Source organism: Collinsella sp. 1033st1_E11_1033SCRN_220408 (assembly GCF_039062465.1).
In the GTDB taxonomy this organism is placed as follows: domain Bacteria; phylum Actinomycetota; class Coriobacteriia; order Coriobacteriales; family Atopobiaceae; genus Parolsenella.
On record NZ_JBCLNF010000001.1, the window covers coordinates 325,789 to 383,459 of the forward strand.

Here is a 57,671-nt window from a genome sequence, read left to right on the forward strand (position 1 = left end):
GCCAACCGGAACCACGTTGCCCTTGCAGAACAGGATGTCGCAGGCCTGGTGGACGGGATAGGTGAGGAGCAGGCCGGTAAGCTCGTGGCCGCTGGCTTCCATCTCGGCCTTGACCGTCGGGTTGCGGGAGAGCTCTGCCTCGGAGACCAACGATAGGAACGGCAGCATGAGCTGGTTTGCCGCGGGCACGGAGGAATGCGTGTAGATCATCGTCTTGTCAGGGTCCAGGCCGCAGGCGAGGTAGTCCATGACCATGTTGTAGACGTTGTCGCGGATGTGCTCGGTCGTGTCACGGTCTGTGATGACTTGGTAGTCCGCGATGAGGACGTTGGTGTGAACGCCCATGTTCTGAAGTTCGACTCGATTCTGAAGGGTGCCAAAGTAGTGGCCGAGGTGGAGGCGACCCGTCGGGCGGTCTCCGGTGAGCATCGTGTAACGCTCGGGGTGCTCGGGCAGGTCCGTGCGGATGCGCTCGCTGCGCTCGAGGGCGACCTCGTAGCTTCCTTCGTTGGGCATGTCTCTTCCTCCCGGCGCTTCGCGCGCCATTGTGTTAATCCTCCGGCTTGTAACCCCGGAGTATGGTCGTCATATGCTGTCCAATGGTACGCCATCCTCGACTGAAGGTCGAATCTTGAGCTCCTTGTGTGGGGACTTGGGCCGTTCGCCGAAAGATGGGCGACAGTTGTTTTCTTCGCATTTATTCCATAGGCTCTAGACCTGCTGAAACACAACATCTTGGGGTATAAGAATTTAAACCGCCAGCGGGTTGTATACAACTTGCCAATGTCAAGTCTTCTTTTGTCTTGCTAGTGAGTTAGGATGGAGCCTGCCGGACGCGAGCTTGGCAGGCTCCATCCTGATGCATCCGGTGTTCGAAGCGTTATTTTGCGTACAGATTTGCTTCGCGGCCAGTCCGCGACTTGAATTGGAGGCATGCAATGAAGATCGTCAAGCGAAACGGCTCAGAGGTCACCTTTGACGTGACCAAGATCGTCTCCGCCATCGAGCGTGCCAATATCACCGTTCCGCCCGAGCAGCGTCTCACGCACCAGCAAATTCTCGATGCGGGCGACGCGGTTGAGGCCGAGGCTCTTGCCTGCGGTCACACCGTTACGGTTGAGGAAGTCCAGGACATGGTCGAGGACCAGATCATGGCCAAGGGCGCCTTCTCGGTCGCTCGCAACTACATTACCTATCGTTATGTTCAGGGCCTAAAGCGCCAGAACAACACGACGGATGACAAGATCCTCTCCCTCATCGAGTGCAACAACGAAGAGGTCAAGCAGGAGAACTCGAACAAGAACCCCACGGTCAACTCCGTGCAGCGTGACTACATGGCCGGCGAGGTCTCCAAGGACCTCACCATGCGCATGCTTCTGCCCGAGGACGTCGTGGAGGCTCACAACGAGGGCATAATCCACTTCCATGACTCGGATTACTATGCCCAGCACATGCACAACTGTGACCTTGTGAACCTCGAGGACATGCTCCAGAACGGCACCGTCATTTCCGGTACCCTCATCGAGAAGCCCCACAGCTTCTCGACCGCCTGCAACATCGCCACGCAGATCATCGCCCAGGTCGCATCCTCGCAGTACGGCGGCCAGTCCATCTCGCTGACGCACCTCGCTCCGTTCGTCGAAGTTAGCCGTCAGAAGATTCGTCGCGAGGTCCTGCGCGAGCTCGCGACCCTTGGGGTCGAGGCTTCCGAGGAGAGGGTCTCCGAGGTTGTCGAGGTTCGCCTGCTCGACGAGATTCGCCGTGGCGTCCAGACCATTCAGTACCAGGTCGTCACACTCATGACCACGAACGGACAGGCACCGTTCGTGACGGTCTTCATGTACCTCAACGAGGCTCGTAACGCCCAGGAGAAGCATGACCTCGCGCTTATCATCGAGGAGACGCTGCGCCAGCGCTACGAGGGTGTTAAGAACGAGGCCGGCGTCTGGATCACGCCTGCGTTCCCCAAGCTCATCTACGTGCTCGAGGATGACAACATCAGGCCTGGCCAGAAGTACTACCACCTGACGCAGCTTGCCGCCAAGTGCACGGCCAAGCGCATGGTGCCCGACTACATCTCCGAGAAGAAGATGCGCGAGCTCAAGCTCTCCCTGGGCGAGACCCCGGGTAACGGCGATTGCTATACCTGCATGGGCTGCCGCAGCTTCCTCACGCCGGATCGCACGGGCAATGGCTATGACAACGTCGCCCGTGCCCTCAACTACCAGCCGGGCAAGCCCAAGTACTACGGTCGCTTCAACCAGGGCGTTGTTACGATCAACCTTCCGGACGTAGCGCTGTCGTCTCAGGGCGACGTCGATGAGTTCTGGAAGATCTTCGACGAGCGCCTCGAGCTCTGCCACAAGGCCCTTCGCTGCCGTCACGACCGCCTCAGGGGAACGCTCTCTGATGCCGCGCCCATTCTCTGGCAGTATGGCGCTCTGGCGCGTCTACCCAAGGGTGCCCCGATCGACCCGCTGCTGTACGGCGGCTACTCCACCATCAGCCTTGGCTATGCGGGCCTCTACGAGTGCGTGAAGTTCATGACCGGTCACTCTCACACCGATCCGGAGGCCACGCCGTTTGCCCTTGCCGTCATGCAGCGCATGAACGACAAGTGCACTGAGTGGAAGCAAGCCGAGAACATCGACTACTCTCTCTACGGCACACCTCTTGAGTCGACGACGTACAAGTTCGCCAAGTGCCTGCAGCGCCGCTTTGGCATCGTGCCCGGCATCACCGACCACGGCTACATCACGAACAGCTACCACGTGAACGTCCGCGAGGAAATCGACGCCTTCACGAAGCTCAAGTTCGAGAGCGAGTTCCAGCGCCTCTCTCCGGGCGGAGCCATCTCTTACGTCGAGGTTCCCAACATGCAGGATAACCTCGAGGCTGTTATGAGCCTGTTGCAGTACATCTACGACAACATCATGTACGCCGAGCTCAACACCAAGAGCGACTATTGCCAGGAGTGCGGCTACGACGGCGAAATTAAGATCGTCGAAGATGACGGCAAGCTCGTCTGGGAGTGCCCGCACTGCGGCAATCGTGACCAGAGCAAGCTTAATGTTGCCCGTCGTACCTGTGGTTATATCGGTACGCAGTTCTGGAACCAGGGTCGCACCGAGGAGATTCGCGATCGCGTTATGCACCTTTAGATTCCAAGGGCCCCGCGGCATGAGCCTTGCGGGGCCCTCTTGTGTATCGAGAACCCGAAACACCATGGGGGAGAGCCGTGAACTACGGAGCCATCAAATACTGTGACATCGCAAACGGAGTTGGCGTGCGTACGTCCCTGTTCGTCTCGGGCTGCCGTGTTCACTGTCCGGGATGCTTCAACGAAGAGGCGCAGAGCTTCACGTTCGGCAAGCCCTTCACGCGAGAAGTGACAGACGAGATTATCGAGAGCCTTCGACCCTCCTACGTTCGTGGCCTGTCGCTTCTGGGTGGTGACCCCATGGAGCCCGAGCACCAGGAGGAACTCCTTGAGCTGTGTGAGCTCGTTATCCGTGAGCTGCCCGAGAAGGACATCTGGTGTTACACGGGCTACGTCTACGACCGCGACCTTGTGCCTGGTGGCAGGCGATACCTCGAGAATGTCACGGACGAATTGCTCGACTGCATCGACGTTCTCGTTGATGGGCCATTCGTTGCGGCCGAGAAGGACATCACGCTTCGCTTCTGTGGGTCATCCAACCAGCGCCTCATCGACGTTTCTAAGACGCGCGAGTCCGGCGAGATCGTGCCCTGGGTCGATGAGAGGGTCTACTCCACGCACTCGATGTAGCGCCTCGCAACTCTGACGTCACGCGCTCAGGCGAATCGGCGCTTGGGCTGGCAACGCAAACAAGAGGGCCTTGCAGCCGAGGGTTGGCTGCAAGGCCCTTCGTGGTTGTGGTGGGCCCGGGCTTTTCGCGGCGCTACATTCCGAGGTGGGCCGCCAGGTCGAGGATTGCCTTGCGATAGCCCTCGATTCCCATGCCGGTGACGGTCTCAAAGCAGGCTTGACGAACGTAGGAGACTTGCCTGAAGTCCTCGCGGTTCTCGACGTGAGAAATGTGGACCTCGACACAGGGGATGGAGACTGCCTTGAGGGCGTCAAGAATTGCAATCGAGGTGTGCGTGTAGGCGGCGGGGTTCATGACAATGCCGTCATACGTTCCAAGGGCGGCTTGGATCTCGTCGACGATTGCGCCCTCGTGGTTACTCTGATAGCACTTGATATCCCTAAAGCCGGCTTCTGCGGCGGCTGCCTTGCAGGTGCGCACCAGGGCGGCGTAGTCAGCCTTTCCATAGATGCTCGGCTCGCGAATGCCAAGCATATTGATGTTCGGGCCGTTAATCACGAGGAGCGAGCGACCTCCGGTCTTTTTGGGCGCTGAGGAATCGCTCACCTTGGTTGAAGAGTTGTCGAGGAAGGCGCGCAGGGCGTCGAGATCCTCCTCCTCGAGCCTTTTGTCGTCAATGGCAGCTTGCTGCTGGGCGCGGTAGGACATGCGCCTTCCCGGAGTGATGACAACGCGTTCTACTCGCGAGCCCTTCGCAGGTTCCTCATCGCGTTTCTCGTCATGATTCGATTCGCTGTCAATTACAAGCGGGTTGGCGCATGCGTTGCAGCTTTCGTTAAGTTCGATTCCAGATAGAATCGCAAACTCGCGTGAGACCCCCTCAATGGAGGCAGGCCCGAGCACAACCTCAATGCCGGAGGCGCCTCGTGTCGTGGTGCCCAGTACGCCCCGAATGCCGCGGAGGGCATCCGCATCAACGGCAGACGGATCAGTGAGGGTGAGCCTGAGGCGCGTGAGGCATGTCATTACGCTCACGACGTTGCCCTTGCCTCCGATAGCGGCAAGAATGCTAGTGGCCACGTCCTTGTAGTTCATGCTCTTTCCCCACGTACCTTTCGCTGCTAATTGGATGGGCCTGAAACAATGCCCTCAATCGTTATATATAGTCCGTTACGTTCTCACCAAATGGCCGCATCGTCACTCGAGAATTGCGATTCAAGTTGTCGACGGATGACATTTGGCGGGTGAGCGGTTGTTTAGATGTTCAATCGCTTGATAATCTCCAAAGCGTCTCCACGAGCCGAGCCCGTGCATGAGACCACAACATCCGCCCATGAAATATAGAGCGGCATGCGCCTTCTCGCCAGCTCTTCGACTCCCGATGCTTGGGAGATGGGTCTTCCCTTGCTAGATAGTTCGTTCAAGGGCCTGTCGAGCATGACGATGGTGCCGTTTTGGTGCATGAGGCGGTAATTCTCCGGCCTTGTGACGACCCCTCCGCCTGTGGACAACACGAGCCCACTCCTGCTTGCGTAGGTGGAGAGCACTTCCGTCTCCATCTCTCGGAACTCGTCCTCGCCTGATTCACGAATGACGTCGGCGGGAGACTTGCCGAAGCGTTCGGAAAATGCGTCATCGAGGTCTATGTGCTCGCGCCCACAAATCTTGCCGAGTTGTCTGCCGCAGGACGACTTCCCGCTACCGGGCATGCCGATAAGAACGATGTTGCCCGTGCTCGCATGGATGTCGTCTAGGATGTCCGTCGCGAGCGCATGATCAATCTCGTGACCCTGGAAGAGCTCGCTTGCGAAAAGGGCTTGACCAACCAACATCGCGAGGCCAGATTCGTTTGCGATGCCTAGATCCTCCGCGTCAAGGCAGATGCCCGTCCTCGTCGGGTTGTAGACGACATCGAGCACGCCAACGAGGCTCTTCATCCGCGAGAGCGTATCTTTGGTAACGGGAGAGGCGGGGCAGTTGGGATACATGCCCACGGGCGTCGTGTTCACGATCAGCGCGGCGTCGCTGTGGCGCTCTAAAAGCGTCTCGTAGGTGTCGACACCCGTGCGTGAGATTACGCTGACGTGAGCGTTCACGTCTTCCAACGTGGCGCGAATCGCCTGGGAGGCGCCTCCGGATCCAAGAACGAGAACGCTTTTGGCGGCGAGAAGCTCGCTTGCATTCTTGTCAAACTCTCGGTTTGCGAACCGCTCTAACATCCAGGCAAAGCCGAGGATATCGGTGTTGTCTGCGAGGATGGTGCCATCCTGCTGGCGTACGAGGGTGTTGGCCACGCCCAGACGCTCGACGCGGTTGGTCCTGACATCGGCAAGTTGCGCCGCATCCTGCTTGTAGGGGATGGTCACGTTCAGTCCACGCCAAGTCCCGTTGGCTACGAAGTTCCTCACCTGATCGGGCTCGCGCTCTATCAGGACGTAGGGAACGCTTCCGAGTCGCTCGTGAATGACGGGACTCCAACTGTGTCCGAGCTTGCGTCCGAGAAGACCGAAGGTGATGGGTGACGTGCCGTCCCACATGACGTTGCCGCTCATTAGACAAGCTCCGAATAGCTGCCGAGATAGCGGTACTCTTCGCATACGTCATCGAGGGATGCAATGAGCGAGGCGAACTCGGGTGCGGCGACGGGGCACTCTACGTCGAAGTAGAACATGAAATCGAAGTCAGAGTTGGGGATGGGACGGCTCTCGAGCTTTACGAGGTTGATGTCAAGGGCGTAAAAGCGCGCCAGAACCTTGTAGAGACTGCCCGGGTCATTCTTGGTGACGACCATGAGGGAAGTTCGGTCTGCGCCGGGATAAATCTCAAGGTCCTTGGCGATGCAAGCGAAGCGCGTGTAGTTGGCGTCGCTGTCCTGCACGTTGCGAGCGAGCGCGACGAGGTTGTAGAGTTCGGCGCAGGAACGGCTGGAGAGAGCGGCGACGTCGGTCCTGCCGCTCGCGGCAACCATCTTGGCGGCAGCGGCAGTGTTTTCGGCGACGTGAACGGTCACATTGGGCAGCGAGTCGAGGAACTGCCGGCTTTGGTTGATTGCCTGTTGATGGCTGTAGATGTCGCGGATGCCTTCGAGCTTGGCACCGGGGAGGGCGAGCAGGTTGTGATCGACCTTGATCCTCACGCTGCGCACGATCGAGAACTTATGGCGCATCATGAGGTCATACACCTGATTGACGGTGCCAGCCGTCGAGTTCTCGACGGGGAGTACGCCATATTTGCAAAAGCCCTGGTCGACAGCGCGGAAGACTCCCTCAAACTCCTCAAAATAGCTGATGCTCGCGTGTTTGAAGAGCCTGTCTGCGGCATGTTGGGAATAGGCGCCTTCGACACCCTGACAGGCTACGAAGGCGGACTGGGGGAATAGCGCGGGCGTATCGGCCACGGCCCTGCTGATCTGACCGGCAAGAGGGGAGTCCTGGTTATTCTCCGCACTCTGCTGCGCGCGAGAGATCTCCATGATCAGGTTGAAGAGGACCTGTGAGTAATCCCTGAGGGGTTCCGGAACCTTCGACGCAACATCGGCGAGCTTTGCGCGCTCGCGCCCCCTATCGAGAACAGGCTTGTTGTTGGCGCGCTTATACTCCGCGACCTCGTGCGTGCACTGCATGCGCTGGCTGAACAGATCGCAGATCTGCGTATCAATGGCGTCAATGCGCTTTCTGATTTCGGAGAGATCTTGCATGGTGCTCCTGTCGATGGATGTGGGGCTAGATTGCGTCCTGCGTCGAGTCGACGCTCAGCTTTTCGGGCGCGGGCGTGGGGAACTTACCCTCTTCTACGAGGGCGTCGAGAAGAGCGAGGGCACAAACGGCCTCGACGACGGGGACCGCACGCGGGACGATGCAGGGGTCATGACGTCCACGTACCTTGAGACGAGAGTTTGCGCCCGTGGCGAGGTCGACGCTATCCTGTTCTATGCCAATCGATGGCGTTGGCTTGATCGCACAGCGCCAGACGATCGGGGCCCCGGTGGTGATGCCCCCAAGGATGCCTCCGGCGTTGTTCGTCTGCGGCGCTACACTTTCGTCCTCGTAGCGATACGGGTCGTTATTCTCTGATCCACGAAGTACGCTCGCGGCAAAGCCTGCGCCAAATTCGACTCCCTTTACAGCCGGGATGCCAAATGCGGCCTTCGCGATGCGGTTTTCGATGCCGTCGAACATCGGGTCGCCAACTCCGACGGGCATGCCGTAGGCTGCGCATTCGATAACGCCGCCGACGGAATCCCCCTCCGCCTTGGCGGCCATGATGCTCTCGTACATTGCGTCCGCAGACACCCTACTCACGCAGGGGAGGGCATTGGCGAGAATCGACTTGCGCTGATCTTCCGAGAAGGCCATCGGATTCAAGGGGTCGTCGGTGGTCTTCTCCGGGCCGAGCTGGGCGATGTGGGCGACGATCTTAATTCCAAGACTGGACTCGAGCGCCTGGAGGGCGATTCCTCCCGCGATGCAGAGCGGCGCCGTGAGTCGCCCGGAAAAGTGCCCTCCACCAGCAACGTCATGGTGATTGCCATAACGAACGAACGCGGGGTAGTCTGCGTGTCCCGGACGGGGGACGCGGCGAAGTCCCTCGTAGTCTTGGCTGCGTGTGTTGGTGTTCTGGATCTCTGCACAGAGCGGAGCCCCACAGGTGTGTCCATTTGCAAGGCCGGACACGAATCGCGGCTTATCCGCCTCGCGACGGGGCGTCGAGGTGGCGCCACGTCCTGGCGCGCGCCTGTCTAGAAAGGTCTGAAGCTCCTCAAGGTCAACCTCGATGCCCGCTGGCAGGCCTTCGACGACGCAGCCAATCGCCTCGGAGTGAGACTGGCCGAACACGGTGACGCGAACGCTATCTCCAAAGGTTGAAGACATGGCAAGCCTCCCTAGGCGATTTCGACGACGCCGCCGAGCTGTCGGTAGTCTTCGAAGAACTTGGGGTAGGACTTCTCGACGCATTGTGCCCCGAGAATGGTGACGGGTCCGGTGCAACGAGAGGCGGCAATGGCGGCCATCATGGCGATGCGGTGATCGTTGGCGGCGTCAACGACGCCACCGGGGAGGCTGTTTCGTCCGTTGACAACGATGTCGTCACCCACGCTGGTGATGTCGGCGCCAATGGCGGAAAGACCTGCTACCACGGTCTCCACACGATCGGACTCCTTGAGGCGGAGCCTCGCGCAGCCGGTGAGACGCGTCTTGCCGGGGGCGAACGCGGCGACGGCGGCTAGCGGAGGGACGAGGTCCGGGAAGTCCGCGACATTCATCTCGCAACCCTGGGGAGCTCCGGAGTGAACGGAGGCAACCCCACGCGTGCGACAGACCTGGGCTCCGAGCTTTGCGAGCGCCGCGAGCATGGAGCGGTCACCCTGACGGCTGGCAAGGTCGAGGCCCTCGACGGAGACGCCATGTCCGAGCGCTCCGGCGGCAAGCCAGAAGGCCGCGTTAGACCAGTCTCCCTCTACGGAGACCTCGCCAGGGGAGCAATATGGGGTGGAGGGGGAGACGGCAAAGACGGTATAGTCGGCGTTCTGGTCGCGCTCGCTGGTCTCTGTGACGTGAACCCCGAACTGCTCGAGCGCGCTGATCGTCAGGTTGACGTAGGGGCGGCTTTCGATGGGCATCGTCACGCGGACCTCTGAGGGACCTACGAGAAGGGGAGCCGCGAGCAGAAGGCCGCTCACGTATTGCGAACTGACGTTTCCGGGGAGCTCAAAGCGCCCGTTGCGGAGCTTGCCGGAAACCTTGAGCGGGAAGGTGCCCTGCTCGGTGAGGTCGCAGCCTCCAGCGATCAGTTCTTCGTAGAGGGGCGAGAGCGGCCTTTCCGCAAGGCGCCCGTGGCCCGTGAGCGCAGCGTCGCAGCCGAGGGCTGCGACTACGGGCAGCATGAAACGCTCGGTTGAGCCGGACTCGCCGCAGTCGAGGAGCGCGCCGCGCGTGCCGATGCGGATGTTGTCAGAGGCCGGCGTGCCCGGCAGGGGCGTCACCTGAAGGAGGTCGCCGTCACGCTCGATATCGGCGCCGAGGGCGCTTAGGCAGGCGATTGTCGCCTCGATGTCCTTCGAGGACGTCGTGCAGCGAATCGTCGTAGGGCCCGGGCAGAGAGCGGCGCAGATGAGCAGTCTGTGGGCCATCGACTTGCTCGCGATGGCCTCGATCTGGCCACCGAGCTTGTGCGGGGTGATGATTACGTCCATTGACGAAGTCTCCTAGTTGACGCTGGACTGGCTCTGGTCTTCGGCGGCGAAGCCGATACGTGCGGTGCCGCAGCCTTCATCGACGAGGCGGGCGAATTCGGCCATGCTTACGCGGCGAATCTCGACCTTACCAATGCGGGTAGGCAAGATGACGTTTACGCCGTCACCATGGCGCTTCTTGTCTGACATCGCAAGGTTCACGATGACGTCATGAGGCAGGCGCGTATCCGTTGGGAGCCCATGCGCGTCGACGACCCGCTCGATGCGAGCTGCAACCTCCGGGTCGCAGATTCCCTCGGCGGCGGCAGCTCGAGCGATGGCGCAGAGACCTATGGCGACGCAAGTGCCATGCCCTAGCGCGAAGTTGCTTGCGGCTTCGATGGCATGACCGATCGTGTGCCCGAGGTTGAGGGTCTGGCGAATGCCGTGCTCCTGTTCGTCGGCGTTGACAACGTCGCGCTTGATCTCAACGTTTCTTGCGATGATGCGCGCCAGCCTTTCGGTCGGGACGCCCTCGGAGGTAAGAGGCTCGCTTTCGAGGTCATCGAATAGGGACGGGTCTGCAAGTACTCCATGCTTAATGACCTCGCCACATGAGTCTCGGAAGAGGTCTTGCGGAATGGTTCTCAAGCAATTGGGGTCTGCGATGACTGCTCGAGGCTGCCAGAAGGCGCCGACAAGATTTTTGCCTGCCTCCAGGTCGATTGCCGTCTTTCCTCCGACGGATGAATCGACCATCGCGAGAAGGCTGGTGGGGACCTGGACGACGGAGCAGCCCCTCATGTAGCAGGCGGCTGCAAAGCCCGCGAGATCGCCCGTGACCCCTCCGCCAAGGGCAACGACGACATCGTCGCGTGTTAGTCCCGCTGCGGCAATTGCCTCGAGGCAAGCTGCCCATGTCGTTGCCCTTTTGGAAGCTTCTCCCGCCTCGAAGACAAATTGGGACGTCGTATAGCTTGATGCTTCGAGAGAGGCGCGAACTTGGTCCATGTAGAGCGGGGCCACGTTGGTGTCGGATACGATGAGGGTATGCTCACCGCCGGCGGCTTCTCGTACGAGCTCGCCCACACGGGTGATGACTCCGGGAGTCACGTGGACGTCGTAAGACCTTGACGTTGTGTTAACGCGAACGATTACATCGTTGGAGGCTGAGCCCATTAGACCTCCTCCTCCCTTGCGAGGTCGGCGCGCTTGATGCGGTCGCCCTCGGCAAGAAGGTCCGTTAGACGGCTAGCGTCGCGCTTTTCCAGAGCGTCCTTGTATTTGGAGAGCTCAGTGATGATGGTTCCGATCTCGTTGGCGAGGTTGTCGGCGTCATCGAGGAACAGCTCGCACCACATCGTTGGGTTGAGCCTCGCCACACGGGTGAGGTCCTTGTAGGAACCGGCAGAGAAGCCGTCGCGGAGCCCTAGCGTGGGGCTCTTGACATAGGCGTTGGAAACCACGTGCGCGAGTTGCGAGGTGTAGGCGATGACTCGGTCGTGACGCTCGGGTGTGGTAACCGTGAACTTATCGAATCCGCACGGCGCGAGAAGGCCTTCGAGCCGGTCTACGAGAGCGAGGCATTCGACACCCCTCACCTCGGGCGCTGGGCAGACGACCATCGGCGCCCCCTCGAACATATTCGCTCGGGAGTGCGCGTAGCCTGAGAACTGGGTTCCAGCCATGGGATGACAACCTATGAAGGTGATGCCAGACTCGCGGGCAATCTCGAAGCAAGGCTCGCAGATGGAGCGCTTCACGCCGCCCGTGTCGATGACGATGGCATCTGGATTCACAAGGCTAGCGTGCTCCCTAAGCCAGGCAACGCACGCCTCTGGATAGCAGGCAAGAACGATGAGCTCGCAGGTGCCAATGAGCTCGTCGGTGAGCACGCCAGAGGTGGCTTCGATGGCGGCGAAGCTCGTGATCTCCTCGTTTGGGTCATAGGCATAGACCTCGCGGCCGCCCTTGGCCAGGGCGCGTGCGAATGAGCCGCCGATGAGGCCCAGGCCAACGATGCCCGTGCGGCCGGGTACGACCGAGGGAGACTCAGCCTCGGGATAAGCGTTGCCTTTCGCCATCATTTACTCGACCTCCATCGTGACTGCCTCGCGGACGGTGGCGATGCGCGTCATGGCGTCCTTGAACTGCGCGGGCGTGAGTGCCTGCGCACCGTCGGACCAGGCGTGCTTCGGGTCGTCGTGGACCTCGATCTCTAGGCAATCCGCGCCTGCTGCGGTAGCTGCGAGCGCCATCGGCGTGACATAGCGCGTGTGGCCCGTCGCGTGGCTCGGATCGGCGCAGACCGGCAGGTGCGAGAGGTCGTGGAGGACGGGGATAGCGGAGAGGTCGAAGGTGTTCCTCGTGTGGGTCTCAAACGTGCGAATGCCTCGCTCGCAGACGATGACGTTGGGGTTGCCCTCACTCATGATGTATTCGGCGGCCATGAGGAGCTCGTCGATGGTGCCTGAGATGCCGCGCTTGAGCAGGATGGCGGCCTTGGTCTTGCCAACCTCCTTGAGCAGGGGGAAGTTCTGGGCGTTACGGGCGCCGATTTGCCAGACTTCGATGCCGTGAGACACGAAGGTGTCGACGTCTCGAGGGTCCATGATCTCGGTCACGATGGGCATGTCGAGCTCGTCTCGAGCCTCACAGAGAAGGTCCAGGCCCTTTTCGCCCATGCCCTGGTAGGCGTAAGGGGAGGTGCGGGGCTTATAGGCGCCGCCGCGAAGAAGCGTGGCGCCGGCAGCCTTGACTTGGCGGGCGATGCTGATGAGATTCTCGCCCTCGACAGAGCAGGGACCGGCGATGACATGGAAGGTGCCGCCGCCGATCTTTACCCCATGGCCGCAATCGACGACGGTGTCGAGCGGGTGGAACTTGCGGTTGGCCTTCTTGAAGGGCTCGGAGACGCGCTGAACGCGCTCGATGATATCCATGCCCTCAATAAGGTACGGGTCAATCTGGGTGGTGTCGCCTACGAGGCCGACGATCGTCGCGTTATAGCCCTTGGACACGTGGGCGTCGAGGCCCTTGCCGTGAATCCAGGAGACAAAGTGGTCAAGCTGCTCTGGCGTGGCGGTGTCCTTGACGACGGCGATCATGCGATTCTCCTTTGGCGCAGTCTGGGGTCAACCCGAGTTTTAGTTAGTTGACTGATGTTACTACAGCGTCAGATTGGAACTTCGCGCGAAACAGAGATGTAATGACTCCAGATGCGAGATGGGCCGTGAGTTGGGAGTCTCGCATAAGTAAAAAAGCCCCATAGCTGGGGCCACCTACAAGAAAGGCCCCGTTACAGGGGCCCTGGCTAAACAAATGGTGCTCTCTGTGGGATTCGAACCCGCGACCTTTCGCTCCGGAGGCGAACGCTCTATCCAGCTGAGCTAAGAGAGCATGCGACGCTATGCACGTGCGCGAAAGAGAGTATAGGGCATGTAGCGCAATTCGGCGGGGATGGCTGCCTGATTCTTCAACGTTTCAAGTATGTAAGTGTTTTTAGCTTTCGATTTATGTGACCCGCTAGTCCGTATAATAAGAACTTACGGATTGTTGAGCGGAGGCATGATTACACTGGGTACGAAAGATTTCGATATCGTCGCACCTGAGTTCAGGGGTCTTTCTTCGGCCGAGGTCGAGGACCGTGTCGCCGACGGTCGCGTCAACGCTGACGCTGGTCCGCAAACTAAGACCATCCCTCAGATCATTGCAACTCATGCGTTCACGCTGTTCAACGGTATCAACATCATCCTTGCCTGTCTGGTGGCATACACGGGCGCCTGGCGCAACCTTACGTTTCTCTGCGTCGTGCTCTCTAACCTCGCTATCGGCGTTGTCCAGGAGATCCGCTCCAAGCGGACCATCGACAAGCTCTCGATTCTGGCGGAGCGTCCCGTCACGGTTCGTCGCGATGGTGGGGATGTCGAAGTCGGGCATGCCGAGGTCGTTCTCGACGATCTGCTCGTTTTGCGACGCGGTGACCAGGTCTCTGCTGACGCGGAGGTTGTTTGGGGAGGGGCTGGCCTTAACGAGAGCCTGCTGACAGGCGAGAGCAAGCCTGTTGCCAAGTCGACTGGCGACAGGCTCATGAGCGGTAGCTTTCTTGACTCAGGTTGCGTTGTTGCGCGCGTGACGGATGTTGGTGCGGATTCCTATGCCGCTCGCATAAACGCCGAGGCCAAGTACATCAAGAACACCAAGAGCGAGATCATGGCGACGCTCCAGATGATCATCCGGACGTCTACGTGGCTCCTCGCTCCCATCGGCCTTGCCTTGTTTATTCGCACGCTTAAGGACGGATATGGCCTCAATGACGCGATCCTTACTACGGTGTCTGCGCTTGTTGGCATGATTCCGCAAGGTCTCGTTCTTCTCACTTCCACGGTTCTCGTCATCTCTACTGCTAGGCTTGCGAGGAAGAGCGTCCTTGTCCAGCAGTTCTATTGCATCGAAATGCTCGCACGCGTCGATGTTCTCTGCCTTGATAAGACCGGAACCATTACGTCTGGATCCATGGACTTCGAGCGCGCCATTGGCGTGTCGGGTCACAGCTCCGCCGACGTCGAGTTTGCGGCCGCGAGTGTTAGCCGTGCCAGCAGTCATGACGCCAATGAGACGGCTACCGCCATCCTTCGCCACGCTGATGAGATAGGCGTCGACACTCCGGATTTCCAACGTGTCGTGGGCTTTTCGAGTGCGCGCAAGTATTCCGGGTGCGTTACCGCTGATGGCCGAGCGCTGGTCATGGGCGCGGCGCAGTTCGTGTTCGTGGGTGGCATGCCCCGGGAGATTTCCTCCGCGCTCGCTTCTACGGGCGAGAGGGAGCGCGTGCTCGTTCTCGCGGAGTGCGATGGTTTCGACGGCGAGGACGCAATTCTTGGTGTCCCTAGGCCTCTCGGAATCATCTCCATTTCCGACCATATTCGAGCGAATGCTCCTGCAACGATTAAGTACTTCACGGAGCAGGGAGTACAGCTCAATGTCATTTCGGGCGACGACCCTCGCACGGTTTCAAGCATTGCCGCCGAAGCTGGCGTGCCCGATGCAGACAAGTGGGTTGACGCCTCGACGCTCGTAACTCCCGAGGACGTCAAGCGCGCGGCGCTAAAGTACCGCGTGTTTGGTCGCGTGACCCCCCAGCAGAAGCGTGAGCTCGTCCTTGCGCTTCGCAGGGCGGGCCATACCGTGGCAATGACGGGCGACGGCGTGAATGATGTCCTGGCGCTTCGCGAGGCTGACTGCTCTGTCGCCATGGCATCTGGGTCCGACGCGGCGCGCAATGTCGCCGAGGTCGTCCTTGTTGACGACGACTTCGCCCATATGCCTGACGTCGTCGCAGAAGGTCGTCGTTCGATCAACAATCTCGAGAGGTCTGCCTCGCTCTTCCTCGTCAAGACCGTCTTCTCTGCCGTTCTGGCCGTTCTATGCGCCTTCATTCCTCCTTATCCGTTCCAACCGGTTCAGATGTCGCTTATCTCGACCGCCATCATCGGCATTCCGTCCTTCGTCCTGGCTCTGGAGCCCAATCGCGAGCGCGTGAGGGGTAACTTCCTTGGCAACGTGCTTGCTCGTTCCGTGCCCGCTTCCGTCGCGATCATTCTCGCTGTGGGCATAGCCTCCGGGTTCTTGGAGCATTTCGGCCTAACGCGCGATCAGATCTCCACCGTGTGCGTGGTCCTGACTTGCCTGGTTGGCTTCAGCCTCGTCGTTCGAATCTCTCTGCCGCTCAACTCGCTTAGGGCCGCCTTGCTCGTCGCTGTCGTTGCCATCGTTATATTTGGCTGCACTATTGCGGGCCCGTTCTTTTGCATCGTCTCCCCGACGTCTGGAATGCTCGTTGCGATCGCAGCCATCGGAGTGCTTTCGCTTCTCCTCTTCAACTACCTCTTCACCCGCGGTGTTGCACTTGCCGCGGAGGACGAAGGCTACGCGCGTTTCATGAGTGCAATCGAGAATAGTGACAAGGGACGTGATGCTAATGACAAATGAGACCTTTGCCAGTGCCGTTGTGGCGGCGAGGAATCCTAAGACCCTCGATGTATCTGGCATTAGCAGGGGCTATATCGACGTTTCTGGCATCCCCGGAGCGTCTGAGCTTCCCGCTTGTCTTCTCACGCTTCTCGAGAACGTCGTTAGGCGAGCCGAGACTGACGAAGCGGCCATCGCTTCGGCCGAGCGAGTTCTTGCGGCTGCCCGCTCCGGCTCGGCTGGTGACGAGGTCATGTTCATGCCCGCCCGCGTCCTTTTCCAGGACTTCACCGGTGTTCCGGTGTTTGTCGACTTTGCCGCCATGCGTGACGCCATGGCGGCGCGTGGGGGAGACCCCTCTCGCGTGAACCCTCGCATTCCTTGCACGCTTATCATCGATCATTCTGTTGCCGCCGATGTCTCTGGTTGTCCGACTGCCGCCGCTGAGAATCTCGCTATCGAGGCGAAGCGCAACCGCGAGCGCTTCTCGTTCCTCAAGTGGGCTGGTCGCTCGTTTGACAACGTCGAGATCGTTCCGCCCGGCGGCGGCATCTGCCACCAGCTCAACATCGAGCGTTTCTGCCAGGTCGTCTCCACTGATGCCCTTTGGGAGGGCAAGGGCGAGCTTGCGTGCTTCGACACCGTCGTTGGCACAGACTCGCACACCCCCACCGCCAATGGCATCGGCGTCCTTGGCTGGGGAGTCGGCGGCATCGAGGCTGAGGCGGCGGCCCTCGGCCAGCCTATCACCATGCGTGTCCCCGAGGTCGTCGGTCTTCATCTGACGGGTCGCCTGCGTGACGGCATCTCGGCTATGGATCTTGCCCTTACGGTTGCTCAGAGGCTTCGCGCCGAGGGCGTCGTGGGTTGTCTCGTCGAGGCTTTCGGTGAGGGTGTTTCCACGCTTTCCGTTACTCAGCGCGCTTGCGTATCCAACATGACGCCTGAATACGGCGCTACCTCTACTTTGTTCCCGATCGACAACAACGTCCTTGACTATCTGCGCCTTACCGGCCGCGATGACGCGGAGATTTCCTTTGTCGAGGCCTACGCCCGAGCGCAGGGCGTCTTCGGCGGCGTTAGCGGCCGTACCTATGCGCGCGTGGTCGAGCTCAACCTCTCCGAGGTCGAGCTCTCGCTCGCTGGCCCTTCGAGGCCCCACAACCGCGTGACACCCCTGGGTCTCAAGGCTCGCTTTGAGGAGAATGCCGCCAAGCACGGCCATGGTGATGCCGCCGCAACCTGGCGCGTTACTTGTGCCGACGGCGCGGAGCATGACCTTGGACACGGCACGCTCGCCATCGCCGCCATCACCAGCTGCACGACGGCGACAGACCCGGCGATGATGGTCGCCGCCGGCCTCACCGCCCGTGCCGCCCACAAGGCGGGTCTTAAGGCCAAGCCCTGGGTCAAGCGTATCCTCGCGCCCGGCAGCCATGCCGCGGCGGATATTCTCAAGCGCGCGGGACTCCTCGGCGATCTTCAGGCGCTTGGCTTCTATACCTGTGGGTTTGGCTGCATGAGCTGCATCGGCAACTCCGGAGATATTCTTCCCGCCCTCAAGCCGATCGCAGCTGACTGCGAGCTTACGAGCGTCCTCTCTGGCAACCGCAACTTTGACGGTCGCATTTCTCCTGATGTGGCACAGAACTTCCTCGCGCAGCCCGCTGTTGTCGTGGCCTATGCGATTGCCGGCACGATGGACGTCGATCTTACGGTTACGCCGCTCGGTACGGACGCATCCGGCGCTCCCGTCATGCTTTCTGACATCCTGCCGTCTACCGAGGAGATCGACGCCGTTCTTGCTGAGGTCCTTACTCCAGAGGTCTATTCCCTCGGTATGAAGGGCCTTATGGAGGGAGATGCCACGTGGCGCTCTATCGAGGCGTCGGCGACTGACACGTTCAGTTGGGACGAGACGTCGACTTATGTACGCCGCCCGCCCTATTTCGAGATGGCTCAGTCCCAGCAGGAGTTCGGCATTTGTGGAGCGCGTGCCCTTGCCCTCTTTGGCGATTTCGTCACCACGGATCACATCTCTCCGGCAGGTGCGATCGCCGCTGATTCTCCTTGCGCGCGCTATCTTAACGAGCGAGGCGTTGAGCAGGCAGATTTCAACACCTATGGTGCCCGTCGAGGCAATCATGAGTGCATGGCGCGAGGAACCTTCGCCAACGTGAAGCTCGAGAACAAGCTTGCCGGCTGTCCTGGTCCCTTTACGCTTGACCAGCTTTCCGGCGAGGTCGTGAGGGTATTTGACGCCGCCGAGGATTACAACCGTGCTGGCGTGCCCCTCGTCATCGTCGCTGGTCGTATGTATGGCTCTGGTTCGAGCCGCGACTGGGCGGCAAAGGGCCCGATGCTTCTCGGCGTGCGCGCGGTGATAGCCGAGAGCTTCGAGCGCATCCATCGCTCGAATCTTGTCCAGATGGGCATGCTGCCTCTCGAGTTTGTAGAGGGGGAGGGCGCTTCCTCGCTTGGGCTTGATGGCACCGAGGTGTACGAGATTGACGCCGTCGACCTCTCGTCGGGTCTTCCCGCGAGCCGCACCACCAACGTTCGAGCCACGAAGCAAGACGGTACGGTTGTCGAGTTCTCTTGTGTCGTGCGCGTGGATACCGCCCTTGAGGGTAGATTCCTCGCATCCGGCGGCATTCTTCCCTATGTTCTTGAGGAGCTTTCGTGATTTGTCCTTCTTGCGGGTCCGTTATACCTGACGGGCTCTCTGTCTGCCCAGCTTGTCACGCGGACCTTGCCATGACTCGCGTGATGCCTAAACTTACGGGTACCTGGTGCTCCTCCTGCGGCGCGCTCGTGCCCGCGGGAGCCACCACGTGTCCTAAGTGCGGCATGCCGGTCGAGACGTCTCGCGTTAGCTCGGTCGCAGAACAGATGGAGCATAGGCATGCCGAGGATCGTGCGCTCGAGCGCGAGCGCACGTCCTCGCTGCCGCGTATTGAAAGCGCCATTCCTTCGGAGCCTGATCCCTCTGCAGAATCTGCCTATGGCCGCGAGAGGCTGCCTCACACGAAGGTGTTCGCTCTCGCCGCCATTGCGAGCCTGCTCCTCGTCGGTGGTCTTACGCTTGTCATTACGCATCCGTGGAATCCCAACCTGAATGACACTCGTGCTACGACGCCGGCGGACACTTCGCAGGCTGGTTTCCCCGGTACGATATCCGCCTTGCAGGGCCAGGATAAGGTTTCTGGTGCGACGTCGGCCGAAAGCGCCGACGACCTGACATACAACTCGCTCCTCTCAGCTTATGAGAGCCTTAAGGATATTTCGGGCAGGGCGGATGACCTCGAATCGAGACTCGATACTACGGGTATCTCGGGGTCTTCTGAGGATCGCTCCGCTGCTCTTGAGGAGGCAAAGCAGCTTTCGCTTGACGCCAGCAACGTTGTGACGACGATTTCTAACATTGATGTGGTGACGACGGGTACCTATGCGGACCAGAAGACCAATGTCTCTACGTTGGCAAGCTGGCTCAGGAACCGCGTTGAGGCTATATATGACGCATGGGAGGTCTCTGCAGCTTCCTCTGATCCGTCTGCGGATAAGAACAAGATTCTTGCTCCCATGGTCGGGAACAGGGAATCAGATGGCTCTGAGGCATACGTCAATCTCTTCAAGAAGAACTATGACGCGTGGAAGCCGGTGCAGAGATAAAAGCGGCCTTTTGGGTCCTTCAAAATAGTGTCCGCTAGGAGCGTCCGAGGAGGCTTATATGCTTCTTCGGGCGCTTTGCGTCTCAATGTGGCGTGCCGAATGTGTGAACAGTCTCTCGTGCTGCTAGAATCATCTAGATAGTTTTGTTTGAATTCGCGCCATAAGGCGCGCGTCCACATGCATGGAGGCCACATGTTCGGTATGCCCGATCCCCTCTACACTCCTGAGTATGTCTGTGCCGGCGATGAGGTTGCCACTGTTGTTACCTCGAAGGGCACGATTCGCGTGCGCCTTGACGCCGAGGGTGCTCCCATTCACGTAGCCAACTTCTGCGAGCTCGCCATGAGCGGCTATTATGACGGACTCAAGTTCCATCGCTACGTGCCTGGGTTCGTCATTCAGGGCGGCTGCCCTAACACCCGTGACATGACTTCTGACGAGGTTGCTCGCGGAATGCGTGGTCCTGATGGCCAGCCGGGTACTGGCGGTCCTGGCTATCGCATCGTCCATGAGTATGATACGAATCCCCGCAACAGCCATGACGACGGTGCGCTTGCGATGGCGCGCTCGTCTAACCCGGATTCTGCTGGCTCGCAGTTCTATTTCTGCCTTGGCGCCCAGCACATGCTCGATAATGACTACACGGTTTTCGGCCAGACCATCGAGGGCCTCGATGTCATTGGCTCGCTGCGCGCGGGTGACGACATTGAGTCCATTCGCATTAGTCACGAGGCCTAGAACTCCAAGGGACGGATGACCTATGAATACCGAAGCTTTCAGGATTGCCAAGGACTCTTACCAGCGTGGCGATTGGGCTGGAGCTGCCGGCGCTCTCGCGAACGCCAAATCCTCCGGTGAGGCCTTTGGCGAGGCCGACCACCTTCGTGGCAATGCCCTTATGAAGCTCGGCCGTTATGCTGAGGCCGCAGCTGCGTATGCGGAGGCACTCTCTGACGCCGCATACGGCCATGTCGGCGCTCTTAACTGCAACCGTGGTCGTGCGCTTGTCGCCGCTGGTCAGGATGACGCGGCCCTGGCGTGCTTCCAGGCTGCGGTGTCTGACCCCAGCTATCCCACGCCGTACAAGGCGTATCTTGCCCTTGGAAAGCTGTTCGAGAAGCGCGGCCTCGTCGTTGAGGCTGCGAGCGCCTGGCGTTCTGCCGCGATTGACGAGCAGAATCCCGATCCGGCCCAGTCTCTCGTGAAGCTTGGCGCCTGCTTTATGCAGCTCACACGACCCAACGATGCCATTGATGCATATCGTACGGCCCTCGATTTTTCTACGAGTGCTAGCACGGGCGCCATCAACGCGGAGCTCGGCCAGGCCTACATGGCTTGCAACAAGATCTCAGAGGCCGCGGATGCGTTCAACCATGCGGCTGCGGATCCCAACTACACCCTTACGCCTGAGCAGCAGGTTGCCTTCTCTGCTGCTCAAAGGGCTCTCTCTGCCGCGGCGGGTTCTGGCCCTTCCGAGACCGATCAGATGCTCGCCAATGCCGGTTATGGCAACCAGGGCCTAGTCGGCGCGGACCAGTCTGGATCCCAGGCTGTCGTTAACCAGGGCTACTCTCAGGGTGCGGCTTATGATCCACTGGATCCGATGGGCCGCTCCGGCGAGTTCATTCCGAGTCCTGAGGATACGGGTTTCTTCTCCGTCACGGAGGAGGACCTTATGAAGGCCGATCGCGACGATCGCAAGATGCGTCGCAAGCACAATCACCGCGGTCTTAAGGTGGTCCTGTTCATCCTCCTTCTTCTCGCCATCCTTGGCGGCGTCGGTGGCTTTGCCTACTACAAGGGCTATGGCTGGCCTACCCAGGAGGCTGTAGTTTCTGACATGTTTAGCGCCGGCGCCTCTGGCAGCGATATCGCTCCTTACCTTTCGAGCTCTATCACCGATGACGCTCGTAAGGACATCGAATCCATCATGCCTCGCGGTGCTACTTGCAGCGTTTCCGGTGTCGATCGTTCTATGGCTCAGAGCACGGTCCTCGTTAACGCCAGCCTCGCCTCGAGCGGTAACCAGTCTTATTCCGTCTCTCTCGCGCGTGATGGCTTGGGTTGGAAGGTAACGGGCGTTAAGCTCACCTTTGCTTCCCAGGGATTCAGCTCTGATGCTGCGAGTGGCTCGCTTGCGACCACCGTTAGTGACGGAGAGGTGGCTCCTGACGACTCAAGCGCCTCCACTGGTGCCACTGCGTCTTCGGAGGCCTCGACGGAATCCAGCGCGGAGACCACTGAGGTGTCTGCCCAGTAAGCTTCTGGGTATTCTTGTAGCAATAGTCCGAGCGGCAAAGTTGCCGCCAAGTTAGGAATTGGTGCCATGTCGTTTTTTGACTCCATATTTGGCGAGTACGGTGGCGATCTTGCCATTGACCTCGGCACGGCAAACACGCTTGTCTCCGTGCGTGGAGAGGGCATTGTCATCAATGAGCCTTCCGTGGTCGCCATTGACCAGAGCGAGGAGCGCGTTCTTGCCGTCGGTGCTGACGCAAAGCGTATGGTCGGCAGGACGCCCGGCTCCATCACGGCCATTCGTCCCCTCAAGGACGGCGTTATTTCCGACTTCGATGTCACCGAGGTAATGCTTCGATACTTCATCGAGAAGGCATCAACGCGTCGTTACCCCTGGAGCCCTCGTCCTCGCGTTGTCGTCTGTGTCCCCTCCGGCGTTACTTCCGTCGAGAAGCGCGCCGTTTTTGAGGCCACCATTCAAGCGGGTGCTCGTCAGGCATTCCTCATCGAGGAGCCGATGGCCGCTGCCATTGGATCCAACCTGCCCATCGAGGACCCGACGGGCACCATGGTCGTTGATATCGGTGGTGGAACGACGGAGGTTGCCGTCATCGCTATGGGCGGCATTGTCGTCTCGCAGTCGATTCGCACCGCAGGCGACGAGTTCGACCACGTCATTCTCGAGCATGTTCGCGATGCCTACAACCTTTCCATTGGTGAACGCACGGCTGAAGATATTAAGATTAAGGTCGGTTCTGCGGCGCCTCTCAAGGAAGAGCTCGATGTTGAGGTCAACGGTCGCGACGTCATGAGCGGTCTGCCTAAGACCGTTCGTATTGAGTCCGAGGAGATTCGTCGGGCGCTTGATGCCCCTCTTGACCAGGTCACGAAGGCTGTCAAGGATGCCCTTGACGTTACTCCGCCTGATCTCGCGAGCGATCTTATGTACTACGGAATTATGCTTACCGGTGGCGGTGGCATGCTCCGCGGTCTTGATCAGCGCCTTCGCGAGGAGACTGGTGTTCCCGTTAACGTGAGCCCCACTGCCCTCGAGAATGTCGTTCTTGGTTGCGCGAAGGTCCTTGAGGCCAATGCTCTGTCCGGCGGCTTCGTGCAGAGTTCTGGTAAGTAGGGAATTGCCGATGGCTCAGCGCTTTTCTGCCCCCAGCTCATCTCTTGGGCGCGGGTCCTCCTCGGGGGTCCCGCGCTCGCTTGTTGTCCTTACCGTCGTGTCGCTCCTCATGTTTGTCGTCGGGGCGCGCGAGGGTGATAGCGGTGTGCTTCATGGGATTCGTGGCGTTTTCCAGGCCGTGGCTTCGCCCGTGCGCGTCGTGGGCTCTTTCGCAGCCTCTCCCGTCTCTGGTATCGGCAACGTCGTTGGCAATCTTACTGCAGACTCCGAGACCCTTTCGGAGCTACGGGACGAGAATGAGCGGCTCAAGGCCCAGGTGGCCAAGCTGTCTGAGTATGAGCAGCAGGCGAACACCCTGACGGAGCTTCTCCAGCTTAGGAACGAGTACAGCCTGACATCCACCGCGGCTCGCGTCATTGCCCAGTCGAGCGACTCGTGGACTTCGACCATCACCATAGACAAGGGGTCAACCTCTGGCATCGCCGTCGGCATGCCCGTTACAAGCTCTACGGGTGTGATTGGCCAGGTCAGCGAATGCGGCCCTTCGACGGCAGTTGTCCGCCTTATCACCGATGAATCCTCTGGGGTTTCCTGCATGGTTCAGTCGAGCCGCGCGCAAGGTCAGCTTGTCGGGTCAGCGGATGGGACCCTTCGTCTGACGCTTGTTCGCTCCGATCAGCAGGTAGCCACTGGAGACACGATCATCACGAGTGGCCTCGGCGGCGTTTATCCTCGTGGTCTGCCCGTCGGTACGGTGACAAACGTAACCAAGTCTTCCGGCGCTCTCTATTACGATATTACTGTCGACCCCCTGTGTACTGTTTCAAGCCTAGAAGAGGTCCTTGTCATTACCTCGATTAACGATGACCAGCAGGCGAGTTCGGAGGATACGGCGTCGGCTAACGACCAGGATAAGGCGGTTGCCTCTACTTCTGCCGCCACGGCGTCTGCTACAACAGATGGCTCCGCAAATAGCGATGACGGTTCTAGCACTGACGGCGATTCGAGTGGGGAATAGGGGGTAAGCATGATCGTCAACGATACTGGTAAGAACAAGCGTCTGGCCATCATCCTTGCCATCGTCCTCGCTATTCTCCAGATTGGTTTCGTCCCCAACGTTGCCCTGCTTGGAGGCCGCGCCAATCTCGCCCTCGTTCTCGTTGCTTGCGTGTGCCTTGGGGGCAGCGTCAAGATTGCCCCCGTGGTCGGCTTTGCTTCTGGCGCCTTCTATGACCTCGCAGGATCGGGTCCCATTGGGCTCATGGCCCTCATTCTTACCATCGTGGGGTTTGGTCTTGCGGCGATGGGCCGTAGCCGCGTTGCCGATGACCTGGTCGCGTCAATCACGTTGTTCATTCCCGCGACGCTGCTCGTGAATGTCGTTTATGGCATCGTCATTCTCATTTTTGGTCAGTCGAGCTCTCTCGTCGACGCACTTTTCTTTCGCGCGCTGCCTGGGTCCGTTCTCGACGTACTCGCCTTCTTTATCGTCGCGGTCATCCTGTCTCGCTCGAGTGCTCCCGCCTCTGGCTTCGGTAAGGGCAAGGGCTCTCGTCGCGGCGCGCGATTTTCCACGAAGGGTCTGTAGACGATGACCTCGGCTACTCTTGCTCTCATTTTCATAGTTATCATTGCCGCTGCCGTAGCGGTCGTGCTCGTCTTGCTCCTGCACTCCGGTTCCTCCTCCCTTAAGTTTGACATCGGTGGCCAGGCGCCGCGTGCGGCCGGCGGTAATGACGCCAGCCCCGATAAGATGTTCAAGCGCCGTCTCATTGGCCTGGGCATCTTCTCTGGGGGCGTTATTGGCGCTCTGCTCGCGCGTCTATGGTCCATGCAGATTGTCGGGTCCGACGACTACTCGCGTCAGGCGGAGTCGAACCGCACGCGCACGGTCACCTCGTTCGCGCCCCGCGGGCGCATCCTAGACCGCAATGGCGTCGAGCTCGTCACCAATCGTCCTAGCCTCACTGTCTGCGCCCACGCTGAGGTCGCGGACGATGACATCGAGCTCAACCTGCTCGCAGCTGTCCTCGGTATGCCCTCGATGGCAGCCAAACGAAGGGCTACGGACTCCTCGCAGAGCGCTCAGAGCGCGCGCACCATATGCATCGACGTTCCTCGTACTACCGTTGCTTACATTCAGGAGCATGCGGACGTTTTCCCCAACGTGACTGTTGAGCAGCGCACTCAGCGCTCTTATCCGCAGGGCGAGGTTTGTTGCCACCTACTTGGGTATACGGGCACCGTGACGGAGGATCAGATCAACGCCTCCAAGACCTCGAATGCTGGTATCACGTACGAGTCCGGTGACACCACCGGCCAGGCTGGCATCGAGTATCAGTACGAGGAGGTGCTCCAGGGAGTCCGTGGCGAGCAGACAGTCTACGTCGATGTTCACGGCAATGTGACCGACTACTCTACCTCCGTCCCGGCGGAGGCGGGTAGTGACATTATGCTGACCATCGACGTCGACGTGCAGCGCATCGCCGAGGAATCGCTCGCCAGGATTATCAAGAAGCAACGCGATGGGGGTATCGAGAGCTGCAAGTCCGGAGCCGCCTGCGTGGTCGACGTTACCAACGGCGAGGTTATCGCCATGGCCAGCGCCCCCACTTTCAAGCCCGAGCTGTTCGTGGGCGGCATCTCCCAGGACGACTGGGACGCGCTCTCTGCCGACGAAGCGGCGAACCCTCTCATGAACCGCGCGGTCGCCGGTCAGTTCGTTGCCGCCTCCACCATCAAGCCGCTCACGACGTTCGCCGCGCTTGACTATGGTGTCGCAGACGCCGGCTCGAGCTACGTCTGCAACGGCTGGTGGACGGGCTTCGGTGAGGCTAGCGGCAAGTGGTGCTGGGACCATAACGGCCATGGGGCGATCGACCTGAGGAACGGCATCACCTACTCCTGTGACGTCGTCTTCTACGAGATCGCGAAGGCCTTCTACAACCTCGATGAGGACAAGCAGGACGGAATGCAGGAGACCTTCCGCAAGTGGGGCCTCGGCTCGCAGACGGGAATCGACCTTCCCAGTGAGGCTTCCGGGCGCGTTCCCGATGCGGAGTGGAAGTGGAACTACTTCACGAGCTGGTCCGACGCGGATCGAAAGTGGAACGGCGGCGACTACACGAACATCGCCATCGGCCAGGGTGACATCCTCGTCACGCCCCTCCAGATGTGCTGTGCCTACATGGGCATCGCCAACGGCGGCACCATCTGGACCCCGCATGTTCTCAAGAGCGTGCTCGGCCGCGGCGACACCTCTTCAGCGCGCGACTACACGCCCAAGGTCCACCTCGAGCCCAGCGAGCCGCAGGCGAGCTTCGACCTCGTGCACTCGGGACTCGAGGGCGTCATTTACGAGGAGAGTGAGTCGATGACGGCCCACTTCACCAATATGACCACCCGCGTTGCGGGCAAGACTGGCACGGGTGAGCATGGCAACGAGGAGCCTACGGGCTGGTTCTGCTGTTACGCCCCTGCGGATAACCCAAAGTACGCTGTCTCCGCCGTCATCGACAACGGCGGCTACGGTTCGGTCTCCGCGATGTACGTCTGCCGAGACATACTCGGCCAGCTCTTTGGAGAGCCTGATACTAATACGACCGAAGTCAGCGACGGAACTAGGTAGAGGAGGGGAAGATGGCTCAGAATTCTGCTGGTGGCGTTGGTTTTGGTTCTATCGTCTCATCTCTATTTGGAGGTGACGCCGGCAAGAAGCCGGGGGCTGCGCACGCGCGCATGCCAGGCAAGGGCGGCATGCTCTCCGAGATCTATTGGGCTAACCTAATTCCTGCGCTTCTGCTCATTGCCTATGGGCTCGTGGTCGTTTGGAGCGCGTCCCTATCCAATGCCTACGCCTCTCTGCCGAGACAGGCTGTTGGAGCCGCACTTGGTCTTGTCGCGGCTGCATTCGTGTGGCGCTATGACTATCGAGCCTTAGCAAATATGAGTACGTGGCTTCTTGTGATTGACGTCGTCCTCATGCTGTCCCCGCGTATCCCCGGACTAGCGAGCGCTGCTAACGGCATGACCGGATGGGTTAAGTTGGGTCCCTTGCGCTTCCAGCCGTCAGAGATTGGCAAGCTCGTCACCATCTTCCTCATGGCATCTCTTGCCGCGCAGTATAACGGGCGCATCAAGGAGCTTCGAGATTACGTGAAGCTTTGCGGCACGCTGCTTGTTCCCTTTGCCGCGATTATGGCGCAGCCTGACCTTGGCACGGGTCTCATCATCGTCGTGACGGGTGCTGCGATCATCATCTGTGCCGGAGCGAAGCGGGAATGGGTCCTCGTCACGCTCGCGATGTTCGTCGCGGGCTGCGCATTGATTATTTTCTGTTCGATAAATTTCCATTTTCCGCTCAAGCAGTATCAGCTCAATCGCCTACTCGTGTTTGCGGATTCCAGTCTTGAGTCCACGAGCGCGGGCTACAACCTCCAGCAGGCAAAAATCGCCGTTGGATCCGGCGGGCTCTTTGGCAAGGGCATTGGAGCGGCTACTCAATCTGCTGGCGGCTTTCTTCCGGAGAACCACACCGACTTTATCTTCGCCCGCCTTTCTGAGGAGTTCGGATTCGTCGGCGCCGTTGCCCTGCTCGCTCTCTATGCCTGGCTCATCTATTCGGCTCTTGCCCTTGCGATGCGTGTTGACGCTCCGTTTGCGAAGCTAGTGCTTGCCGGCGTCATTGCCATGTGGAGCTATCAGTTGCTTCAGAACGTTGGCATGTGTATCGGCATCATGCCAATCACCGGTATTCCGCTGCCATTCGTTAGCTACGGATCCACGTCTATGGTTATTCAGGTCGCGTCGGTGGGCATCGTTCAGTCCGTCTACCTGCACCGTACGAAGTCAGCCTAAGGAGGGCGTCTTTTGGCAAAGGTCTCAGACATTCCATTTGGCGCCGTAAGGCAGGTTGTTGATGGCGTCCGCGCCGCCGAGAATTCTCGTCGGTCTTGCGTTCGTGTGTCTATTGAGCTGGAGGAGGGGGCTCCGTCCGAGCTCGTCTGCTCGCTGCGCGACGCTCTTATGCCCCAGACTGCGACTGGCCTCGTCCACGTCGAGGTAGTGCGCCCCGGTGCTCCTGTTCGTGTCAACCCGGATTGTGACCTCGCCATTGTCGTCGCGGGTACTTCCGGGATTGCCGCGGAGGTCTCAAGGGCGTTCACTTCGATGGCGGTGCCGTGCGCCATAGTCGTCGAGACAAGCGTCGAGGCACCAGAGCCCCATGAGGTTTCAGGCGCCGCTCTCATCGCTGCCACGTCGCCTGAAGCCATGCTTGAGAAGTTGGCGACCTGGATGGCGGAAGCATGTCGTGCGGACATCGCCCTTGCGACTAACTTTCCGTTTGTCCGTCATGCCGTCTCGCTTGCTTGCGTTTCGAGGCGCTGCGCCCAAAATGCGGCTATCTCGATTCTGCCCTTGAGTGGCGGCGCAGAAATGCCGCTGCTTACCGCCAACCAGTCTCTTATGGCGCTAGACGTCGCCGGCGCTCACGGCTGCGGCGTCAGTTCCGGGCGGGTTGCAGACATTGCATTCGTCGTGGCGAGCGCCTTTGCTTGTCGAGGCATAGCTCGTTATTTGAGTAAGAATCTTCCCGGTCTAGGCTTTCTCGTTCGTCCCACCGTCGCCTTTGGAGGCACCGCCGCCGTCGGACGGGCGCTTATCGTTAGATATGAGGCGGAGAAAGCGTGGAAAGCCCGTCAACAACCGCATTTTTGTCGTTGACGGTACCTATTTCCTAGCGTATTATTTCCAACTGTTGCACTCACCACAGCAATGAAGGGCTCTCACATGTACGCAATCATCACGACTGGTGGCAAGCAGTATAAGGTTGCCAAGGGCGACGTCTTCGACGTCGAGAAGCTTGATGCGCAGCCTGGCGACGAGGTCAAGCTCGACGTTCTGATGCTCAATGACGGTAAGACGGTCCTCGTCGACTCCGCCAAGCTTGCCAAGAAGAAGGTTACCTGCAAGGTTGTCGACCAGCACAAGGGCGCCAAGCAGCTCGTCTTCAAGTTCCAGAAGCGCAAGCGCCACTCTGTCAAGAAGGGCCACCGTCAGAACCTCACTCGTCTTGAGGTCTGCAGCATGCCCCGCATCACCTCGACGGCCAAGAAGGCCGCCACGACCGAGGACGCTGCCGAGTAACGCGCGTTCCCTTAGTTTCGACTAGATAGGCAGGTACCATCAATGGCACACAAGAAGGGTCAGGCTAGCTCCCGTAACGGTCGCGATTCTGCGGCTCAGCGCCTTGGCACCAAGGTCTTCGGTGGCCAGTCCATCAAGACCGGTCAGATTATCGTTCGTCAGCGCGGCACGCACATCACGCCGGGCGAGAATGTCGGTCGCGGCAAGGACGACACCCTGTTCGCCCTCACCGACGGCACCGTCGAGTTTGTGAAGGGCGCCAAGCACCGCGTGCACGTGCGTCCGGCTCAGGAGGCTTAAGGGCTTCCTCGACCCAATTTGGGCAGCAAAGGACCCTCGGCCTCTATCGCCGGGGGTCCTTTTTCGTAAGCTTCAATTCCAGTTTGGAAGGGATCGCATGTCCCAGTTCACCGACATTTCACGCATTAACGTAAAGGGTGGCGACGGCGGAGCCGGCTGCATGTCATTCCGTCGTGAGGCGTTCGTTCCCAAGGGCGGTCCTGATGGGGGAGACGGCGGTCGCGGCGGGGATGTCATTCTCGAGTGCGATCCTCAGCTTTCCTCTCTTATTGACTATCGCTTCAAGCACCATTTCCGTGCGGAGCGCGGCACCCATGGCCAGGGAGCCAGGCGTCACGGCAAGGATGGTGAGGACCTGATTCTCAAGGTTCCCTGTGGCACCGTTGTGCGCGAGCTTGATCCTGAGACCATGGAGCCCCTGTATGAGATTGCGGACCTCACTCGCCCCGGCGAGCGCACTGTAGTCGGTCCTGGTGGCACTGGCGGTAAGGGCAACATCCACTTTGTGACGTCCGTGCGCAGGGCTCCCGCATTCGCCGAGAAGGGCGAGCCCGCCTTTGAGCACTGGATTGAGCTTGAGATGAAGCTCATGGCTGACGCCGCGCTTGTTGGTATGCCTAGCGTGGGCAAGTCCTCCCTCATTGCTCGTATGAGCGCGGCTCGTCCCAAGGTGGCGGACTATCCCTTCACGACGCTTATCCCCAACCTTGGTGTCGTTAAGGCCGGCGAGGCCGGTTCCTTTGTCGTCGCAGACGTTCCTGGCCTTATCGAGGGCGCCAGCGAGGGCAAGGGCCTCGGACACGAATTCCTCAGGCACATCGAGCGCACTGCATTGATTATGCATGTCGTCGACCTTACGGGCGGCTATGAGGGCCGTGACGCCGTCGAGGACTATGAGATCATTAATCGCGAGCTCGCAGCCTATGCACCCGAGCTTGCCGAGCGGCCCCAGGTCGTCGTCGCTAACAAGTGCGATATGCCCGGAACGAGTGAGGCCCTCGCTGCGCTTCGCGGTCGCGTCGCGGCGGACGGTCACCCCTTCTTTGCCGTCTCCGCTGTGACGGGCGCGGGCATCGATGCGCTTGAAAGCACCGTCGCTGACCTCGTTTCTGGTCTTCGTGCCGACCGCGAGGTCGAGCAGGGTCCGGTCCGTGATGAGGTCTTCAGCGAGAAGAGGACTCGCCGTGAGAATGCCATCAAGGTGGAGAACCTTGGTGGTGGCGTCTGGCGAGTTCGCGGCACCGCCGTCGAGCGCATGGTCATCAAGACCGACTGGGACAACGAGGAGGCCATTGCCTACCTCCAGCATCGCTTCGATCGCATGGGCCTTGATGACATGCTTGCGAAGGCGGGCGTTAAGTCTGGCGATACCGTTCGAATCCTGGGCTATGACCTTGATTACTCGCAGGATGACGTTGATGCGTATGCTGAGCTCCGCGAGGATGAACCCCAGCTTGTGTTCGACGGCGACTGGGACGATGACGTGCTGACGGTCGGCGAGCTTTCTGCTGGCTGCGAAGGCCTTGGCGAGCTTTCTGCTGGCTGCGAAGGCCTCGGCGAGCTTGACGCTGACGCATCGTTCGATGGCGCTACGTCTGTTGAGGACGATTCCGATGAGGCTTCGTTTGTTGATGCGCCCTCTTCCGATGCGGCTGAGGAGGAGTAGTCCTTGTCCCTGATCGTATTTAAGGTTGGCTCGTCGACCCTTATGGGCTCGGATAACGAGCTTGATCTCGCCTTCGTGCGTTCCCTCTGCTCTCAGATGGGGGAGCTTCGCAGGGCGGGGAACCAAGTCGTTCTCGTCTCGAGCGGCGCCGCCGCCGTCGGGCGCTCCCTCCTTGGCTTTACCGAGCGTCCTGGAGATATCCCAACTCTCCAGGCCTGTGCTGCGGCGGGCCAGACGAAACTCATCGAGCGCTATGCCGAGGTCCTCGCCGAGGATGGAATCAAGTGTGCGCAGGTCCTTCTCACCCGCGGTGACGTGGTGGATAGGACGGGGTATCTCAATGCGAGGAACACCTTCGAGCGCCTCCTCGACCTGGGTGTCATTCCCATCGTGAACGAGAATGACACCGTCAGCGTTCGCGAGTTCTCCTTTGGCGACAACGACATGCTCGGCGCCATCGTTGCGTCGCTTATCGACGCGGACCTTTACGTCATCCTGTCGGACATCGATGGCCTGTACACCGCTAACCCCGACACGCATCCTGACGCCAAGCTCATCGATCGCGTTGAGCGTGTCAGCTCGAAGATCGTTGCGATGGCGGGCGGCGCTGGCTCAAGCTACGGGACCGGCGGCATGGCCACCAAGGTTCGAGCTGGCCGCGCGATGATAGCCGCCGGCATCCCCATGGTTATCTGCAAGGGCAGGGAAGAGGGCGCGCTTCTTTCCGCCGTCGCCGGGACTGGTCGCCACACTCGGTTCGAGGGTCCGGCCAGCATGGGCCACGAGCAGGCACGTAAGCTCTGGATTGGCCTTGCGGGCCTTTCTCGCGGCTCGATCACGGTGGACGATGGCGCCGTGTATGCGCTCGAGAGGGATGGCGCCTCGCTTCTTCCCGTGGGTGTTACCGGGGTCGATGGAACCTTTGATGCGGGAGATACCGTCAACGTGCTCGATTCTAAAGGTCAGCTCATCGCTCGTGGGATCACGCGTTACTCCTCGGATGACATTTGGCGTATACACGGCCTCAGGCTTGAGGTCATTAAGCGCTTTTGGCCCGACCGTGACGACTGCCCCGTCATCCACAGGGACGAGCTCCTCGTCTTCTAATTTCGATTTCGCGCGCGTACGACTGGAGGGAACGATATGTCCGAGGCAATCGATAAGGCCCGCGCCGCACATGGCGCTTCCGTCGTGCTTGCCCAGGCAAGCGCCTCACTGCGCAGCAAGGCGATTCTTGCGGCGGCAAATGCCGTGAGCGAGTCTAGGTCCGTCATTCTTGAGGCCAACGGCCGCGATATGGAACGCGGTGGCAAGGCCGGCATGCCAGGCCCTCTGCTTGACCGCCTGATGCTTGATGATGCTCGCATCGACGGCATCGTTGCCGGCATGCGAGAGGTTGCCTCCCAAGCTGACCCTATCGGCGAGGTCGTCGGCGGCAGGACGCTTGCCTCCGGCATTCGCCTCACTCAGGTTCGAGTGCCCCTCGGCGTCGTCGCTATGGTGTACGAGGCTAGGCCCAACGTTACTGCCGACGCCATCTGTCTTGCACTGCGTTCTGGCAATGCCGTGGTCCTTCGTGGCGGAACCGCGGCTCATGATTCCTGCGAGGCTATTGCCCAGGCCTGCCGTGATGGAATTGCATCTGCCGGACTCCCTCGAGACTGCGCGTGCATCATCGACTCTTCGGATCGAGCCGAGACGCGTGAGCTTATGCATGCCAACGGGCTCATTGACGTCCTTATTCCGCGCGGCGGTCACTCGCTCATTCGCACTTGCGTTGAGCAGGCGACCGTCCCGGTGATCCAGACGGGCGAGGGCAATTGCCACGTCTATGTCCACACTTCCGCCGATCTTGACATGGCGATTTCCATTATCGAAAACGCAAAGACCCAGAGGCCGGGTGTCTGCAATGCGATTGAGACGGTGCTTGTTGACGAGGACGTTTCGGGCGAATTTCTGCCTCGTCTCGTGAGCGCTTGTCGCACTTGGGGCGTCATGGTTCATGGGGACGAGACCGCCCTGGCCGCATGCGCCGAGAGTGGCCTCAATGAAAGCTCTGAGTACGTTGCGGCCACAGAGGATGATTGGGCGCGTGAATACGATTCGCTCGATCTTGCCGTTCACGTCGTCTCTGGTCTCGACGCAGCAATCGAGCACATCAATCGATTTGGTACTCAGCACTCTGAGTGCATCGTCGCTCGTGACGTTACTGCGGCGGAGGCATTCCTCGCGCGCGTTGATGCTGCTGCGGTCTATGTAAATGCCAGCACGCGCTTCACTGACGGTGGCATGTTTGGCCTGGGCGCTGAGATTGGCATTTCGACTCAAAAATTGCACGCTCGTGGCCCCATGGGAGCGTTTGCTCTCACGACTACCAAGTGCCTCCTTCGCGGTGATGGCCAGGTGCGTGCCTAATGTCTGCGGGCAAGGAAGCTCTTCCTGGTGATGTTGCCGCCAAGCTCGTCTCGGATCTTCCTGCGCTGGGGAGGGACCCCTCGCGCACGTATCGCCTTGGAGTTATGGGCGGCACGTTCGATCCCATTCACAATGGGCACCTTGTTGCCGCCGAGCAGGCGGCCCATGACCTCAACCTCGACCTTGTCGTGTTCGTGCCGGCCGGAAGTCCTGCTTTTAAGCAAGACAGGCATGTCTCGAGCGCGGAGGATCGTCACGCCATGACGCTGCTGGCAACCGCAGATAATCCTCGCTTTCTCGTGAGCAGACTTGAGGTTGATAGGCCCGGCATTACCTACACCGTAGACACACTCGAGCTATTGAGGAGTCACTATCCCAATAACGTGGAGATCTATTTCATCACGGGCGCGGATGCTATCAGCGACATTCTGAGCTGGCACGATGCCGATCGTATCGCGTCCCTTGCGCATTTGGTTGGTGCTACTCGCCCTGGTTATGATCTTGAGCACGTGAGGGCGAGCCTCGCGGAATCCGGGATTCGTTTCCTGGTGCACTATCTTGAGGTTCCAGCGCTTGCGATTTCTTCGAGCGATCTACGCGCTCGAGTTGCGGCGGGCCAGTCACTTCGCTACCTGACGAGTGATTCCGTCGTCGGCTATATCGAGAAGCGCCACTTGTATGATGCGGCGCGAACACCATATGTGGCACCCGATGCCCTGGGTCTCATGGGCGGTATGAGCACGGAGGGCGCATGAGCAAAAAGAACGACTGCAAGCTATGGAAAGGTCTAGACGTCTCCTGGCTTCCAAAGAAACTTCCGGCGTACAGCGATGCCGAGGTCGCCGCTATCGACAGCTATGAGGCGGCGCTTGCGAAGCAACTCGAAAGGAAGCCTAAGCGCTTCTCGCATTCTCTTTCGGTGGGCCTTGTTGCCGAGCGACTCGCTCTCGCCTATGGCATCGACCCGTATCCGGCCAGAGTGGCCGGCATTCTCCACGACTGGTCTAAGGGACTTCCGAAGGATGAGCTCTTGGGTAGGGCTTCTGCCCTCGGTATCGATCTGGGCGTTGACTGTTCTCTCGTTGAGCCGGTTCTGCACGGAATGGTCGCCGCTCGAGAGCTTCCTGGCATTTTTCCCGAGCTCACGAGTGAGGTTTTGCAGGCAATCGAGCGCCATACGCTTGGTGACTCGCATATGAGCCCCCTTGACATGGTCATTTTCGTTGCCGACGGCATAGAGCCGTTCCGCAAGAACGCTCCGGCGATAGTCTCGCAGCGAACTCATGCGGGTTCGACATCCCTTCCTGATCTTTTCTGGGAGAGCTTCGCAGACGGAGTCTCCTACGTCATAGACACGAGGCGCTACCTCTATCCTGGAACTCTCAACATCTATAACGACCTCGTGCTTTCGCGCGCGGCCAACTAAAGGAGATTCATGTCGACTGACTTCAATTCACGCGACCTCGTTACTGTCGCAGTTTCTGCCGCCGACGCGAAGAAGGCCGATGACATCGTCGCCATCGGTCTTGTCGGTATCTCTGACGCGTGCGATGCCGTCGTCATCTGCACCGGCGCAAACGCCCGTCTTGCGGACTCCGTGGTTGACGAGGTCGAGGAGCGCGTTCGCGCTGCCTTTGGTCTTAGCCCCGTTTCAATCGAGGGAAGGGCTGATGGCCGCTGGATTCTCATGGACTACGGCGCGGTCATCGTGCACGTCTTCTCTCCCGAGGCAAGGGACTATTACCGCATCGAGCACCTTTGGGGAGACGCGCCGCGCTTCGACCTCGCCTTGGAGGACTAGTCATCCTCTTTGTGCTGGGGCTGCGTGTTCGTTGTGGCTCCTTTGAGTTTCATTTCTCTTCCAAAGGCCACCGCATCGTCGCCAAATCGTTCTTTGAGAGCGTCTGTTGCCACGTGAAGCTTCCGCATCGCAGACTTGCGGCGTTCAACTTCGGGGTCCTCGAACAGGTCAAGCTGTCGGGGGCCCTGTTCTGCGAAGTTTGAGATGCCCACACCTAGGAGGCGAACGGGGTCACCCTCGCTCCAGAGCTGTCTCACCAGCTCCCGAGCGACGGGCGACATCGCGCTTTCGTCATCCGTCGGTTCTGGCAGCCTCGACTGGGCGGAGCGTGTGCTTAGAGCTGTATTCTTAATCCTGACTGTGAGTGTTGAGCCCGCGAGGCCCTTTCTTCTCAGCCGCCTCGCCACCATTGCGCAAAGCGCATCGAGTGAGGGTAGGATCTCGTCCTCTCTCGTCAGGTCTGTTGCGAAGGTCCTTTCGTTTGAAATGGACTTCGGATCTTCTTCAACGGCGCGTTCGCCAACGCGGGAGCGTTCAGCTCCCGCGGCACGCTCGCGGAGCGTTACTCCCAGAGATCCGAGCTCCCGTTCGAGTAGAGAGGGGTCTGCGACGGCGAGCTGGCCGAGTGTCTTAATTCCCATGCGGATGAGCTTCGCCTCGCCTGATGGCCCAATGCCGCTCATCGAACGCACGGGTAGGGGAGCGAGGAATCCCGCCTCCGTACCTGGAAGCACGACGGTGAGCCCACGGGGCTTCTCCATTTCCGAGGCGATCTTTGCCACGGTCTTGCAAACACCTATGCCTATGGAGCACGTGACTCCAAGGGAGGCTACGCGCTTCTGAATGCGTCTACAGATATCGATGGGGCTTTCCCTGGAATAGCGTCCAGGTGTTATGTCGAAGAACGCCTCGTCGATCGAGACTTGCTCCACCAACGGGGTCTCGTCCACGAGGATATCCATGACGAGATTGCTGACCTCGCGATATCGCGAGAAACATCCGTGCGTCCAAATGGCGTTTGGGCAGAGGCGCCGGGCTGTCGCCGCGGGCATGGCAGAATGCACGCCATATTGTCTGGCTTCGTATGAGGCCGTTGAAACCACTCCACGGCGATCGGCATCGCCGCCTACAATGACGGGCTTGCCCCGCCATTCGGGATGGTCAAGCTGTTCCACGCTCGCAAAGAAGGCGTCAAGGTCGAGGAGACCAATCGCGGGGCCGTTCCAGGGGACTGAGAGGGCTTTTGCGGCAGGCTCCATATCAGGCTCTTTCGTTAATCGGCAGCTTCACATAGAAGCTCGTGCCTTGCACGTCGTCGCTCGTCGCCCATATTTTGCCACCATGTGACTCCGCAATGCCCTTCGCGATTGCCAGGCCAAGGCCATACCCTCCCGTTGACCTCGCGCGAGCCTTGTCTGATCGCCAGAAGCGGTCGAATACACGGGGCAGGTCTTCTTCGGGAATGGACTCGCCTTGGTTCGTCGCGACAAAGAGGGCATGCGAGCCGTTCTTTTCAAGCGTTACTTTGACCTGAGTGCCGCGCGCCGCATATTTGCAAGCGTTGTCGATGAGCGTCTTTAACAGGCGGTCGAGTTGATCTTGGTCTCCCAGGACCGAAATACCGTCGACGACATTCGTTTCGATTTCGCAGCCGCGTTCGTAGGCGACGGCATCGAATTGCAATGCATCTCCCTCGACAAGCGAACTTAGGTCGACGGGAGCGTTCGCCCTCGCACTGCTGGCACCGCCTTCGGTTCTTGCGAGCTCGAGAAGCTCTTCCACGAGGCCACGCATACGCTCTGCCTCGTCTGATGTCCCCCGTATCCAGCGTCGAGACTCTTCTGGGATTTTCGACTCGTCATTCATGAGGATTTGGGTGTTCGCCAGGATGACCGAAAGTGGTGTCTTTAGCTCGTGGGATGCGTCCGCGACGAATTGTCTCTGCTGTTCCCAGGCGTGCTCTACGGGCTTAAGTGCCCAATGGGATAGGAGTAAAGCTATGAGAACGATTGCGACGATGCCGCCGGCTCCAAGCTCGAGCGACCTTACGAGCTGGCTCGAAATCTCCGCGTCTACGCTCGAGGTGTCTGCGATGGCGATTCTCCATCCGAATTTTGAGGAGTTCATCCGCCAACTTATGTGGTTGGTTTTGTCCTTGCCGGATGTTTGGCCAGATTCCAAAGCGTTGGCGACGGTTTCTCTGAGTAGGTCTGCGTCAATCGACACCTGCTCTTGATTCGTTCCCAGGACTAAGCCGCCCGATGCTATGTCAACCCAGATGACGGGAAGTCGGTCCATGCCCAACGGCTCATCGGACCCCGCGCCGGCATCAAAACCGGTGCGCTCTTGCAGGACATCCGCGAGTGAATGGTCCACGAGCGTATTCAGGGAGGCTTCCGAGCTCATATACGTGAGGGTTACCATGCATAGGAATACCGCCCCCACAAGGCCAACAATGATAGCGACGAGACGTATGCGAAGCCGCTTTAGCATGGGCATGGGCTATCCTATCGATTTCTCCCGTTGGGGCGTCCGCGCAGTTGCCTGCGCTTGGCAAGAAGCGCGATTATGCACGACCGAACATCAGCCGAGGCTATCCCCGTCTTAGGCTTCCGTGACCTCAAGTCTATAGCCAAGCATGCGGAGCGTTGTGATCTGAACCGGGCTTTTTACATGGGAGATCTTCTTCCTCAGGAAGCTCACGTAAGCCTCGACGGAGTTCTCGCTCGTTTCCCCGTCGGTTCCCCATACGCGCGTGAGGAGATCCTGCTTTGACACGATTCTGCCAGGCGTGCTCATGAGCAGGCGCATTACCTCGAATTCCTTTTGAGAAAGGTGAACGTGGCGTTCGTTTGAAGACAGCTCGTGCGTGTTGAGGTCTAGTTTGAGGTCGGCGAATGTGAGCTCGTTGATAATCACTTCGCCCTGGCGACGGGTCAGGGCGCGCGTGCGTGCGAGTAGCTCCGCAGTTTCGAACGGCTTCGTCATATAGTCATCGGCACCAAGATTGAGGCCGTCGACCTTATCGGTGGTCGAGGTCCTCGCTGTCAGCATCATGATGGGCAGGGAATTGCCTTCGCTGCGGAGTTCCTTGACGATTCCGAATCCATCGAGCCCAGGAAGCATAACGTCTAGAATTGCGGCGTCATACTTGCCGCTTCGAGCGTAAGTCAGGCCACTCCTGCCGTCATAGGCAGCGTCTGTGTGATAGCCGTCGCCTTCAAGAATATGGCAGATGGCATCTGCGAGGTTTCTCTCGTCTTCCACAACAAGGATGTTCATTCTGACCCCTTTCGCGATTAGACTCATTCTATGAATGAGGCTGAAGCGAGCCTGAAGCTTCCTGAAAGCCTGGCGAGCGTCACGCAATCCTCACGTATTGCCTTCGATGGGGGCCAGACGACGCCCGGTTGCCTAAAACCCATGATTCCACTACAAACTTCCTGCACTTTGTCGTATTATCAGAAACCGCTTGTTTGGTTTTGCGACGCCACGCCAACTCTGCTCGCGTCGCACGTAAGGAGGAGTTACCTTTGGCAGTCAAGATCCGCCTGGCCCGTTTCGGTGCCAAGAAGCGCCCGTACTACCGTGTCGTCGTCGCCGATAGCCGCATGCCGCGTGACGGTCGTCACATCGAGGAGGTCGGCCGCTTCAACCCGCTGACCACCCCGAAGACCATCACCCTCGATCTTGAGAAGATCGACGAGTGGGTTGCCAAGGGTGCCCAGCCCTCCAGCGCCGTCGCCCACCTCATCGACATCGTTCGCGCCGGCGACGTTGCCCCTGAGAAGAAGGTCAAGAAGTCCAAGAAGCAGATCGCCAAGGATGCCGCTGCCGCCGAGGCCGCCGCTGAGGCTGCTGCTGCCGCTGAGGCCGAGAACGCCGAGTAGCCATGGATGCCGAGACTCAGCCGTTCGAGGAGGCCCAGGCGGCCTCTGAGGAGCTGCCGAGCGACCGCATCGCCGATCTTGTCGAGCTCATCGTTTGCGGTCTCGTCGATGACGAGGACGCGGTTTCTCTTGACGTGACCGACCGCGAGGACGGCACGCTCATTGAAATCGAGTGCGCAGCAGATGATGCCGGCAAGGTCATTGGCCGGCACGGTCGTCAGATCAAGGCCATTCGAACCATTGCTCGTGCCCTTGGACAGCGTGTTGGCACGTCTGTCGACGTCGAGGTTCTTGGCTAGATCGTGGCAGCCGGATATAGGCTCATAGCCCGTGTTGCAAAAGCGCACGGGACAAAGGGGGAGGTCGTTGCGGTTCCCGCGAGCGGCCTTCCTCCTGTTTTGGACGAGGGACTCCGCGTCGCTATCGTGCCTCCGGCCCTTAAGGGTTCGAGATGGCATGTTGTGAGCGACGTGGAGACCTCGCCCACGGGTCAGCTTGTCTCTTTGTCGGGTATCAACGATCTAGGAGCCGCCCGTGAGCTCGCTGGCAAGTGGATTCTTGCCTCCGAGGCTGACCTTCCCGCGGACTTTGCCGCTCATGATCCTTATCAGCTCATGGGGCGTCTCGTTGTTGACGAACGTCTCGGCGAGCTCGGGCGCATCACTGAGGTGATGTCCGGCCCTGCGAATGACGTATGGGTCGTCGATGGCGAGCGCGGGGAAACTCTCATTCCCGTTGTGGAAGAGATGATTGTTGATTTCGAGCCGGGAGTTTCGCCCATTGGCGTTTCTATCCCCGCCGGTCTCGCGCCCTGGGATACGGGCGAGGGGAGGAATTAGCGTGCTAATCGAAACCCTCTCCGTATTTCCGGGCGTCTTTGACGCTTACCTTGGCGCCTCGATCATGGGACGGGCCCAAAAGAAGGGCATTTTCGAGTTCCGAGCCCATGATCTTCGCGACTGGACACACGATCGCCATCGTACGGTCGATGACGCGCCATTTGGCGGTGGCCAGGGCATGCTCATGAAGCCCGCGCCGATTTTCGAGGCTGTTAACGCCATTAAGGCTGCTGACGATCGTCCTGCGCGAGTCATCTTCTTCACGCCTGTCGGCACGCCATTCACACAGCGTGAGGCCGAGCGTCTCTCCCGTGAGGAACGCCTCCTCTTCGTGTGTGGGCGTTATGAGGGCATGGATGAGCGCGTGTATTCGCTTGCCGACGAGACCCTTTCCCTCGGTGATTACGTTTTGACTGGCGGCGAGCTTCCCGCCATGGTCGTAACGGACGCGATTGTGCGCCTTCTTCCCGGAGCACTCGGTGACGAGATGAGCCCGCAAGACGAGTCCTTCTCGGATGACGGCCTTCTCGAGTATGCTCAATACACCCGTCCCGCGGACTATGATGGTATGGCTGTGCCCGAAGTGCTTCTCTCCGGTGACCACGCACGCGTGAATGCTTGGAGGCGCAGGAACGCAATCGAGCGTACGGCGAGGTTGAGGCCCGATCTTCTCGAAACGGCCAATATCACTGATGACGAGCGTGAGTTCGCGCGTGGGATTATGTTGCAAGTCGAGCCAGAAGGGGAAGCCGAGTAGATGCCACGCGCAGCTCACGGAAATAGCAACGCAGCTAGGGACTTCATCGAGCTCGTGGCCTTTGCCGGCCTTGCTCTCGTTGTCGCCCTGCTGGTTCGAGCGTACGTGGCGGAGCCCTTCATCATTCCCTCCGCCTCCATGACCGACACCCTCATGGTCGGAGATCGTCTGGTGGGGGAGAAGCTCACCTATCGCAGCTCTTCGCCTCAGGCTGGCGATATCGTCACTTTTAAGGACCCTGATGACCCTTCTCTCACGCTCATCAAGCGCGTTATCGCTACGGAGGGGCAGACCGTCAACCTCGTAGACGGGAAGGTCTACGTTGATGGCACCGAGCTCTCTGAGGATTATACGGACGGAAAGACTAGCTACCCTTTGCCTGGATTTTCTTCATCGCTTTCGAGCGCCATCACGTATCCCTATATGGTGCCCGCGGGTCATATTTGGGTCATGGGCGATAATCGAACCAACTCGCAGGATTCGCGTTACTTTGGAGCGATTCCTGTTTCCAACGTTACGTCAAAGGCCGTCTTCGTCTTTTGGCCTCCGGAGCATGTTGGTACCATCTAGCAGTTGTGGCACGTATCGGGCGAAAGCCCCGTTTATCAAGGAAGGTAGGAGAGGCATGAAAGACAACGCCCTCACGTTCCAAGACATGATTCTTGCCCTCGAGCACTATTGGGCTGATAAGGGTTGCACCGTCATGCAGCCGTATGACTCGGAGGTCGGTGCTGGTACGTTCCACACTGCCACAACTCTTCGTAGTCTTGGCCCCAATGCCTGGCGCACCTGCTATCCGCAGCCGTGCCGTCGCCCGGCAGACGGCCGTTACGGCGAGAACCCCAATCGTATGCAGCACTATTATCAGTTCCAGGTCATCCTGAAGCCCTGCCCTGTTGATTCCCAGGATCTTTACCTAGGCTCGCTTAAGGCGATCGGCCTTGACCCCGCCGAGCACGATGTCCGCTTCGTCGAGGATGACTGGGAGAGCCCGACCCTGGGCGCCTGGGGCCTCGGCTGGGAGGTCTGGATGGATGGCATGGAGGTCACGCAGTACACGTACTTCCAGCAGGTTGGCGGAATCGAGGTCGATCCCGTGCCCGTCGAGATCACCTATGGCCTCGAGCGCATCGCCATGTATGCCCAGGGTGTCGATTCAGTTTATGACCTCGTCTGGAGCTACCTGCCTGACGGTACGCCCATGACCTACGGTGACGTCTTCCATGAGAACGAGGTCGAGTTCTCGACGTACAACTTCGAGGTTGCTGACGTTGACATGATGCGTCGCAAGTTTGATGAGTATGAGCAGGAGTGCCACTCCTGCCTCGAGCGCAAGCTCCCGCTTCCTGCGTATGACTGCGTCATGAAGTGCAGCCATGCCTTTAACATTCTCGATGCCCGTGGGGCCATCTCCGCGACCGAGCGTGCTAACTACATCCTGAGGGTTCGTGCTGTTGCCAAGGCCTGCTGCGAGAGCTATCTCGCCGAGGTCGCGGGCAAGAAGGACTCTTACTCCACGAAGGGCCAGGTGGCTTAAATGGCATCTACCAAGGACTTCCTGTTTGAGATTGGCACTGAGGAGATGCCTTCGGCCCCTCTCATCAACGCCTCTAAGCAGCTTCCCAAGCTTCTTGCCGCCGGTCTTGCCGCCGCTGGCCTTGCTCATGGTGATATTCGCGTAATTTCGAGCCCGCGTCGTCTTGCCGCCATCGTCTCCGATGTCGCCACAGAGACCGAGGCCGTTCACGAGAGCCTCCGTGGTCCCAAGACGCAGATCGCCTTCGACGGCGACGGTAACCCCACCAAGGCGGCCCAGGGCTTTGCTCGCAAGTGCGGCATCGACGCTTCGGAGCTTACGCGCGCCGTTGCCGAGGACGGCAACGAGTACGTCTTCGCCGAGAAGAACGTTCCGTCTGCCCCCGCTATGCCCATCCTCTCTGCCCTCGGTCACGACGTGATCGCTCAGATTGAGTGGCCCAATTATCGTTCTCAGCGTTGGGGCTCCGAGCACGAGTCTTTCGTGCGCCCGATCCGCTGGATCTGCGCGCTTCTCGGCGAGGAAGTCGTTCCTGTCAAGTACGCAGACGTCACGAGCGGCAATACCACGCGCGGACATCGCGTCCTTTCTCCTGGCGAGCACGTCGTGAGCGAGCCTTCCGCATACGAGGGCGTTCTCGAGGCTGCTCACGTTCTTGGTGCGGAGAGGCGCGAGGCGGTCATCCGCGAGGGCATTTCCGCAATCGAGGCGGCTCGTCCTGGCTGCAGGGTTGAAACTCCCAAGAAGACCTTCGACGAGGTCGTCAATCTCTGCGAATGGCCGACGGTCCTCGTAGGTAAGTTCGACGAGGAGTTCCTCAAGGTCCCGCACGAGATCATCTGCGAGTCCATGCTTTCCAACCAGCGCTACTTCCCGATCTTCGACGCCGAGGGTAACCTGACCCGCGAGTTTGTCATCGTCTCGAACGCCGATCCTGCCGTTTCCGAGACGGTTATCTCTGGTAACGAGCGAGTCGTGCGTCCGCGTCTCGACGATGCCAAGTTCTTCTACGAGGAGGATCTCAAGATCTCCCTCGACCAGTTCCGTGAGCGCCTTGCTAAGGTCGCCTTCCAGAAGGATCTTGGCAGCGTGCTCGCCAAGTCCGAGCGTATCGAGAGCATCGCCCTCGCACTGACCCACGAAGCGCGCATCGGGGCCAAGATGGCGGCGGCCTCCGCTCGTGCCGCGCACCTCTGCAAGGCTGACCTCGTTAGCTCTGCGGTCGTTGAGTTCACGAGTCAGCAGGGTGTCATGGGCGGCTACTACGCTCTCGCTGCCGGCGAGGGCGAGGATGTCGCCGAGGGCATTCGCGACCACTATCGTCCGCGCTTTGCGGGCGATGACCTCCCCGAGGGCACCTGTGGCTGCGTCGTGGCCGTTGCCGATAAGCTCGACACCATCGCCGGCATGTTCGCCATTGGCGAGCCGCCCACTGGTTCGAAGGATCCGTACGCCCTTCGCCGTGCCGCCATTGGCGTCGTTACGATTCTGCGCGACCGTCTGCACGTCTCTTACGAGCCGCTCGTCGCAGCGGCGCTCGAAGCCCTCTCTGACCAAGGCATCGAGTTTGACGCGGAGAAGGTCGCCGCGGACGTCAACGCCTTCATTCTTGGCCGTATGCAGCAGATGGTCCGAGACGACGGCGTCTCCGCTGATACCGTTGCCGCTGTTTCCGCCGGTTCCGTGACTGCCCCTGATGACTTCTTTGCCCTCGCGCATGCCCTCGAGGACGCCCGAGCAAACGATCCGGAGACCTTCGAGAATCTCGCCATCGCATTTGCTCGTGCCGCCCATCTCGCTGACGCGAGCATTGTCGGCGATGCCGATGAGTCTCTTATGGGCGAGTCTGAGCTTAACCTGGCCAAGGCTCTCACTGTTGCTCGCGAGGGCGTTTCCTCCGCTCTCGAGGCAAAGGAGTATGCTTCCGCCATTTCCGCTCTGGCTGCTGTCCGCGAGCCGCTTGACGCCTTCTTTGCTGACGTCATGGTCATGGACGAGGATCAGGCCCTTCGCGAGAACCGTCTCCGTCTTCTCGGTGAGCTCGTTGCAGTCTTCTCTGGTGTCGCAAACATTGGCGAGCTTGCCCGCAAGAAGTAACAGATTTCTCGCCGACGGCCTTTTGTTTGATTCGCTGCCGGCGGCGAGGGGTAGGATTGTCCCATCAACCGTGGTTAGGAGGGTTCGAATTGAACGTAACGTTTGATCAGTTCGGCGACGAGGCTCGCGATGACGCCGCCGTCGTCTTCGTCGTCTCCGATTCTCTCGGCGAGTCCGCGAATAACGTCGTGCTCTCTGCTGCGGCTCAGTTCAGCGACGGTGCCGTGCGCGTGGTCAGGCTCTCTCAGATCGAAAGCGCCGAAGACGTGAACAACTACCTCGATGAGCACGAAGAGGAGTATGTCTCCACGGCCGTGTTCCACTCGATCGTTGACCCAATGCTTCGTAGGAAGGTTAGGAACGACCTCAACGCTCGCGGCATTCTCTCTGTCGATATTCTTGGTCCCGTCGTTCAGCTTCTTGCCGGATTGACTGAGGAAAAGCCCAAGAATCAGGCTCGCGCCCATCACACTGTCGATGCCCGCTACAAGCGACGCGTCGATGCTATGGAGTTCTTCTTCAACCACGATGATGGAAAGAACTCTCAGGACCTTCCCGAGGCTGACGTCATTCTCGTCGGCCTTACGGGATCGGCAAAGACGCCTCTGGCCATGCATCTCTCGTTCCTTGGGTATAAGGTTGCAAACCTCCCGCTCGACCCGGGTGTCGATCTTCCGCAGGAACTCTCGCAGGTTGACCACAAGCGTGTGTTTGGCCTCGTCAATTCCCTTGATGCCCTCGTCGAGGTTCGCCTGCGCTCTGCAGCGGACAAGGACGCCAATGAGGTCATGGCGGAGGTCGAGGAAGCGCAGGTCTATGCGGCTAAGAGGATGGATGACCTCGGTTGCGTCTGTCTCAACGCGGAACAAAAGACTGTGGAAGAGCTTGGTGCGGACATTATTGCAAGGATCGAGAGCATCTAACTCGTAATCCAGGTTTGCTTCCCAATTATTTTTGAGGTGGAGCGGCGATGGCTGCAACTTTAATGTTGCGAGCTCATCGCCGCTTCGCTATACTACTCCTTCGTGTGTAAACCCCATGTACCTCGAGTGGTCGCGGTACCTCTGGGCAAGAGAGACAAGGAAACATCATGGATTACATTCGCGCTATCGAGCGTCAGCAGATTCGTGAGGATATCCCCACGGTCATCCCTGGCGATCACGTCAAGGTTCACTACCGCATTAAGGAGGGTGACCGCGAGCGCATCCAGGTCTTCGAGGGCGACGTCATCCGTATGAGCGGTGGCTCTTCTCGTGAGACCTTCACCGTCCGTAAGATCTCCTTCGGTGTCGGCGTCGAGCGTACTTTCCCGCTTCACTCGCCCAAGATCGCCAAGCTTGAGGTCGTCCGTCACGGTGACGTCCGTCGCGCCAAGCTCTTCTACCTCCGCGATCGTGTCGGCAAGGCCGCCCGTATTCGCGAGAAGCGCGACTAGTTTCTTCGTTTTGCGCGTTGGGGAGCCGTTCCGTTCATCGGGGCGGCTCCTTCTTTTTATCTGGAGGAAGCATGGCCCTCGGTAAGACTCATCCCGCAACTGCCGCCGAAATAGCCGCGACGTTGGCTGACGCGACCGAAGACGAGCTTGAAGCTCTTCTAACCCGGTATGCTGAGGACCCCAGGGCTCAGGTTCGTCGAGCTTGTGGCGTAGCTCAGAGGCGCGTGGAAAAGCAGCGTGCCGAGAGGGTGCGCGTCGAGGGAATGTACGGTCTGATGCGCGAGCTTGGGGGAGACGGTGTCGTCCTCGGCCTTGACGAGGTCGGTCGAGGTTCCGTTGCCGGTCCTCTTACGGTTTGTGCCGTGGCCCTACCGGACGATCCAAAGGTCTGGGGTATTAATGACTCCAAGCAGCTGACCCCTGCGAAACGGCGCGAGCTTTCGGGCAAGATTCGTTCGGTTGCCCAGGCGATTGGCATATGTCATATCTCGCCTGCCCATATCGACGAGGTCGGGATGGCAAAAGCCATCAGGGAGGCCATGCTTGGTGCCATTGAAGACACCGGGATCGAACCTGATGCGGTTTTGATTGATGGCAACCCGCTTCATATTCACCCAAAGGAGAAGACCTTGGTGAAGGGTGATGCTCGCGTGGCTTGTATCGCGGCCGCGAGCATCGTCGCTAAGGTGACTCGTGATGATTTAATGGTCGAGCTGGACTCCCAGTATCCCGGATATCATCTGGCGGAGTCCAAGGGATATGCATCGTCCGAGCATATTGCCGCAATTCGGGAGCATGGGCTCACGCCCATTCATCGTGCCAGCTTCTGCCAAAATTTCTTGGAGACGGCTCGACTCTTCTAGCTGCGCTGTCAGGTTCCCGTCTGACTCGGTACCCATTTTTGTTTGGTCCATCCGCCATCCTCCCTTCCAAGCCGTTTTCTTGGAAGGGAGATACCCATGGGTCTAACGGAACTTGCATACAACGAGCTCAAGCAAAACGAAGTCGGACGTTTGGGGGAGTATCTATGTGCCAGTTGGCTAGGAGCTCACGGGATGGATGTCCTCGAGCGTAACTGGCGCTGTTCCGCTGGCGAGGCGGATATTATCGCCGACGATAGCGGCGAGCGCGTCTTTGTTGAGGTGAAAACGAGGTTATCTTGCGGTGGTCCAGATCTCATCCCAGAGCAGGCGGTGGATTCTGCCAAGCTTGCTCGGTATCGTCGCATGGTCGATATCTATCTTGGGCAAAATCCGGAGGTCGATCACGTTCGAATTGACGTGGCTGGCGTAACCCTGACAGGTCCGGACTCTGCGCACATGCATTACCTTAAGTCCATTCTTCTGGACGATTTCTGATGTCGAGCTACGCCGTCAGGGGCGCGACACTTAAGGGACTCGAAGCCATTCCCGTAACGGTTGAGGTCGATCTTGCCGGAGGCATTCCCGGTATGACGATTGTCGGCATGCCGGATTCTGCTGTTCTTGAAGCGAGGCATCGCATACGTTGCGCGTTTCGCGAAAGCAATTTCGAGATGCCACGCCTTCACATCACGGTGAACCTTGCGCCGAGCGACCTGCGTAAGAGCGGAACGGGCCTTGACCTCGCGATAGCCGTGGCCACACTCGGTGCCAGTGGACAGATGCCGAAGGCGGATCTTGATTCCTGTCTCTTCGTCGGAGAGCTTGGCCTATCCGGAGACGTAAGCTCGGTCCGTGGCGGCATCGCCTACGCTCTTCTCGCGAGAGAGCTTGGATTGACTCTTGTTGGCGCCCCGGCCCTTGTGAAGGATTGCGCTAGCGTTGGGGGCATTGCTCCTAAGGAAATATCGGCTTTGTCGCAGGTTCGTCTCGGTGTGTCTCGACTCATTGATTCGGCACCTGTTAATTTGCCAGGGACTCGAGCTAGACACTCTCTTGACTATTCGGACGTCGTGGACCAAGAGGCTGCGAAACGCGCCCTAGTAATTGCCGCGGCGGGAGGTCACGGCATGCTCATGATGGGCCCTCCCGGGTCTGGAAAGACGATGCTCGCTCGTCGCATGCCTTCGATTCTTCCTGAGCTTGACGAGGCGGAACGCCTTGAGGCTCTACTCGTGCATTCCGTCTGCGGTGAGTCAATTGAAGATGTTTCTGCTGGCTATAGGCCATTTCGCTCTCCTCATCACTCGGTGTCAAGAGCAGGTCTTGTTGGCGGAGGCAATCCAGTTAGACCGGGCGAGGCCTCGCTCGCACATCGCGGAGTCCTCTTTTTGGACGAGCTTCCCGAGTTTTCTCCGTCGGTCCTTCAGGCGCTTAGGCAGCCCATGGAGGATAGGGAGGTTAGGCTCGTCCGTGCGGAGGGGTCATATAGCTTTCCCTGCGCGTTTCAGCTCATAGCGGCTTCAAACCCCTGTCCTTGTGGTCACGCTGGCGATAGGGGTAGGGCATGTACATGCACTCCACAAGAAATAGCGCGCTATCAGGGAAGAATCGGTGGTGCGCTCATGGATCGCATCGATGTCTTCGTTGACGTGCAGAGACCGGCTGCCGCTCGAGTCATCAAGGGTTCCGAGGGATTGGGGTCAAATGAAATGCTGGAGCAAGTTGTGGGGGCTCGAGACTTCTCAAGCTGGAGAAGGGCGAAAAGAGACGGAGCTACTGTTGATATAGATGTCGCCTCCTGCGCCTTGGACGCGAGCGCCGCCTCGCTTCTCGAAACGATGTCGGAGCGACTTGCTCTTGGAGGGAGAGCCATAACAAGAACCGCGCGGGTTGCTCGAACGATTGCGGATCTCTCGCAATCAGAGTGCGTGACGTCAGTTCACGTTGCCGAGGCATGCGCTTTTAGGTGCCGCTTCGAAACGGGAGGCCATCATGCCGGTCGTTGATTACGCGGCTTGTCGTGCGGGATTCCGTTCTTGGGAGTTGTCGCCGGATGACAGCTCCTACCCTGCGAGTCTTCTGGACCTGGGCAAGGATGCGCCCACACTCAGAGGCTATGGGGATCCCGATGTCCTGCTTGGAGACTGCCTATCTGTAATCGGAGCAAGAAAAGCGACTCCCTATGGAGAAACTTGCGCCAAGATGGCTGCGCGCGTGGCGGCGGAATCTGGCATCACTGTGGTGTCGGGGGGAGCTATCGGCTGTGATTGCATTGCCGGTACAGCAGCGGTCGAGGCGGGCGGCAAAACCGTTGTCATACCAGGATGCGGTGCGGATGTCGTCTATCCAAGGTCTAGCGAAAAGCTATTTTGCCGTGCCCTTGAGACGGGAGGCTGCGTGGTGTCGGTCGAGCATTGGGGTTGCCCTCCAACGAGATGGACGTTTCTCAAGCGAAATCGCGCCATAGCGGCACTTTCGCGGTCTCTTATCGTCTGCGAGGCTGGCAGGCCTTCCGGTACTTTTGGCACTGCGACACAGGCGGCAGATCTCGGTCGTCGTGTATACGCCATTCCGGGCTCGATATTCTCAGCAAACTCATCCGGAACCAATTGGCTGATAGAGTCCGGTGCCGCTATCGTCGTGGATGAGGAATCTCTCGAGGCCCTAATTGCCCTCGACTATGGACGACTAAGAATGAGCGGGGAGCCAAAGCCCAAGGAGAGGGGAGCGCTCCTCGACGCACTCGTGGCCAATCCCATGCTTCCGGATGAGATCTCACGCTTGATTGACCTCGATTTGCCCTCAACGCTTGCGCTTCTTGCCGAACGCGAAGCCATGGGTCTTGTCACGAGATTGATGGATGGCAGATTCGCGCCAACGGAAGACTCGTATCTAGGGCAAAATGTCAGACACTGATGTTCCGGCTACGCCCGGGTAAGGAGAGACATGAGCGAGTTTGAGACGGTAACGGTTGTTGGTGCTGGCCTTGCGGGCTGCGAGTGTGCCTTGCAGCTTGCCAAAAGGGGCGTGAGGGTTCGCCTTTGCGAGCAGAGGCCCCTTTCTACGACGGCTGCCCATCACACTGATGGTATGGCTGAGCTCGTTTGCTCAAACTCGCTCAAGGCGACCCGCGTGGACTCGGCTGCCGGGCTCCTCAAGGCGGAGCTTGGTGAGATGGGCTGCGAGCTTCTTGATTGCGCTCATCAGGCTGCCGTCCCTGCCGGTGGTGCCCTGGCTGTCGACAGGGATTTGTTTTCGAGGCTCGTGGGCGAACGCATTGGTTCCTCAGACCTTATTGAGGTGGTTCGTGGCGAGGTGACTTCGATTCCGGAGGGTCCCTGCGTTATTGCCGCAGGTCCGCTCTGCTCCGATGCGCTCGCAAGTAGCGTATCTGAGCTGGTGGGCGGCGGCTCACTTTCCTTTTTCGATGCCGCCGCTCCCATCGTTGACGCTGAGACTATAGACCGCTCTATCGTCTTCTCTCAATCGCGATACGAGGAGACAGGCGAGGGAGATTACCTTAACTGCCCCATGGACAAAGCAGAGTACGAGGCGTTCATTGACGCCCTGCTTGCTGCCGAGAGGGTGGTTGCGAGGGACTTCGAACAGCGTGACCTGTTCTGTGCTTGTCAACCCGTGGAAGAAGTCGCTCGCACGGGTGTTGATGCCGCTCGCTATGGCGCGATGAAGCCGGTCGGTCTTACTGACCCTCGGACCGGCCGTCGCCCGTGGGCCGTTGTGCAACTTCGTCCGGAAAACTCCAATCATACAGCCTATAACCTCGTCGGCTTCCAGACGAACCTCACCTGGCCAGAGCAGAAGCGCGTGTTCCGCATGATTCCGGGCCTCGAATCTGCCGAGTTCTTCCGTTACGGGGTCATGCACAGGAATTCGTTTATTGACTCCCCGCGCGCCCTCGATAACACGTTTGCCGCTCCTGGCACAAGAGTCAGGTTTGCCGGTCAGATTTGCGGGACTGAGGGATACACGGAGGCAATTGCTTCGGGGCTTCTTGCTGCGCTAAATACGTACGCGGATCTCAAGGGAGCCGAAAATGTTGAGCTTCCGCGAACGGGTGCCTTCGGATCTCTGGTGGCATACGCCACCGATCCCTTAACCTCTCCCTATCAGCCCATGCACGTCAATTTTGGAATAGTGCCGCCAATTGAGGGCCCGCGCATGAAGAAGCGGGAGCGTTACGCTCGTTATTCTGAGCGCGCCCTTTCCGATCTTCGTGCGTATCTCCTCGAAAGGCCTGATCTTTTTGCCTGAGCGCGCAATGACAGCGGATAGGGAGCGATCTCAAAATGAGTTCGAGTCTCGAGCGAGGGAGTTCTGCTCATACCTGCGTGAGGTGAGGAACCTTTCGCCAAACACAGTTCGGGCTTACGAGATTGACCTTGGGGCCTATTTAGACTGGGCGCGTCGTGAAGGCATAGACCCCATGCATGTCACTCACCGCGAGGTTCGTGCCTGGATAGCCGAGCTATCTGCCGCGGGCTATGCAACCACCACGCAGAACCGTCATCTCTCTTCGGTGCGCACGTTATATCGGTGGCTTGTAAGCCGTGGATACACGGACGAAGATGCGCCTGCAACGGTTTCGAGTCCCAAGATTGCAAAGCGGCTCCCGAAGACGATGAGGGACGGTGATGTCCTCAGGCTGCTTGAAGCCTGCGGCTCAGATGCGGCGGGGATTCGAGACAGGGCAATGATCGAGCTCCTCTATGCCACAGGAGCTCGAATCTCCGAGGCTAGTGGGCTTGACGTACACGATATCGACTTAGCTCAACGGCAAGTGCGCCTATTTGGTAAGGGGTCAAAAGAAAGGGTCGTTCCCATCTATGCGAAGAGCGCCGAGGCAGTCGAGCAGTATCTTCTGACGTCTCGCGCGGAACTTGCCGCGTCGGGTAAGGTCAGGACCAGCGCATTGTTTCTTACCAAACAAGGTAAACGAATGAGCGCTGCCGCCCTACGGAAACGATTCGAGAACCTAGTTGAGATAGCCGGTCTCGATCCAAGCTTTACGCCCCATGCGATGCGCCATACATTCGCCACTGAGCTTCTCGACGGTGGGGCCGATCTTAGAAGTGTCCAGGAGCTGCTTGGTCACGAGAGCCTGTCAACAACCCAGATCTATACCCACCTGTCAATTGAGCGGCTGAAGGAAGCGGCGCTCCAGGCCCACCCAAGGTCGGAATCTAATTAGGCCTTGCGTTAATGCTTGTTCGCTGGTACACTGTCCAATCGCTGTGCAGAAGCCAGCGTCAAATCACACGCGTCGCGACCAAAAGGCCACGGTGCCCGTGAAACACGGGTGGCTAGACGGGATGACCGGCGCGGAGGCGAAACCAAAGAAAGGTAGCACCATGGCAGTCAAGATTAATCTTAACACCCTGCTCGAGGCCGGTTGCCACTACGGTCACCAGACCCGTCGTTGGAACCCCAAGATGAAGCCGTACATCTTCGGTGAGCGCAACGGCATTTACATCCTTGACCTCAAGCAGACTATCATGGATGCCGATAAGGCTTACACGTTCCTCAAGGAGACCGCTGCCAAGGGCGGCAAGGTCCTCTTCGTCGGCACCAAGAAGCAGGCTCAGGAGCCCGTCGCCACGCAGGCTGCTCGCTGCGACATGCCCTACATCAACCAGCGTTGGCTCGGCGGCGTGCTGACCAACTTCGTGACCATGCGCTCCCGCATCGATCGTATGGAGGAGCTCGAGGCCATGGTCGAGGACGGCCGCATGGCCGCTCGTGGCAAGAAGGAGCAGAGCGTTCTCACCAAGGAGCTCGAGAAGCTTCAGCGCAACCTCGGTGGCGTTCGTGATATGAAGCAGCTTCCTGCCGCTCTCTTCGTCATCGATTCCAAGCGCGAGGAGCTCGCCATCCGCGAGGCCAACCGTCTTCACATCCCGGTCGTCGCTCTCCTCGACACCAACTCTGACCCGGATGTCGTCGACTTCGGCATCCCCGCGAACGACGATGCCATTCGCTCTGTCGCCCTCATGACCGAGCTCGTCGCTGACGCCATCCTTGCTGGCACCGGCAAGGAGCAGATTACCGCTGAGGAGATGGCCGCTGGTACCACCACCCCGGCTGTCGAGGCGCCCGCTGCCGAGTAGGGATATCCCTTTCGCGTAGCACCATAGGATTTGGGGGCGCCGTCCACTTGTTGGGCGGCGCCCGTACGTAAAGTCAGACATCCTGCATGTGCAGGTAGATAGAGAGAGGCTAAACATGGCTCAGATCACCGCCGCGCTCGTCAAGCAGCTCCGCGAGATGACCGATTCCCCGATGATGGAGTGCAAGAAGGCCCTCGTCGAGGCCGATGGTGACATCGAGAAGGCCGTCGACGTTCTCCGTAAGATGGGTATGGCCAAGGCCGTCAAGAAGGCCGGCCGTGAGACCAACGAGGGCACCGTCGCTGCCTATGTCTCCGAGGACGGCAAGGTTGCCGCTCTCGTCGAGGTCACCTGCGAGACCGACTTCGTCGGTGGCAACACCAAGTTCACCGGCTTCGCCAAGAACGTCGCCGCTGTTGTCGCCAAGGTCAACCCGGCCGACGACGAGGCTCTGAAGGCCGCCGAGTTCTCCACTAACGAGACCGTCGACGCTGCTCTCACCGAGATGATTCACACCATGGGCGAGAACATGAAGATCGCTCGCTTCGCCCGTCGCGAGGTTGAGGCCGGCACCTTCGGCTCCTACGTCCACGCCAACGGCAAGCTTGCCACCATCGTCGAGTTCTCCTTCTCTAAGCCGGAGACCGCCGAGGCCGCTTCCTTCAAGACCTTCGCTCACGACGTCGCGATGCAGGTCGCCGCTGCCGGTGCCATCTCCGCTCGCCGCGAGGACGTTCCCGCCGAGATCGTCGAGCACGAGATGAGCATCTACAAGGCTCAGGCTGCCGAGTCCGGTAAGCCCGAGGCCATTCAGGTCAAGATTGCCGAGGGTCGTCTCAACAAGTTCTACGGTGAGTCCGTCCTCTCCGAGCAGGCCTTCATCAAGGATGGCGACATCACCATCCGTCAGTACGCTGAGAAGGTTGGCAAGGAGCTCGGTGACTCCATCGAGGTCGTTGCCTTCGATCGCTTCACCTTCGGCGAGTAGCTTTTAGCTTAGCTTTGATTTTTGGGCCCGGCACCATAAGGTGTCGGGCCCATTTGCATGTCTAGTGCTCCTGTAATTGGTGGGAACCGCGTAATTACCCTCTGCTAGAATCAATAAGAATCGACACCTTGAGGAAGGGAAGTCTCCTTGACGGACTATAAGTACAAGCGCGTGTTGCTCAAGCTCTCTGGTGAGGCCCTTATGGGTGGCGGCGTCTATGGCGTAGACCCCAAGGTCGTCGACCACCTTGCTGAGGAGATTAAGCTCATCCACGATGATGGCATCGAGATTGGCATCGTCGTTGGTGGAGGTAACATCTTCCGTGGCGTATCTGGTGCCGCTGGCGGAATGGATCGAGCCCAGGCAGACTATATGGGCATGCTCGCCACTGTCATGAACGCCCTTGCCCTTCAGGACAGCTTCGAGCGTCACGGCATGACTACGCGCGTGATGAGTGCCATCAAGATGGATGAGGTGTGCGAGCCCTACATTCGTCGTCGTGCAATCAAGCACCTCGAGAAGGGCTATATCGCAATCTTCGCGGCCGGTTCCGGCAACCCGTATTTCACGACGGACACCGCAGCTGCTCTGCGCGCCTGCGAGATTGATGCTGACTGCCTCATGAAGGCCACCAAGGTGGACGGCATCTACGACGCAGACCCCGTGAAGCACCCTGAGGCCAAGAAGTTTGACAAGATTACTTATCGTGAGGTCCTTACTCGCGATCTTAGGGTTATGGATGCAACCGCTACGGCTCTTTGCAGCGATAACAACATGTCTATGATCGTGTTCAACATTGACCAGCCGCACGTGTTCGCCGATGCCCTCCAGGGGCTTCCGGTTGGTACCACCGTCTATGGGGAGGAGACCCACTAATGAGCGAGATTACCAACAACGCGCGTACGCGCATGGACAAGTGCCTCGAATCTCTTAAGGCCAACTTCGCGCGCGTTCGTACCGGTCGCGCCAACCCGCACATCCTTGATTCCATCATGGTTGATTATTACGGTCAGGCGACCCCGGTTACGCAGCTTGCCGGTGTCAAGGTTCCCGAGGCTAGCATGCTCTGCGTCGAGCCCTGGGATAAGAGCAGCCTCAACGCCATCGAGAAGGCCATCTCCCAGTCTGACCTCGGCATCACTCCGTCGAATGACGGCGTTGTCATTCGCCTCCCGTTCCCGAAGCCGACGGGCGAGCGTCGCAAGGAGCTCGCTAAAGAATGCCGCACCTACGCCGAGGAGGCTCGTGTTGCCGTGCGCAATGTCCGTCGCGAGGCAAACGCAAAGCTCGAGCGTGACGAGGAGCTCTCCGAGGACGACGTCCGTCGCGAGCAGGCTGTCATCCAGAAGCTGACTGACGAGTTCGTCGCTAAGATCGACGAGGCTACCAAGGCTAAGGAAGCCGAGGTAATGGAGATCTAGGAGCCTGTCCACCACTTATTTGAGGAGCAGAACGTGCTGCGCGACGAGCAGAAGCTGATCGAATACTTTGCCGATGCACCGGATGACATCTCGCTGTCTGATGTCAATCTCGACCATCTCCCCAGCCATATCTCTGTAATCATGGACGGCAATGGCCGTTGGGCCACCCGCCAGGGCAAGGAGAGGGGAGAGGGTCACATCGCGGGCGTTTCCAGTCTTCGCGAGACCATCACCGCTTGCGTTCGACTCGGGATTGATGTTCTGTCCGCATATGCGTTCTCAACCGAGAACTGGAAGCGTCCACAGCATGAGGTCGATCTCCTCATGCATCTGTTCGCCACCACGCTTCTCAAGGAGCTCCCACTTTTCCATCAGGAAAACGTCAGGCTTGTATTCCTCGGTGATATCGAGGCTCTTCCGGAGAAGACGCGCGATGTCTTCGAGGAGGGTCTTGCTGAGACAGCGGGCAACACGGGCATGGTGCTCGCCCTTGCCGTGAACTACGGCGCAAGAGCCGAGCTCGCCCGTGCCGCCCGCACTCTCGCGGCCCGCGTGGCAAGTGGAGACATCAATATCGAGGATATCGACGAGGGTGCTGTCGCGGCCTCGCTCTATACCGCCGATCTTCCTGATCCGGAGCTTCTCATTCGAACCTCCGGAGAACTTCGACTTTCCAACTATCTTCTTTGGCAGCTTGCTTACAGCGAGTTCTATGTCACGGACACCCTCTGGCCAGATTTCGATCGCTGGGAACTCCTTCGCGGCATTAAGGCTTTCCAGGGCCGAGACCGTCGCTTTGGCGGGGTGAAGGCCTAATTGTCTACAGAAGAACATCGCGACAAGGAAATGCCATCCAAGAGCTCTGTCGGCATCAATAAGGTGTCAGACACCATGGAGCGCAGACGAGCGGCTCGCGAAGACGCGCGCGTCATCGGTGGCCTTCGCAGCCAACGTTTTCGGTCGAGTGCTGAGAAGTTCATCACTCGCTCGACGTATGGTCTTCTCTATGCCGCGATTATTCTCGTCTGCCTCTTTTGGGGTCGAGTTCCCACGATGTTCCTCGTTTCCGCTATGTCATGGCTTTGTGGGTCTGAGTTCTACCGCATGGCTCGTCTTGGTGGCAGAATGCCTAACGAGTTTATCGGACTAGCCGCCGCCGCTCTGTATCCGCTTGCAGCGCTAGTCTCCGTTGAGGGTCAGACTGGAGTTACGCTCCTGCTCATGCTCGCAGCTGGCACTTGGTATGTCCTCACTCCTAGAGCTAGCATTTCTGATGCGGCGATTACGGTCTTCGGCGCAGCCTATACGGGCCTGCTGTTCTCATCTGTCGTCGTTATCAGGGCTTCGTACCTTGGAACTGAAGGCGCGCTCCTAACGCTCGGCGTCATGGGGTCTGTCTGGGTTAACGATGCCACTGCATATATATTCGGGTCGCAATTTGGAAAGCATAAGATGGCTCCCCGCATTTCTCCCAATAAGAGCTGGGAGGGTTTTGTGGGCGGTCTTCTTGGTAGCTGCCTGACATGGATCGCTCTCTACGCGCTAAAGGTGTGTGGGATCAGACTGCTCCTGGCACTCATCGGTGGTCTTGTCTGCGGCGTTTCTGGCGTCATCGGCGACCTCTTTGAGAGCCGCCTCAAGCGCGCGGTTGGAGTAAAGGACTCCGGGAACCTAATTCCTGGTCATGGAGGTCTTTTGGATCGCTCGGATTCCATGCTATTTGCAACCATGACCGCCTATTTCGTTCTTCACATCGGAGGGATTCTGTGAGTATTTTCGAGGAGATGTCCTCAAGCCTTGAAAGGCGTCGTCCGACTCGCCTGGCCCTCTTGGGCTGCACGGGGTCTATTGGCACCCAGACGCTTGATATCTGTCGCATGCACCCTGACAAGGTGGAACTTGCTGCCATCGCGGTGAACTCTTCCTGCAAGGGGCTTGTAGAAGTTGCTCGGGAATTTGGCGTGCCCCATGTTGCCGTTGCAGACGAGGCCCGCAAGGACGATCCGATTCTCGAGGAGCTCCCCGAGGGATGCGACCTCGGTTTTGGCCAGGACGCCGTCACGCGTCTTGCCAGCCTTCCGGACGTCGATTGCGTACTCGTTGCCGTAGTTGGCGAAGCTGGAATCTGGGCGAGCGCTGAGGCCCTTCGCTGCGGCAAGATTTGGGCGCCTGCAAACAAGGAGGCCCTTGTCATCGGCGGGGACCTTCTCATGCCCATGGCTAAGCCGGGCAGGGTTCTTCCCGTCGACTCCGAGCATAACGCTATCTACCAGTGCCTCGTTGGGGAGAGGCGCGAGGACCTTTCGAAGATTTGGCTCACCTGCTCTGGCGGCCCCTTTTTCGGCAGTTCTCGCGAGCAGCTCGAAAATGTCACCGCGGCGCAAGCTCTCGCGCACCCCACGTGGAAAATGGGAT

General features: G+C 59.3%; 55 protein-coding genes and 1 tRNA gene (2 of these 56 only partly in view). 43 read left to right on the top strand and 13 right to left on the bottom strand.

The genetic code is table 11. From position 1 onward, the window contains the following. Window positions 1-516, bottom strand: partial view of a tryptophan--tRNA ligase gene (gene trpS, locus ABCN07_RS01360; protein WP_343005059.1) — the beginning only. It extends 546 nt beyond the left edge of the window; only the first 516 of its 1,062 coding nucleotides appear in the window; the start codon lies at window positions 514-516; the stop codon falls past the left edge of the window. Between the two features lie 422 nt (window positions 517-938). Here trpS and nrdD point away from each other — a divergent pair, with 422 nt between their 5' ends. Both nrdD and nrdG read left to right on the top strand, forming a co-directional pair. Beyond that, window positions 939-3,161, top strand: a complete 2,223-nt coding sequence (nrdD, locus tag ABCN07_RS01365; RefSeq protein ID WP_343005060.1) for an anaerobic ribonucleoside-triphosphate reductase — start codon at window positions 939-941, stop codon at window positions 3,159-3,161. Between the two features lie 77 nt (window positions 3,162-3,238). Further along, window positions 3,239-3,790: an anaerobic ribonucleoside-triphosphate reductase activating protein gene (nrdG, locus tag ABCN07_RS01370; protein ID WP_343005061.1), complete on the top strand. Its 552-nt coding sequence runs from the start codon at window positions 3,239-3,241 to the stop codon at window positions 3,788-3,790. 133 nt (window positions 3,791-3,923) lie between these two features. Here the strand turns inward: nrdG and ABCN07_RS01375 are convergent, their stop codons facing one another. The 9 genes from ABCN07_RS01375 to ABCN07_RS01415 all read right to left on the bottom strand — a co-directional run bounded on the left by ABCN07_RS01375 (window position 3,924) and on the right by ABCN07_RS01415 (window position 13,362). Continuing rightward, window positions 3,924-4,886 (bottom strand): type II 3-dehydroquinate dehydratase, encoded by a 963-nt coding sequence (locus ABCN07_RS01375; protein WP_343005062.1) that lies wholly within the window; start codon window positions 4,884-4,886, stop codon window positions 3,924-3,926. Window positions 4,887-5,047: 161 nt separating this feature from the next. Then, window positions 5,048-6,343 (bottom strand): shikimate kinase, encoded by a 1,296-nt coding sequence (locus ABCN07_RS01380; RefSeq protein ID WP_343005063.1) that lies wholly within the window; start codon window positions 6,341-6,343, stop codon window positions 5,048-5,050. After that, entirely contained in the window at window positions 6,343-7,488 is a 1,146-nt protein-coding gene (locus tag ABCN07_RS01385) for a prephenate dehydratase domain-containing protein (protein ID WP_330029671.1), read from the bottom strand. Before ABCN07_RS01385 ends, ABCN07_RS01380 begins: the two co-directional genes overlap by 1 nt. Window positions 7,489-7,513: 25 nt before the next feature. Then, window positions 7,514-8,662 (bottom strand): chorismate synthase, encoded by a 1,149-nt coding sequence (gene aroC / locus ABCN07_RS01390; protein WP_343005064.1) that lies wholly within the window; start codon window positions 8,660-8,662, stop codon window positions 7,514-7,516. 11 nt (window positions 8,663-8,673) lie between these two features. Beyond that, entirely contained in the window at window positions 8,674-9,984 is a 1,311-nt protein-coding gene (gene aroA, locus ABCN07_RS01395) for a 3-phosphoshikimate 1-carboxyvinyltransferase (RefSeq protein WP_343005065.1), read from the bottom strand. A 12-nt stretch (window positions 9,985-9,996) separates the two neighbouring features. Further along, entirely contained in the window at window positions 9,997-11,142 is a 1,146-nt protein-coding gene (gene aroB, locus ABCN07_RS01400; protein ID WP_343005066.1) for a 3-dehydroquinate synthase, read from the bottom strand. Next, window positions 11,142-12,050 carry a prephenate dehydrogenase gene (locus tag ABCN07_RS01405; protein WP_343005067.1) on the bottom strand — a complete coding sequence of 303 codons (909 nt, stop codon included), beginning with the start codon at window positions 12,048-12,050 and terminating at the stop codon, window positions 11,142-11,144. Before ABCN07_RS01405 ends, aroB begins: the two co-directional genes overlap by 1 nt. Beyond that, window positions 12,051-13,070, bottom strand: a complete 1,020-nt coding sequence (gene aroF / locus ABCN07_RS01410; protein WP_343005068.1) for a 3-deoxy-7-phosphoheptulonate synthase — start codon at window positions 13,068-13,070, stop codon at window positions 12,051-12,053. 215 nt (window positions 13,071-13,285) lie between these two features. Further along, a tRNA-Arg gene (locus tag ABCN07_RS01415) sits at window positions 13,286-13,362 on the bottom strand. A gap of 168 nt (window positions 13,363-13,530) precedes the next feature. Between ABCN07_RS01415 and ABCN07_RS01420 the strand changes: the two genes are divergently transcribed. From ABCN07_RS01420 to rsfS, 19 genes are all read left to right on the top strand, one after another. After that, window positions 13,531-15,954, top strand: coding sequence for an HAD-IC family P-type ATPase (locus ABCN07_RS01420; RefSeq protein WP_343005069.1), 2,424 nt, complete (start codon window positions 13,531-13,533; stop codon window positions 15,952-15,954). After that, window positions 15,944-18,619: an aconitate hydratase AcnA gene (gene acnA, locus ABCN07_RS01425; protein ID WP_343005070.1), complete on the top strand. Its 2,676-nt coding sequence runs from the start codon at window positions 15,944-15,946 to the stop codon at window positions 18,617-18,619. Before ABCN07_RS01420 ends, acnA begins: the two co-directional genes overlap by 11 nt. Beyond that, window positions 18,616-19,605: a zinc ribbon domain-containing protein gene (locus tag ABCN07_RS01430; protein WP_343005071.1), complete on the top strand. Its 990-nt coding sequence runs from the start codon at window positions 18,616-18,618 to the stop codon at window positions 19,603-19,605. The genes acnA and ABCN07_RS01430 overlap by 4 nt, the downstream gene beginning before the upstream one ends. A 192-nt stretch (window positions 19,606-19,797) precedes the next feature. Further along, window positions 19,798-20,343 carry a peptidylprolyl isomerase gene (locus ABCN07_RS01435; RefSeq protein ID WP_343005072.1) on the top strand — a complete coding sequence of 182 codons (546 nt, stop codon included), beginning with the start codon at window positions 19,798-19,800 and terminating at the stop codon, window positions 20,341-20,343. Window positions 20,344-20,365: 22 nt separating this feature from the next. Continuing rightward, window positions 20,366-21,865: a tetratricopeptide repeat protein gene (locus ABCN07_RS01440; RefSeq protein WP_343005073.1), complete on the top strand. Its 1,500-nt coding sequence runs from the start codon at window positions 20,366-20,368 to the stop codon at window positions 21,863-21,865. Between the two features lie 66 nt (window positions 21,866-21,931). Continuing rightward, window positions 21,932-22,975: a rod shape-determining protein gene (locus ABCN07_RS01445; RefSeq protein WP_343005074.1), complete on the top strand. Its 1,044-nt coding sequence runs from the start codon at window positions 21,932-21,934 to the stop codon at window positions 22,973-22,975. 10 nt (window positions 22,976-22,985) lie between these two features. Then, window positions 22,986-23,993, top strand: a complete 1,008-nt coding sequence (mreC, locus tag ABCN07_RS01450; protein WP_343005075.1) for a rod shape-determining protein MreC — start codon at window positions 22,986-22,988, stop codon at window positions 23,991-23,993. 9 nt (window positions 23,994-24,002) lie between these two features. Further along, complete coding sequence (gene mreD, locus ABCN07_RS01455; protein ID WP_343005076.1) at window positions 24,003-24,563, top strand: rod shape-determining protein MreD; 561 nt, start codon at window positions 24,003-24,005, stop codon at window positions 24,561-24,563. 3 nt (window positions 24,564-24,566) lie between these two features. Beyond that, a complete protein-coding gene (gene mrdA, locus ABCN07_RS01460) occupies window positions 24,567-26,603 on the top strand; it encodes a penicillin-binding protein 2 (RefSeq protein WP_343005077.1) in 2,037 nt (678 codons plus the stop codon). Between the two features lie 11 nt (window positions 26,604-26,614). After that, the gene (locus ABCN07_RS01465; protein ID WP_343005078.1) at window positions 26,615-27,832 is read left to right on the top strand and encodes an FtsW/RodA/SpoVE family cell cycle protein; all 1,218 of its coding nucleotides are present in this window, start codon (window positions 26,615-26,617) and stop codon (window positions 27,830-27,832) included. 12 nt (window positions 27,833-27,844) lie between these two features. Then, window positions 27,845-28,699, top strand: a complete 855-nt coding sequence (locus tag ABCN07_RS01470) for a hypothetical protein (protein WP_343005079.1) — start codon at window positions 27,845-27,847, stop codon at window positions 28,697-28,699. Between the two features lie 66 nt (window positions 28,700-28,765). Then, window positions 28,766-29,122: a 50S ribosomal protein L21 gene (gene rplU / locus ABCN07_RS01475; RefSeq protein ID WP_293814563.1), complete on the top strand. Its 357-nt coding sequence runs from the start codon at window positions 28,766-28,768 to the stop codon at window positions 29,120-29,122. Between the two features lie 42 nt (window positions 29,123-29,164). Then, window positions 29,165-29,422 carry a 50S ribosomal protein L27 gene (gene rpmA, locus ABCN07_RS01480; RefSeq protein WP_293814564.1) on the top strand — a complete coding sequence of 86 codons (258 nt, stop codon included), beginning with the start codon at window positions 29,165-29,167 and terminating at the stop codon, window positions 29,420-29,422. Between the two features lie 97 nt (window positions 29,423-29,519). After that, complete coding sequence (gene obgE, locus ABCN07_RS01485) at window positions 29,520-31,088, top strand: GTPase ObgE (RefSeq protein ID WP_343005080.1); 1,569 nt, start codon at window positions 29,520-29,522, stop codon at window positions 31,086-31,088. A gap of 3 nt (window positions 31,089-31,091) precedes the next feature. Then, window positions 31,092-32,195 (top strand): glutamate 5-kinase, encoded by a 1,104-nt coding sequence (gene proB / locus ABCN07_RS01490; protein WP_343005081.1) that lies wholly within the window; start codon window positions 31,092-31,094, stop codon window positions 32,193-32,195. A gap of 36 nt (window positions 32,196-32,231) precedes the next feature. Continuing rightward, on the top strand, window positions 32,232-33,503 hold the full coding sequence (locus ABCN07_RS01495; RefSeq protein WP_343005082.1) for a glutamate-5-semialdehyde dehydrogenase: 1,272 nt from the start codon (window positions 32,232-32,234) through the stop codon (window positions 33,501-33,503). Further along, window positions 33,503-34,258, top strand: a complete 756-nt coding sequence (nadD, locus tag ABCN07_RS01500) for a nicotinate-nucleotide adenylyltransferase (protein ID WP_343005083.1) — start codon at window positions 33,503-33,505, stop codon at window positions 34,256-34,258. The genes ABCN07_RS01495 and nadD overlap by 1 nt, the downstream gene beginning before the upstream one ends. Continuing rightward, entirely contained in the window at window positions 34,255-34,929 is a 675-nt protein-coding gene (gene yqeK / locus ABCN07_RS01505; protein ID WP_343005084.1) for a bis(5'-nucleosyl)-tetraphosphatase (symmetrical) YqeK, read from the top strand. Before nadD ends, yqeK begins: the two co-directional genes overlap by 4 nt. Before the next feature lie 9 nt (window positions 34,930-34,938). After that, window positions 34,939-35,304: a ribosome silencing factor gene (gene rsfS, locus ABCN07_RS01510; RefSeq protein ID WP_343005085.1), complete on the top strand. Its 366-nt coding sequence runs from the start codon at window positions 34,939-34,941 to the stop codon at window positions 35,302-35,304. On the opposite strand, the gene dinB is transcribed toward rsfS, so the two are convergent. From dinB to ABCN07_RS01525, 3 genes are all read right to left on the bottom strand, one after another. After that, complete coding sequence (gene dinB / locus ABCN07_RS01515) at window positions 35,301-36,563, bottom strand: DNA polymerase IV (protein ID WP_343005086.1); 1,263 nt, start codon at window positions 36,561-36,563, stop codon at window positions 35,301-35,303. The two genes, rsfS and dinB, sit on opposite strands and share 4 nt — an antisense overlap. Window position 36,564: 1 nt before the next feature. Beyond that, window positions 36,565-37,803, bottom strand: coding sequence for a HAMP domain-containing sensor histidine kinase (locus ABCN07_RS01520; RefSeq protein ID WP_343005087.1), 1,239 nt, complete (start codon window positions 37,801-37,803; stop codon window positions 36,565-36,567). 105 nt (window positions 37,804-37,908) lie between these two features. Further along, the gene (locus ABCN07_RS01525) at window positions 37,909-38,586 is read right to left on the bottom strand and encodes a response regulator transcription factor (protein WP_343005088.1); all 678 of its coding nucleotides are present in this window, start codon (window positions 38,584-38,586) and stop codon (window positions 37,909-37,911) included. A gap of 251 nt (window positions 38,587-38,837) precedes the next feature. On the opposite strand from ABCN07_RS01525, the gene rpsP reads away from it, so the two are divergent. The 22 genes from rpsP to dxr form a co-directional block, all read left to right on the top strand. Beyond that, the gene (gene rpsP, locus ABCN07_RS01530) at window positions 38,838-39,194 is read left to right on the top strand and encodes a 30S ribosomal protein S16 (RefSeq protein WP_293814574.1); all 357 of its coding nucleotides are present in this window, start codon (window positions 38,838-38,840) and stop codon (window positions 39,192-39,194) included. A gap of 2 nt (window positions 39,195-39,196) precedes the next feature. Beyond that, window positions 39,197-39,493, top strand: a complete 297-nt coding sequence (locus ABCN07_RS01535; RefSeq protein WP_293814575.1) for a KH domain-containing protein — start codon at window positions 39,197-39,199, stop codon at window positions 39,491-39,493. Window positions 39,494-39,496: 3 nt separating this feature from the next. Next, window positions 39,497-40,033 carry a 16S rRNA processing protein RimM gene (locus tag ABCN07_RS01540; RefSeq protein ID WP_343005089.1) on the top strand — a complete coding sequence of 179 codons (537 nt, stop codon included), beginning with the start codon at window positions 39,497-39,499 and terminating at the stop codon, window positions 40,031-40,033. Window position 40,034: 1 nt separating this feature from the next. After that, a complete protein-coding gene (gene trmD, locus ABCN07_RS01545) occupies window positions 40,035-40,790 on the top strand; it encodes a tRNA (guanosine(37)-N1)-methyltransferase TrmD (RefSeq protein ID WP_343005090.1) in 756 nt (251 codons plus the stop codon). After that, window positions 40,791-41,360, top strand: coding sequence for a signal peptidase I (lepB, locus tag ABCN07_RS01550; RefSeq protein WP_343005091.1), 570 nt, complete (start codon window positions 40,791-40,793; stop codon window positions 41,358-41,360). 55 nt (window positions 41,361-41,415) lie between these two features. Next, window positions 41,416-42,327 carry a glycine--tRNA ligase subunit alpha gene (locus ABCN07_RS01555; RefSeq protein WP_320678951.1) on the top strand — a complete coding sequence of 304 codons (912 nt, stop codon included), beginning with the start codon at window positions 41,416-41,418 and terminating at the stop codon, window positions 42,325-42,327. Then, the gene (gene glyS, locus ABCN07_RS01560) at window positions 42,328-44,424 is read left to right on the top strand and encodes a glycine--tRNA ligase subunit beta (protein WP_343005092.1); all 2,097 of its coding nucleotides are present in this window, start codon (window positions 42,328-42,330) and stop codon (window positions 44,422-44,424) included. Between the two features lie 89 nt (window positions 44,425-44,513). Next, entirely contained in the window at window positions 44,514-45,347 is an 834-nt protein-coding gene (locus ABCN07_RS01565) for a kinase/pyrophosphorylase (RefSeq protein ID WP_343005093.1), read from the top strand. A gap of 167 nt (window positions 45,348-45,514) precedes the next feature. Then, the gene (gene rplS, locus ABCN07_RS01570) at window positions 45,515-45,859 is read left to right on the top strand and encodes a 50S ribosomal protein L19 (RefSeq protein WP_126421912.1); all 345 of its coding nucleotides are present in this window, start codon (window positions 45,515-45,517) and stop codon (window positions 45,857-45,859) included. Window positions 45,860-45,930: 71 nt separating this feature from the next. Next, entirely contained in the window at window positions 45,931-46,722 is a 792-nt protein-coding gene (locus ABCN07_RS01575) for a ribonuclease HII (RefSeq protein ID WP_343005094.1), read from the top strand. Window positions 46,723-46,818: 96 nt separating this feature from the next. Beyond that, window positions 46,819-47,217, top strand: coding sequence for a YraN family protein (locus ABCN07_RS01580; RefSeq protein ID WP_343005095.1), 399 nt, complete (start codon window positions 46,819-46,821; stop codon window positions 47,215-47,217). Continuing rightward, window positions 47,217-48,728, top strand: a complete 1,512-nt coding sequence (locus tag ABCN07_RS01585; RefSeq protein WP_343005096.1) for a YifB family Mg chelatase-like AAA ATPase — start codon at window positions 47,217-47,219, stop codon at window positions 48,726-48,728. Before ABCN07_RS01580 ends, ABCN07_RS01585 begins: the two co-directional genes overlap by 1 nt. Beyond that, a complete protein-coding gene (locus ABCN07_RS01590; RefSeq protein WP_343005097.1) occupies window positions 48,715-49,638 on the top strand; it encodes a DNA-protecting protein DprA in 924 nt (307 codons plus the stop codon). Before ABCN07_RS01585 ends, ABCN07_RS01590 begins: the two co-directional genes overlap by 14 nt. A 30-nt stretch (window positions 49,639-49,668) precedes the next feature. After that, window positions 49,669-50,994: a methylenetetrahydrofolate--tRNA-(uracil(54)-C(5))-methyltransferase (FADH(2)-oxidizing) TrmFO gene (gene trmFO, locus ABCN07_RS01595; RefSeq protein WP_343005098.1), complete on the top strand. Its 1,326-nt coding sequence runs from the start codon at window positions 49,669-49,671 to the stop codon at window positions 50,992-50,994. Window positions 50,995-51,001: 7 nt separating this feature from the next. Next, window positions 51,002-51,931 (top strand): tyrosine recombinase XerC, encoded by a 930-nt coding sequence (locus ABCN07_RS01600; protein WP_343005099.1) that lies wholly within the window; start codon window positions 51,002-51,004, stop codon window positions 51,929-51,931. 160 nt (window positions 51,932-52,091) lie between these two features. Beyond that, entirely contained in the window at window positions 52,092-52,847 is a 756-nt protein-coding gene (rpsB, locus tag ABCN07_RS01605; RefSeq protein ID WP_343005100.1) for a 30S ribosomal protein S2, read from the top strand. Window positions 52,848-52,962: 115 nt separating this feature from the next. After that, entirely contained in the window at window positions 52,963-53,835 is an 873-nt protein-coding gene (gene tsf, locus ABCN07_RS01610) for a translation elongation factor Ts (protein ID WP_343005101.1), read from the top strand. 147 nt (window positions 53,836-53,982) lie between these two features. Further along, complete coding sequence (gene pyrH, locus ABCN07_RS01615) at window positions 53,983-54,711, top strand: UMP kinase (protein ID WP_343005102.1); 729 nt, start codon at window positions 53,983-53,985, stop codon at window positions 54,709-54,711. Then, complete coding sequence (gene frr, locus ABCN07_RS01620) at window positions 54,711-55,256, top strand: ribosome recycling factor (protein ID WP_293845157.1); 546 nt, start codon at window positions 54,711-54,713, stop codon at window positions 55,254-55,256. The genes pyrH and frr overlap by 1 nt, the downstream gene beginning before the upstream one ends. Window positions 55,257-55,289: 33 nt before the next feature. Next, window positions 55,290-56,072, top strand: a complete 783-nt coding sequence (locus tag ABCN07_RS01625; protein WP_343005103.1) for an isoprenyl transferase — start codon at window positions 55,290-55,292, stop codon at window positions 56,070-56,072. 75 nt (window positions 56,073-56,147) lie between these two features. After that, complete coding sequence (locus ABCN07_RS01630; protein WP_343005104.1) at window positions 56,148-57,026, top strand: phosphatidate cytidylyltransferase; 879 nt, start codon at window positions 56,148-56,150, stop codon at window positions 57,024-57,026. Beyond that, window positions 57,023-57,671 carry the 5' portion of a 1-deoxy-D-xylulose-5-phosphate reductoisomerase gene (gene dxr, locus ABCN07_RS01635; RefSeq protein WP_343005105.1) on the top strand. It continues 548 nt past the right edge of the window, so only the first 649 of its 1,197 coding nucleotides appear in the window; it begins with the start codon at window positions 57,023-57,025; its stop codon lies off the right edge, out of view. Before ABCN07_RS01630 ends, dxr begins: the two co-directional genes overlap by 4 nt.

Bases quoted from the DNA above. Each gene is read 5' to 3' on its own strand.
- ABCN07_RS01380 (WP_343005063.1), bottom strand. From the start codon at position 6,343: ATGAGCGGCAACGTCATGTGGGACGGCACGTCACCCATCACCTTCGGT.
- aroA (WP_343005065.1), bottom strand. From the start codon at position 9,984: ATGGACGTAATCATCACCCCGCACAAGCTCGGTGGCCAGATCGAGGCC.
- ABCN07_RS01375 (WP_343005062.1), bottom strand. From the start codon at position 4,886: ATGAACTACAAGGACGTGGCCACTAGCATTCTTGCCGCTATCGGAGGC.
- nadD (WP_343005083.1), top strand. From the start codon at position 33,503: ATGTCTGCGGGCAAGGAAGCTCTTCCTGGTGATGTTGCCGCCAAGCTC.
- aroC (WP_343005064.1), bottom strand. From the start codon at position 8,662: ATGTCTTCAACCTTTGGAGATAGCGTTCGCGTCACCGTGTTCGGCCAG.
- acnA (WP_343005070.1), top strand. From the start codon at position 15,944: ATGACAAATGAGACCTTTGCCAGTGCCGTTGTGGCGGCGAGGAATCCT.
- nrdD (WP_343005060.1), top strand. From the start codon at position 939: ATGAAGATCGTCAAGCGAAACGGCTCAGAGGTCACCTTTGACGTGACC.
- obgE (WP_343005080.1), top strand. From the start codon at position 29,520: ATGTCCCAGTTCACCGACATTTCACGCATTAACGTAAAGGGTGGCGAC.
- frr (WP_293845157.1), top strand. From the start codon at position 54,711: ATGAGCGAGATTACCAACAACGCGCGTACGCGCATGGACAAGTGCCTC.
- aroF (WP_343005068.1), bottom strand. From the start codon at position 13,070: ATGATCGCCGTCGTCAAGGACACCGCCACGCCAGAGCAGCTTGACCAC.
- mreC (WP_343005075.1), top strand. From the start codon at position 22,986: ATGGCTCAGCGCTTTTCTGCCCCCAGCTCATCTCTTGGGCGCGGGTCC.
- ABCN07_RS01520 (WP_343005087.1), bottom strand. From the start codon at position 37,803: ATGCCCATGCTAAAGCGGCTTCGCATACGTCTCGTCGCTATCATTGTT.
- aroB (WP_343005066.1), bottom strand. From the start codon at position 11,142: ATGGGCTCAGCCTCCAACGATGTAATCGTTCGCGTTAACACAACGTCA.
- rpsB (WP_343005100.1), top strand. From the start codon at position 52,092: ATGGCAGTCAAGATTAATCTTAACACCCTGCTCGAGGCCGGTTGCCAC.
- ABCN07_RS01590 (WP_343005097.1), top strand. From the start codon at position 48,715: ATGCCGGTCGTTGATTACGCGGCTTGTCGTGCGGGATTCCGTTCTTGG.
- ABCN07_RS01445 (WP_343005074.1), top strand. From the start codon at position 21,932: ATGTCGTTTTTTGACTCCATATTTGGCGAGTACGGTGGCGATCTTGCC.
- rplS (WP_126421912.1), top strand. From the start codon at position 45,515: ATGGATTACATTCGCGCTATCGAGCGTCAGCAGATTCGTGAGGATATC.
- ABCN07_RS01600 (WP_343005099.1), top strand. From the start codon at position 51,002: ATGACAGCGGATAGGGAGCGATCTCAAAATGAGTTCGAGTCTCGAGCG.
- ABCN07_RS01405 (WP_343005067.1), bottom strand. From the start codon at position 12,050: ATGATGGCGAAAGGCAACGCTTATCCCGAGGCTGAGTCTCCCTCGGTC.
- ABCN07_RS01435 (WP_343005072.1), top strand. From the start codon at position 19,798: ATGTTCGGTATGCCCGATCCCCTCTACACTCCTGAGTATGTCTGTGCC.
- ABCN07_RS01535 (WP_293814575.1), top strand. From the start codon at position 39,197: ATGGATGCCGAGACTCAGCCGTTCGAGGAGGCCCAGGCGGCCTCTGAG.
- mrdA (WP_343005077.1), top strand. From the start codon at position 24,567: ATGACCTCGGCTACTCTTGCTCTCATTTTCATAGTTATCATTGCCGCT.
- ABCN07_RS01585 (WP_343005096.1), top strand. From the start codon at position 47,217: ATGTCGAGCTACGCCGTCAGGGGCGCGACACTTAAGGGACTCGAAGCC.
- rplU (WP_293814563.1), top strand. From the start codon at position 28,766: ATGTACGCAATCATCACGACTGGTGGCAAGCAGTATAAGGTTGCCAAG.
- ABCN07_RS01580 (WP_343005095.1), top strand. From the start codon at position 46,819: ATGGGTCTAACGGAACTTGCATACAACGAGCTCAAGCAAAACGAAGTC.
- trmFO (WP_343005098.1), top strand. From the start codon at position 49,669: ATGAGCGAGTTTGAGACGGTAACGGTTGTTGGTGCTGGCCTTGCGGGC.
- ABCN07_RS01465 (WP_343005078.1), top strand. From the start codon at position 26,615: ATGGCTCAGAATTCTGCTGGTGGCGTTGGTTTTGGTTCTATCGTCTCA.
- tsf (WP_343005101.1), top strand. From the start codon at position 52,963: ATGGCTCAGATCACCGCCGCGCTCGTCAAGCAGCTCCGCGAGATGACC.
- ABCN07_RS01630 (WP_343005104.1), top strand. From the start codon at position 56,148: ATGGAGCGCAGACGAGCGGCTCGCGAAGACGCGCGCGTCATCGGTGGC.
- ABCN07_RS01575 (WP_343005094.1), top strand. From the start codon at position 45,931: ATGGCCCTCGGTAAGACTCATCCCGCAACTGCCGCCGAAATAGCCGCG.
- ABCN07_RS01385 (WP_330029671.1), bottom strand. From the start codon at position 7,488: ATGCAAGATCTCTCCGAAATCAGAAAGCGCATTGACGCCATTGATACG.
- yqeK (WP_343005084.1), top strand. From the start codon at position 34,255: ATGAGCAAAAAGAACGACTGCAAGCTATGGAAAGGTCTAGACGTCTCC.
- ABCN07_RS01495 (WP_343005082.1), top strand. From the start codon at position 32,232: ATGTCCGAGGCAATCGATAAGGCCCGCGCCGCACATGGCGCTTCCGTC.
- ABCN07_RS01420 (WP_343005069.1), top strand. From the start codon at position 13,531: ATGATTACACTGGGTACGAAAGATTTCGATATCGTCGCACCTGAGTTC.
- ABCN07_RS01555 (WP_320678951.1), top strand. From the start codon at position 41,416: ATGAAAGACAACGCCCTCACGTTCCAAGACATGATTCTTGCCCTCGAG.
- dinB (WP_343005086.1), bottom strand. From the start codon at position 36,563: ATGGAGCCTGCCGCAAAAGCCCTCTCAGTCCCCTGGAACGGCCCCGCG.
- rsfS (WP_343005085.1), top strand. From the start codon at position 34,939: ATGTCGACTGACTTCAATTCACGCGACCTCGTTACTGTCGCAGTTTCT.
- lepB (WP_343005091.1), top strand. From the start codon at position 40,791: ATGCCACGCGCAGCTCACGGAAATAGCAACGCAGCTAGGGACTTCATC.
- glyS (WP_343005092.1), top strand. From the start codon at position 42,328: ATGGCATCTACCAAGGACTTCCTGTTTGAGATTGGCACTGAGGAGATG.
- mreD (WP_343005076.1), top strand. From the start codon at position 24,003: ATGATCGTCAACGATACTGGTAAGAACAAGCGTCTGGCCATCATCCTT.
- rpmA (WP_293814564.1), top strand. From the start codon at position 29,165: ATGGCACACAAGAAGGGTCAGGCTAGCTCCCGTAACGGTCGCGATTCT.
- ABCN07_RS01440 (WP_343005073.1), top strand. From the start codon at position 20,366: ATGAATACCGAAGCTTTCAGGATTGCCAAGGACTCTTACCAGCGTGGC.
- ABCN07_RS01525 (WP_343005088.1), bottom strand. From the start codon at position 38,586: ATGAACATCCTTGTTGTGGAAGACGAGAGAAACCTCGCAGATGCCATC.